The 57,671-nt window shown below is 49.1% G+C and carries 52 protein-coding genes, 1 tRNA gene and 2 rRNA genes (2 of these 55 only partly in view); 24 read left to right on the plus strand and 31 right to left on the minus strand.

What is annotated here, in order from left to right; genetic code table 11:
- From PHT49_01125 to PHT49_01155, 7 genes are all read left to right on the plus strand, one after another.
- A 23S ribosomal RNA gene (locus tag PHT49_01125) occupies positions 1-1,972 on the plus strand; it begins 1,000 nt to the left of the window's first position.
- Positions 1,973-2,046: 74 nt separating this feature from the next.
- Positions 2,047-2,163, plus strand: a 5S ribosomal RNA gene (gene rrf, locus PHT49_01130).
- 58 nt (positions 2,164-2,221) lie between these two features.
- Positions 2,222-2,818 carry an IMP cyclohydrolase gene (locus tag PHT49_01135; protein ID MDD5450483.1) on the plus strand — a complete coding sequence of 199 codons (597 nt, stop codon included), beginning with the start codon at positions 2,222-2,224 and terminating at the stop codon, positions 2,816-2,818.
- 306 nt (positions 2,819-3,124) lie between these two features.
- Positions 3,125-4,429, plus strand: a complete 1,305-nt coding sequence (locus PHT49_01140; GenBank protein ID MDD5450484.1) for a pyridoxal phosphate-dependent aminotransferase — start codon at positions 3,125-3,127, stop codon at positions 4,427-4,429.
- 538 nt (positions 4,430-4,967) lie between these two features.
- Positions 4,968-6,242 (plus strand): histidine--tRNA ligase, encoded by a 1,275-nt coding sequence (gene hisS, locus PHT49_01145; GenBank protein MDD5450485.1) that lies wholly within the window; start codon positions 4,968-4,970, stop codon positions 6,240-6,242.
- Entirely contained in the window at positions 6,242-8,017 is a 1,776-nt protein-coding gene (aspS, locus tag PHT49_01150; GenBank protein ID MDD5450486.1) for an aspartate--tRNA ligase, read from the plus strand. Before hisS ends, aspS begins: the two co-directional genes overlap by 1 nt.
- Positions 8,018-8,156: 139 nt before the next feature.
- Positions 8,157-9,959, plus strand: a complete 1,803-nt coding sequence (locus tag PHT49_01155; GenBank protein MDD5450487.1) for an EAL-associated domain-containing protein — start codon at positions 8,157-8,159, stop codon at positions 9,957-9,959.
- 10 nt (positions 9,960-9,969) lie between these two features.
- Here the strand turns inward: PHT49_01155 and PHT49_01160 are convergent, their stop codons facing one another.
- Positions 9,970-10,938 (minus strand): hypothetical protein, encoded by a 969-nt coding sequence (locus PHT49_01160; GenBank protein ID MDD5450488.1) that lies wholly within the window; start codon positions 10,936-10,938, stop codon positions 9,970-9,972.
- 234 nt (positions 10,939-11,172) lie between these two features.
- Here PHT49_01160 and PHT49_01165 point away from each other — a divergent pair, with 234 nt between their 5' ends.
- Both PHT49_01165 and folE2 read left to right on the plus strand, forming a co-directional pair.
- Complete coding sequence (locus tag PHT49_01165) at positions 11,173-11,931, plus strand: AAA family ATPase (GenBank protein MDD5450489.1); 759 nt, start codon at positions 11,173-11,175, stop codon at positions 11,929-11,931.
- Between the two features lie 53 nt (positions 11,932-11,984).
- Positions 11,985-12,776 carry a GTP cyclohydrolase FolE2 gene (gene folE2 / locus PHT49_01170; protein MDD5450490.1) on the plus strand — a complete coding sequence of 264 codons (792 nt, stop codon included), beginning with the start codon at positions 11,985-11,987 and terminating at the stop codon, positions 12,774-12,776.
- A gap of 11 nt (positions 12,777-12,787) precedes the next feature.
- On the opposite strand, the gene PHT49_01175 is transcribed toward folE2, so the two are convergent.
- The 7 genes from PHT49_01175 to pilM all read right to left on the minus strand — a co-directional run bounded on the left by PHT49_01175 (position 12,788) and on the right by pilM (position 21,187).
- Complete coding sequence (locus PHT49_01175) at positions 12,788-13,483, minus strand: L-threonylcarbamoyladenylate synthase (GenBank protein MDD5450491.1); 696 nt, start codon at positions 13,481-13,483, stop codon at positions 12,788-12,790.
- 28 nt (positions 13,484-13,511) lie between these two features.
- The gene (gene purD, locus PHT49_01180; GenBank protein ID MDD5450492.1) at positions 13,512-15,281 is read right to left on the minus strand and encodes a phosphoribosylamine--glycine ligase; all 1,770 of its coding nucleotides are present in this window, start codon (positions 15,279-15,281) and stop codon (positions 13,512-13,514) included.
- A 442-nt stretch (positions 15,282-15,723) separates the two neighbouring features.
- Positions 15,724-18,360: a type IV pilus secretin PilQ gene (gene pilQ, locus PHT49_01185; protein ID MDD5450493.1), complete on the minus strand. Its 2,637-nt coding sequence runs from the start codon at positions 18,358-18,360 to the stop codon at positions 15,724-15,726.
- On the minus strand, positions 18,360-18,884 hold the full coding sequence (locus PHT49_01190) for a pilus assembly protein PilP (protein ID MDD5450494.1): 525 nt from the start codon (positions 18,882-18,884) through the stop codon (positions 18,360-18,362). Before PHT49_01190 ends, pilQ begins: the two co-directional genes overlap by 1 nt.
- Positions 18,885-18,906: 22 nt before the next feature.
- Positions 18,907-19,533, minus strand: coding sequence for a type 4a pilus biogenesis protein PilO (locus tag PHT49_01195; protein MDD5450495.1), 627 nt, complete (start codon positions 19,531-19,533; stop codon positions 18,907-18,909).
- A complete protein-coding gene (locus tag PHT49_01200; protein MDD5450496.1) occupies positions 19,530-20,138 on the minus strand; it encodes a PilN domain-containing protein in 609 nt (202 codons plus the stop codon). Before PHT49_01200 ends, PHT49_01195 begins: the two co-directional genes overlap by 4 nt.
- Positions 20,135-21,187 carry a type IV pilus assembly protein PilM gene (gene pilM / locus PHT49_01205; protein MDD5450497.1) on the minus strand — a complete coding sequence of 351 codons (1,053 nt, stop codon included), beginning with the start codon at positions 21,185-21,187 and terminating at the stop codon, positions 20,135-20,137. The genes PHT49_01200 and pilM overlap by 4 nt, the downstream gene beginning before the upstream one ends.
- A gap of 619 nt (positions 21,188-21,806) precedes the next feature.
- Between pilM and PHT49_01210 the strand changes: the two genes are divergently transcribed.
- The 3 genes from PHT49_01210 (at position 21,807) to PHT49_01220 (ending at position 23,477) form a co-directional block, all read left to right on the plus strand.
- Entirely contained in the window at positions 21,807-22,478 is a 672-nt protein-coding gene (locus PHT49_01210) for a SagB/ThcOx family dehydrogenase (protein MDD5450498.1), read from the plus strand.
- Between the two features lie 61 nt (positions 22,479-22,539).
- Positions 22,540-22,971 (plus strand): CBS domain-containing protein, encoded by a 432-nt coding sequence (locus PHT49_01215; protein MDD5450499.1) that lies wholly within the window; start codon positions 22,540-22,542, stop codon positions 22,969-22,971.
- A gap of 44 nt (positions 22,972-23,015) precedes the next feature.
- Positions 23,016-23,477 (plus strand): hypothetical protein, encoded by a 462-nt coding sequence (locus PHT49_01220; GenBank protein MDD5450500.1) that lies wholly within the window; start codon positions 23,016-23,018, stop codon positions 23,475-23,477.
- 12 nt (positions 23,478-23,489) lie between these two features.
- Here PHT49_01220 and PHT49_01225 read toward each other — a convergent pair whose 3' ends face one another.
- From PHT49_01225 to PHT49_01245, 5 genes are all read right to left on the minus strand, one after another.
- The gene (locus PHT49_01225; GenBank protein ID MDD5450501.1) at positions 23,490-24,254 is read right to left on the minus strand and encodes a slipin family protein; all 765 of its coding nucleotides are present in this window, start codon (positions 24,252-24,254) and stop codon (positions 23,490-23,492) included.
- Positions 24,255-24,501: 247 nt separating this feature from the next.
- Positions 24,502-25,956 (minus strand): nodulation protein NfeD, encoded by a 1,455-nt coding sequence (locus PHT49_01230; protein ID MDD5450502.1) that lies wholly within the window; start codon positions 25,954-25,956, stop codon positions 24,502-24,504.
- A complete protein-coding gene (locus PHT49_01235; GenBank protein ID MDD5450503.1) occupies positions 25,953-26,771 on the minus strand; it encodes a uracil-DNA glycosylase in 819 nt (272 codons plus the stop codon). The genes PHT49_01230 and PHT49_01235 overlap by 4 nt, the downstream gene beginning before the upstream one ends.
- Positions 26,772-26,829: 58 nt before the next feature.
- A complete protein-coding gene (gene coaBC, locus PHT49_01240; protein ID MDD5450504.1) occupies positions 26,830-28,062 on the minus strand; it encodes a bifunctional phosphopantothenoylcysteine decarboxylase/phosphopantothenate--cysteine ligase CoaBC in 1,233 nt (410 codons plus the stop codon).
- Positions 28,063-28,566 (minus strand): hypothetical protein, encoded by a 504-nt coding sequence (locus tag PHT49_01245; GenBank protein MDD5450505.1) that lies wholly within the window; start codon positions 28,564-28,566, stop codon positions 28,063-28,065.
- Positions 28,567-29,364: 798 nt separating this feature from the next.
- Here PHT49_01245 and PHT49_01250 point away from each other — a divergent pair.
- Together PHT49_01250 and PHT49_01255 are read left to right on the plus strand one after the other, a co-directional pair.
- Positions 29,365-30,423 carry an AccI family restriction endonuclease gene (locus tag PHT49_01250; GenBank protein ID MDD5450506.1) on the plus strand — a complete coding sequence of 353 codons (1,059 nt, stop codon included), beginning with the start codon at positions 29,365-29,367 and terminating at the stop codon, positions 30,421-30,423.
- On the plus strand, positions 30,416-32,011 hold the full coding sequence (locus PHT49_01255) for an N-6 DNA methylase (protein MDD5450507.1): 1,596 nt from the start codon (positions 30,416-30,418) through the stop codon (positions 32,009-32,011). Before PHT49_01250 ends, PHT49_01255 begins: the two co-directional genes overlap by 8 nt.
- Before the next feature lie 43 nt (positions 32,012-32,054).
- On the opposite strand, the gene PHT49_01260 is transcribed toward PHT49_01255, so the two are convergent.
- The 6 genes from PHT49_01260 to PHT49_01285 all read right to left on the minus strand — a co-directional run bounded on the left by PHT49_01260 (position 32,055) and on the right by PHT49_01285 (position 37,045).
- On the minus strand, positions 32,055-33,059 hold the full coding sequence (locus tag PHT49_01260) for a transposase (protein ID MDD5450508.1): 1,005 nt from the start codon (positions 33,057-33,059) through the stop codon (positions 32,055-32,057).
- A gap of 166 nt (positions 33,060-33,225) precedes the next feature.
- Positions 33,226-33,735, minus strand: a complete 510-nt coding sequence (locus PHT49_01265; protein ID MDD5450509.1) for a nitroreductase — start codon at positions 33,733-33,735, stop codon at positions 33,226-33,228.
- 177 nt (positions 33,736-33,912) lie between these two features.
- Positions 33,913-34,755, minus strand: coding sequence for a phosphodiester glycosidase family protein (locus PHT49_01270; GenBank protein ID MDD5450510.1), 843 nt, complete (start codon positions 34,753-34,755; stop codon positions 33,913-33,915).
- 119 nt (positions 34,756-34,874) lie between these two features.
- Entirely contained in the window at positions 34,875-35,708 is an 834-nt protein-coding gene (locus PHT49_01275) for a transporter (GenBank protein MDD5450511.1), read from the minus strand.
- A 153-nt stretch (positions 35,709-35,861) separates the two neighbouring features.
- On the minus strand, positions 35,862-36,515 hold the full coding sequence (locus PHT49_01280; protein ID MDD5450512.1) for a hypothetical protein: 654 nt from the start codon (positions 36,513-36,515) through the stop codon (positions 35,862-35,864).
- A gap of 65 nt (positions 36,516-36,580) precedes the next feature.
- Positions 36,581-37,045, minus strand: a complete 465-nt coding sequence (locus PHT49_01285) for a hypothetical protein (protein ID MDD5450513.1) — start codon at positions 37,043-37,045, stop codon at positions 36,581-36,583.
- 236 nt (positions 37,046-37,281) lie between these two features.
- Between PHT49_01285 and PHT49_01290 the strand changes: the two genes are divergently transcribed.
- The 4 genes from PHT49_01290 (at position 37,282) to PHT49_01305 (ending at position 41,581) form a co-directional block, all read left to right on the plus strand.
- Positions 37,282-37,608: a hypothetical protein gene (locus tag PHT49_01290; protein MDD5450514.1), complete on the plus strand. Its 327-nt coding sequence runs from the start codon at positions 37,282-37,284 to the stop codon at positions 37,606-37,608.
- A gap of 46 nt (positions 37,609-37,654) precedes the next feature.
- Positions 37,655-38,050: a NifB/NifX family molybdenum-iron cluster-binding protein gene (locus tag PHT49_01295; protein MDD5450515.1), complete on the plus strand. Its 396-nt coding sequence runs from the start codon at positions 37,655-37,657 to the stop codon at positions 38,048-38,050.
- Between the two features lie 166 nt (positions 38,051-38,216).
- Complete coding sequence (gene polA, locus PHT49_01300) at positions 38,217-40,856, plus strand: DNA polymerase I (GenBank protein ID MDD5450516.1); 2,640 nt, start codon at positions 38,217-38,219, stop codon at positions 40,854-40,856.
- Between the two features lie 347 nt (positions 40,857-41,203).
- The gene (locus tag PHT49_01305) at positions 41,204-41,581 is read left to right on the plus strand and encodes a response regulator (protein ID MDD5450517.1); all 378 of its coding nucleotides are present in this window, start codon (positions 41,204-41,206) and stop codon (positions 41,579-41,581) included.
- Positions 41,582-41,609: 28 nt separating this feature from the next.
- Here PHT49_01305 and PHT49_01310 read toward each other — a convergent pair whose 3' ends face one another.
- Positions 41,610-42,335: a hypothetical protein gene (locus PHT49_01310; protein MDD5450518.1), complete on the minus strand. Its 726-nt coding sequence runs from the start codon at positions 42,333-42,335 to the stop codon at positions 41,610-41,612.
- 758 nt (positions 42,336-43,093) lie between these two features.
- Between PHT49_01310 and PHT49_01315 the strand changes: the two genes are divergently transcribed.
- Together PHT49_01315 and PHT49_01320 are read left to right on the plus strand one after the other, a co-directional pair.
- Positions 43,094-44,116: a cytochrome c3 family protein gene (locus PHT49_01315; GenBank protein ID MDD5450519.1), complete on the plus strand. Its 1,023-nt coding sequence runs from the start codon at positions 43,094-43,096 to the stop codon at positions 44,114-44,116.
- An 82-nt stretch (positions 44,117-44,198) separates the two neighbouring features.
- Entirely contained in the window at positions 44,199-45,368 is a 1,170-nt protein-coding gene (locus PHT49_01320; GenBank protein MDD5450520.1) for a cytochrome c3 family protein, read from the plus strand.
- Between the two features lie 22 nt (positions 45,369-45,390).
- Here PHT49_01320 and PHT49_01325 read toward each other — a convergent pair whose 3' ends face one another.
- The 3 genes from PHT49_01325 to PHT49_01335 all read right to left on the minus strand — a co-directional run bounded on the left by PHT49_01325 (position 45,391) and on the right by PHT49_01335 (position 47,845).
- Positions 45,391-46,527, minus strand: a complete 1,137-nt coding sequence (locus PHT49_01325; protein MDD5450521.1) for an ABC transporter substrate-binding protein — start codon at positions 46,525-46,527, stop codon at positions 45,391-45,393.
- Between the two features lie 282 nt (positions 46,528-46,809).
- On the minus strand, positions 46,810-47,535 hold the full coding sequence (gene tatC, locus PHT49_01330; GenBank protein ID MDD5450522.1) for a twin-arginine translocase subunit TatC: 726 nt from the start codon (positions 47,533-47,535) through the stop codon (positions 46,810-46,812).
- On the minus strand, positions 47,528-47,845 hold the full coding sequence (locus PHT49_01335) for a twin-arginine translocase TatA/TatE family subunit (protein MDD5450523.1): 318 nt from the start codon (positions 47,843-47,845) through the stop codon (positions 47,528-47,530). Before PHT49_01335 ends, tatC begins: the two co-directional genes overlap by 8 nt.
- Before the next feature lie 193 nt (positions 47,846-48,038).
- On the opposite strand from PHT49_01335, the gene PHT49_01340 reads away from it, so the two are divergent.
- Together PHT49_01340 and mobB are read left to right on the plus strand one after the other, a co-directional pair.
- Positions 48,039-48,914, plus strand: coding sequence for a septal ring lytic transglycosylase RlpA family protein (locus PHT49_01340; GenBank protein MDD5450524.1), 876 nt, complete (start codon positions 48,039-48,041; stop codon positions 48,912-48,914).
- 43 nt (positions 48,915-48,957) lie between these two features.
- Positions 48,958-49,473 carry a molybdopterin-guanine dinucleotide biosynthesis protein B gene (mobB, locus tag PHT49_01345; GenBank protein MDD5450525.1) on the plus strand — a complete coding sequence of 172 codons (516 nt, stop codon included), beginning with the start codon at positions 48,958-48,960 and terminating at the stop codon, positions 49,471-49,473.
- Between the two features lie 92 nt (positions 49,474-49,565).
- Here the strand turns inward: mobB and PHT49_01350 are convergent, their stop codons facing one another.
- From PHT49_01350 to PHT49_01365, 4 genes are all read right to left on the minus strand, one after another.
- On the minus strand, positions 49,566-51,074 hold the full coding sequence (locus tag PHT49_01350) for a hypothetical protein (protein MDD5450526.1): 1,509 nt from the start codon (positions 51,072-51,074) through the stop codon (positions 49,566-49,568).
- A gap of 113 nt (positions 51,075-51,187) precedes the next feature.
- Entirely contained in the window at positions 51,188-52,369 is a 1,182-nt protein-coding gene (locus PHT49_01355) for a hypothetical protein (GenBank protein MDD5450527.1), read from the minus strand.
- 371 nt (positions 52,370-52,740) lie between these two features.
- The gene (locus PHT49_01360) at positions 52,741-53,217 is read right to left on the minus strand and encodes a hypothetical protein (GenBank protein MDD5450528.1); all 477 of its coding nucleotides are present in this window, start codon (positions 53,215-53,217) and stop codon (positions 52,741-52,743) included.
- Positions 53,218-53,309: 92 nt separating this feature from the next.
- Positions 53,310-53,384, minus strand: a tRNA-Cys gene (locus PHT49_01365).
- Between the two features lie 357 nt (positions 53,385-53,741).
- On the opposite strand from PHT49_01365, the gene PHT49_01370 reads away from it, so the two are divergent.
- Complete coding sequence (locus PHT49_01370) at positions 53,742-54,308, plus strand: CvpA family protein (protein ID MDD5450529.1); 567 nt, start codon at positions 53,742-53,744, stop codon at positions 54,306-54,308.
- 21 nt (positions 54,309-54,329) lie between these two features.
- Entirely contained in the window at positions 54,330-55,127 is a 798-nt protein-coding gene (mazG, locus tag PHT49_01375; GenBank protein ID MDD5450530.1) for a nucleoside triphosphate pyrophosphohydrolase, read from the plus strand.
- Between the two features lie 47 nt (positions 55,128-55,174).
- On the opposite strand, the gene PHT49_01380 is transcribed toward mazG, so the two are convergent.
- The 4 genes in view from PHT49_01380 to PHT49_01395 are tightly spaced (at most 21 nt apart) and all read right to left on the minus strand, a layout consistent with a single transcriptional unit that may run on beyond the window.
- On the minus strand, positions 55,175-55,858 hold the full coding sequence (locus PHT49_01380; protein ID MDD5450531.1) for a YggS family pyridoxal phosphate-dependent enzyme: 684 nt from the start codon (positions 55,856-55,858) through the stop codon (positions 55,175-55,177).
- A 21-nt stretch (positions 55,859-55,879) separates the two neighbouring features.
- Complete coding sequence (locus tag PHT49_01385; protein ID MDD5450532.1) at positions 55,880-56,509, minus strand: Maf family protein; 630 nt, start codon at positions 56,507-56,509, stop codon at positions 55,880-55,882.
- Positions 56,461-57,234, minus strand: coding sequence for a TatD family hydrolase (locus tag PHT49_01390; protein MDD5450533.1), 774 nt, complete (start codon positions 57,232-57,234; stop codon positions 56,461-56,463). The genes PHT49_01385 and PHT49_01390 overlap by 49 nt, the downstream gene beginning before the upstream one ends.
- 5 nt (positions 57,235-57,239) lie before the next feature.
- Positions 57,240-57,671: the 3' portion of a twin-arginine translocase subunit TatC gene (locus PHT49_01395; protein MDD5450534.1), read on the minus strand. Its footprint extends 258 nt past the window's final position; only the last 432 of its 690 coding nucleotides appear in the window; the start codon falls outside the window, past its right edge; it ends in the stop codon at positions 57,240-57,242.

Below are 57,671 nucleotides of genomic sequence, written 5' to 3' on the forward strand. Positions count from 1 at the left end.
ATAAGATTCGTGGTCGAGAGGGAAACAACCCAGATCGCCAGCTAAGGTCCCCAAATATGTGCTAAGTGGGAAAGGATGTGGGAATGCTCAGACAACCAGGAGGTTGGCTTAGAAGCAGCCATCCTTTAAAGAAAGCGTAATAGCTCACTGGTCGAGTGATCCTGCGCCGAAAATTTAACGGGGCTCAAGCACATTACCGAAGCTGCGGGAGCCGTTGGTCTGCGGACCGGCGGTTCGGTAGGGGAGCATTCTGTTAACCTGCGAAGGTGCGTCGTGAGGCGTGCTGGAGGAGCCAGAAGAGAGTATGCTGACACGAGTAGCGATAATGTGGGTGAGAAACCCACACGCCGTAAGCCTAAGGTTTCCTGGGTAAAGTTAATCTGCTCAGGGTTAGTCGATCCCTAAGCCGAGGCCGAAAGGCGTAGGTGATGGAAAACAGGTTAATATTCCTGTACCATCAAACTGGCGTTTGAGTGAAGGGGGGACGCAGAAGGGTAGGCCATCCGGGTGTTGGACATCCCGGTTTAAGCCTGTAGGTGGGGATTCCAGGCAAATCCGGAATCCTGTTAACACTGAGGGGTGATGACGATCCGCCTTTGGCGGAACAAAGTGGCTAATCCCATGCTGCCAAGAAAAGCCTCGTAGCGAGTCAGTTTGGTGATCGTACCGCAAACCGACACAGGTAGGCGGGGAGAGTATCCCAAGGCGCTTGAGAGAACCCTGGTTAAGGAACTCGGCAAAATGACACCGTAACTTCGGGAGAAGGTGTGCCCCCATTAGGTGAAAAAATTCGCTTTTGGAGCCGAAGGGGGTCGCAGAGAAGTGGCGGGAGCGACTGTTTAATAAAAACATAGGACTCTGCGAAGTCGTAAGACGACGTATAGGGTCTGACGCCTGCCCGGTGCTGGAAGGTTAAGGGGATACGTTATTTACCTTCGGGTGGAGAAGCGTTGAACCGAAGCCCCAGTAAACGGCGGCCGTAACTATAACGGTCCTAAGGTAGCGAAATTCCTTGTCGGGTAAGTTCCGACCTGCACGAATGGCGTAACGATTTCCGCGCTGTCTCAACCAGGGGCTCAGCGAAACTGTAGTACCGGTGAAGATGCCGGTTACCCGCGACTGGACGGAAAGACCCTGTGCACCTTTACTATAGCTTGGCACTGGACTTTGGGGTTGCATGTGTAGGATAGGTGGGAGACTGTGAAATTCTGACGCTAGTCGGGATGGAGTCAACCTTGAAATACCACCCTTGTTATTCTAGAGTTCTAACCTCGGTCCCTTATCGGGATCAGGGACACTGCCTGGCGGGTAGTTTGACTGGGGCGGTCGCCTCCTAAAAGGTAACGGAGGCGCGCGAAGGTTCCCTCAGGCTGATTGGAAACCAGCCGTAGAGCGTAAAGGCATAAGGGAGCTTGACTGCGAGACTGACAAGTCGAGCAGGTACGAAAGTAGGCCTTAGTGATCCGGCGGTTCTGTATGGAAGGGCCGTCGCTCAACGGATAAAAGGTACGCCGGGGATAACAGGCTAATCTCCCCCAAGAGTTCACATCGACGGGGAGGTTTGGCACCTCGATGTCGGCTCATCGCATCCTGGGGCTGGAGTAGGTCCCAAGGGTTTGGCTGTTCGCCAATTAAAGCGGTACGTGAGCTGGGTTTAAAACGTCGTGAGACAGTTTGGTCCCTATCTGTCGCGGGCGGAGGATATTTGAGAGGAGCTGTCCCTAGTACGAGAGGACCGGGATGGACGAACCTCTAGTGTTCCAGTTGTCACGCCAGTGGCATCGCTGGGTAGCTACGTTCGGACGGGATAACCGCTGAAAGCATCTAAGCGGGAAGCCCACCTCAAGATTAGATATCCCGTGGCGTAAGCCACCTAAAGACCCCTCGGAGACTACGAGGTTGATAGGTCAGGTGTGTAAGGCCAGTAATGGTCTGAGCTTACTGATACTAATCGGTCGTGCGGCTTGACCATAATTTTATATTTTCAATGCATTTACTGATGTGGCCATATTTGTTTATCAATTGTTTTTTTGAAGAATGTGATTTTCCGGCGGCTATGGCGAGGATGAAACACCCGTTCCCATCCCGAACACGGAAGTTAAGCTCCTCAGCGCCGATGGTACTGCCCGGGCGACCGGGTGGGAGAGTAGGACGTTGCCGGGAATAAAATTTAACCCGATTCCGCCAGAGGCGGGGTCGGGTTTTTTTTGGAGGTGACTTCGTGGGGAAGATAAGACGGGCGTTAATCAGTGTAACCGATAAATCTGGCTTAGTTGAATTTGCAAAAGCTTTGGCTAGCTTTGGGGTAGAGATACTTTCCACCGGCGGCACGGCAAGACTTCTGAAGGACAATGGTATTTCAGCCGTCGAGATTTCCAAATATACCGGTTCGCCGGAGATATTGGGCGGTCGTGTTAAGACTCTTCACCCCAAGGTACACGGAGGGATCCTTTTCCGGCGGGATGATCCCGCACATGTCCAGCAGACCACCGAGCTAAATATCCCACCCATAGACTTGGTGGTAGTAAACCTTTACCAGTTTGCCCAGGCCATAGCCAAACCGAATGTTCAAATAGATGGTGCTATAGAGCAAATTGATATTGGCGGACCGACCTTGCTACGCGCTTCAGCTAAGAATTTCCGTGATGTCACGGTTATTTGTGATCCCAAGGATTATACTCGGGTGCTGGCAGAAATGGAAAAAACTAATGGCGGCACGACATTGCCCACGCGATTCGTTTTGGCCAAAAAGGTTTTCAATCTGACGAGCTCTTACGATAGGAATATCTTCGAGTACTTGGACGGGCAAACGATGTAAAAAAGAACATATTGACCTGCTGACGACGTTGTATTATTAATATCAGAAACTTGGAAACGGGCTTTTAGTTCCAGTAAATATGGAGCAAGCTGGCCGTGTCGGTGGGAGATATGGTGGAAAGAACGGCAGTTACGATTGCCTTGCTCCAGAATATGGAATGTTTAACCGTGGGTAAAAAAATGAGTTTCCAACCCGCGAAACCTGTCCCCGACTACGATCGGGGAGCGGGATTCCGGATCAAGTCCGGAATGACCGTTGTGTAAATTCCTTTCTGAGACAGTACACTAGAAAGAGGTACTCAGATTCATGCGTACGGATATCGTTCACATTGGCGCAGGAGAACTGACCTACGAGATTCGTAATATCGTTAATGTGGCGGAGAAGCTCCAGACCTTGGGCATAAAGACCAATATGGAAAACATTGGCGATCCCGTGGCCAAGGGAGAAAAAATCCCGGGTTGGATGAAGAAGATCGTATCTGAACTGGTCATGGAGGATTGCACCTACGGTTACAGCCCTACCCGTGGTCTTCTGGAGACCCGCCAGTTTATAGCGGAGCAGACTAACAAACGGGGCGGAGCACAGATTACCCCGGATGACATCATCTTTTTTAATGGTCTGGGCGATGCTATTGCCAAGGTTTATGGGCTGTTAAATCCTACAGCGCGTATTATTGGCCCCGCCCCTACCTATTCCACGCATTCCTCGGCGGAGGCCGCCCATGCCGGGGCCAGACCCATTTCTTACCAGTTAAATCCCGGAAACAGTTGGTATCCGGATATTGAAGACCTGCGCAACCGTGTTAAATATAACCCGAACGTAGCAGGCATCTTGCTCATCAACCCGGACAATCCAACGGGAGTGGTTTTTTCCGTAGATATTTTAAAAGAAATAGTTTCTATCGCCAGGGAGTATAACCTTTTCATTATCTGTGACGAGGTTTATATCAATATCGTTTACAATGGGCAAAAAACGGTCCCTATAGGTGATATTATAGGCGATGTTCCAGCCATAGCCATGCGTGGCATATCCAAGGAATTTCCCTGGCCGGGGTCCCGCTGTGGCTGGATAGAAGTCTATAACGGCCACAAAGACGTACTTTTTGAGAGATATGTACAGTCTATTCTGAATGCCAAGATGATGGAGGTCTGTTCGACCACCCTTCCGCAGAAGGCTATCCCGCGATTGGTAACCCACCCTAACTACCCGGAATATCTAAATGAGCGTATCTCCAGGTACGAGAAATTTTCCAATATTGCCTATGAGCGGCTAAAAGGCGTACCGGGTGTCTTAGTTAACCGAACCAACGGTGCTTTTTACATGAGTGTGGTATTTGAAGATGGCCGGTTAAATAACAAGCAGACCTTGCCTATTAAAAATAATGACGTGCGTGTCCATGTGGAGCGCCTGGTAAGTGCACCGGGTGTATCCCTGGACAAGAAATTTGTGTATTATTTGCTCGGTTCCACAGGTATTTGCGTCGTGCCACTGTCTTCCTTTTCTACTGACCTCCAGGGGTTCCGGGTTACACTGTTGGAACGAGACGAAAGAGAGTTCAGAAGGATTTTTGATATACTGGCGGAAAATATTGAGCGGTATTTGAAGTCTTGAAGTTCCGGCCCTCAGAAACTCCGACCTCTATGTGCTTTCGATAAGGATATCAACTACGGTATCCCCTTAATTTATCGGCCATTTTAGGACTTTCCCCAAAAATCGCAGCAGATTATAACCACGTGTTGATTTTTATCCAATTTTTGCATTATGGAAGCTGTCATTCCTTCGCTTCACGGCTTGCGCAGTGACCCTTTCGGGGCTTGCAGGCGGGGAAGGGTTACCCCTTCCAGCCTCTAAAGGGCTGGCTTTCCCCTTCCTGCTCGCCCTCGAAGGGTGCCCCACTCCTCCAGCAAGTTTTGCTCAGGAACAACGGCTTCCATAAGAATGTGGGAAAGCCCTAATCGGCCATTTCTATTGACTTTTTTGCCTCTATACGTTAAGAAAGCACCATAATCAGCGAGTTAAAATAAGCGCATAGCTCAAACTTCTATTTTTCACTCCCATCCTGTCCTCCCTCTTTGAGGAAGGCGGGGTTGGGAGGGGTGGACTTGTGCGGCAACCCCCGGGGTTGCCATAGTTTTTAGGGGAGAGAAAAATGCCCATACCGGGTATTCGCGGCTTCAAAGATATCTTGCCTGAAGAGGCGAAAAGATGGCAGCATATAGAAAAGATGGCCAGAGACGTCTTTCGCTGTTTTGGGTTTAATGAGATCCGAATTCCTATCCTGGAGAAGACAGAGCTTTTTGCACGAAGTATTGGTGAAACTACCGACATCGTGGAAAAGGAGATGTACACCTTTGTTGACCGTAGCGGCGAGAGCCTTACCTTACGGCCGGAGGCTACGGCCTCCATCCTGCGGGCCTTTATTGAGCATGGGTTATATGCCCAGGACAAGATACAAAAACTCTATACTATTGGCCCTATGTTTCGCCACGAAAGGCCGCAGAAAGGCCGTTACCGGCAGTTTCATCAGATAAATGCCGAAACCATCGGTTTAGATAGCCCGGCCATTGATGCTGAGTTGATGACTATGGCTATGCATATCCTAAGCACTCTGGGCATATCCGGCGTGGAATTGCAGATAAATTCCCTGGGGTGCTCTCATTGTCGGCCGCAATTCCGCCGGGATTTACAGGCATTTCTCGGAACAAGGCAGGCCGGGCTTTGTCCTGATTGTCAGCGCCGCACCGTATCCAATCCGCTTCGAGTCTTAGATTGTAAGGTAGAAAGATGCCGGGCGGCGCTTGAGGGTATGCCTTCTTTATCCGCGTATCTTTGTCCGGACTGTAAAACCCATCTCCATGCAGTAGAGAAACGGCTCCTGTTATTTGGTGTTCCTTATACGATAAATCCCCTTATGGTGCGTGGTCTTGATTATTACACCCGGACGACGTTTGAGATTACCAGTCTGGCTTTAGGGGCGCAGAGTGCCGTGGCCGCCGGGGGACGCTATGATGGCCTGATTAAAGAATTGGGAGGCCCAGATTTGTCCGGGATGGGCTTTGCCATAGGGATGGAGAGGTTATCTTTGTTAATAGGTGACTTGCAAAAAATAGGGGAGGAACCTATCTTATTTGTGGCGGCCATGGGTGAAAATGCCTGTGTTATGGCCGCCCGTATCGCACACAGATTAAGACTGGCCGGGATACAGGCCGAGATAGATTACGAAGGGCATAGCCTGAAGAGTCAGATGAGGCGCGCAGGCAAGATCGGCGCCTCTCTGGTTTTAATCGTGGGTGATGACGAACTGGCCAGGAATAGTGTTACTATGCGGGATATGAGATCCAGCCGGCAATGGGCGGTTGATTTTAATGATGATATCGAGGCGTTGGTTCGCCGTATAGGTGAGGAAATGGGGAGGGTTGTTTAATGTCCGGCGCGGAGGGTTGGAAGAGGACTCATTACTGTGCATCACTTGGTATGGCTGAGATTGGCAACGAGGTGACGCTCATGGGCTGGGCGCACCGCCGGCGTGATCATGGCGGGCTTATTTTTGTTGACCTCCGCGACCGCGAGGGGATCACGCAGATAGTGTTTGACCCCAGCGTCAGCCAGGAAGCCCATACCCGGGCCGAGGCGGTGCGCAGTGAGTATGTGCTTGCTGTACAGGGAAAGGTGAGGAGGCGGCCGGAAGGCATGGAAAATCCAAACCTGAAGACCGGGGCAATAGAGGTGGTAGTGCATAAGGTCTGTGTACTAAACGCCGCCAAGACACCCCCTTTCCCGCTGGAAGAAGAAGTTGATGTCTCGGAGAATCTCAGGCTTCGTTATCGCTACCTCGATCTCCGGCGTCAAAATATGGCCGCCAACTTTCGGCGGCGGCATCAAGCGGCCTCGGTCATAAGGAGGTATCTGGAAGAAAACGGCTTCTGGGAGATAGAGACGCCTTTTCTTACCAAGAGCACCCCGGAAGGGGCGCGGGATTATCTGGTGCCGAGCCGGCTCAACCCCGGCCGGTTTTATGCCCTTCCCCAGTCGCCGCAGCTATTCAAGCAGCTTTTGATGGTAGCCGGCATGGACCGCTATTATCAGATAGTGCGGTGCTTTCGGGACGAGGATCTGCGGGCCGACCGCCAGCCGGAATTTACCCAAGTGGACATGGAGATGTCTTTTATCACCGAAGAAGACGTATATGTATTGGTGGAAGGGATGATGTCCAGGCTGTTTCAGGAGGTCTTGGGGGTATCTACGGTTACTCCGTTCCCCTGTCTTTATTACCACGAGGCCCTGACCCGTTTTGGGACGGACAAGCCGGATATGCGCTTTGGCCTGGAGCTGCGCGACATCTCTTCTCTCATGGCCGGGAGCCAATGTAAGGTCTTTGCGGATGTAGTGGCCAGAGGTGGCGTGGTGAAGGCCCTTCCGGTTAGATCTGGTTATGATTTCTCACGCAAAGAGTTGGATGACCTGACCCAGTTTGTTGGTCAATACGGGGCCAAGGGGCTGGCCTGGATAAAGATTAAACCAGAGGGATGGCAATCACCTATTGCCAAGTTTTTCTCTGATGAAGAGAAGAAGGCCCTTGGAGAGGCACTGGATCTCCAGACGGGAGATATAGTCTTTTTTGTGGCCGACACCATGGCTACTGCTTGCCGGGCCCTTGGAGAACTCAGATTACATTTAGCCGGGCGGCTGAATCTTATCCCGGAGGGTGATTTTAGATTTGTATGGATAAAAGATTTTCCGCTTCTGGAATATGACGCCGAAGAAAAGCGCTATGTAGCCGTACATCACCCTTTTACCGCTCCGGCGACCAAGGATATAGATAAGTTAAAAACTTCTCCCGGGGAAGTTATGGCCCGGGCCTACGACTTGGTATTGAACGGGATAGAGATTGGCGGGGGGAGCATCAGGATACATCAAGCCGAGGTACAGCAGAAGGTTTTTGAGGCCTTGGGTATTGGTGAAGCGGCCCAGGATAAGTTTGGTTTCCTTCTGGAGGCGCTGGAGATGGGCGCTCCGCCTCATGGAGGCATTGCCTTTGGTCTGGACCGGCTTTTGATGCTCATGTGCGGGCGATCGACCATCCGTGATGTCATCGCCTTTCCCAAGACACAGAAGGCAGTTTGCCTGCTTACGGAGGCGCCGTCTTCGGTCAGCATGACCCAGTTGGCCGAGCTATATCTTAAGCCGGACTGGAGCTAAAAGAGTTGCAAAAGTTTCAGAAGGTGCAATAATAGAACAGGCGCCTGTCCCCGGCCGACCTGAGGCGCACCTGTCGAGAGGCTATACTATAAATGATGGGAGGTGATTGAGGGTGGCTAAATGGAATCGATCCAGGAGGGTGCTCGAGCACGAGCATACTGAGTTTTGGCGTCATGAACTGAAGGACGTCTCTGAACCCAACCTCCAGCGCGAAGTTTTTCCTTACGATGAGGTCTGCCGTGTAGATTTTGACCACAAGTTGATTGCTATTGATCCGGCGGAAGAGATATTTATTACCGATACCACTTTTCGTGACGGTCAGCAGGCCAGGCCGCCTTACACTGTAGAACAAATCTGCGACATCTTTGATCTCCTGCACCGTCTGAGCGGACCAAACGGCGTCGTGCGTCAAAGCGAGTTTTTCCTTTACAGTAACAAAGATAAAGAAGCGGTGCGGCGCTGTCTGGATAAGGGATACCGTTATCCGGAGATAACAGGCTGGATCAGGGCTAAGGCTGAGGATTTAAAGCTAGTCAAAGAGATGGGTCTTAAAGAGACCGGCATCCTGACCTCAGTCTCTGATTACCATATCTTTTTCAAGCTAAAGAAAAAACGTTCTCAGGTCATGAGGGATTATCTGCGTATTGTGCAGACTGCCCTTGACCACGGAATCGTTCCCCGATGCCATTTTGAGGACATAACCAGGGCCGATATCTATGGCTTTTGTGTGCCTTTCGCCATAGCGCTTATGAAACTGAGGGAACAGAGCGGTATCGATGTCAAGATAAGACTTTGTGATACCCTGGGTTACGGCGTAACCTATCCGGGTGCGGCCCTGCCCCGCAGTGTGCCAAAGTTGGTGCGGGCCATGATTGATGATGCCGGGGTCCCTGGCCACCTTTTGGAGTGGCATGGGCACAATGACTTCCATAAGGTATTTATCAATGCCACTACCGCCTGGCTCTATGGATGTGCGGGAGCTAACGGGACATTGCTTGGTTTTGGTGAACGGACAGGCAACGCCCCGATCGAGGGATTGATCGTCGAATATATAAGCCTGTTGGGGCGCACTAATGGAGTTGATACTACGGTAATAACCGAGATCGCCGAATATTTTGAAAAGGAACTGGATTATCACATCCCGTCTAATTATCCCTTTATCGGTTCTGACTTTAATGCCACCCGGGCCGGGGTACACGCGGACGGCCTGATCAAGAATGAGGAAATATATAACATATTTGATACGCAGAAGATACTCAACCGTCCTATAACCATAATAATCGGCGACAAGTCCGGTGTAGCCGGCATTGCCCATTGGATTAATAACCGGTTAGGTCTTGCCGGTGAGTCGCAGGTGGACAAGCGGCATCCCGGGATTGCGCATATCTATAAATGGGTAGTGGAACAGTATGAGGCGGGTCGGGTGACCGCCATATCCAATGAGGAGATGGAGATGCAGGCCAGGAAGCATCTGCCTGAGTTATTCATCTCTGAGTTCGATAAACTGAAGAAAAAGGCCTATGACCTCGCGGCCCATTTAATAGAAGAAATAGTAGAAAGAGAAGAGATAAAGACTATGAAGGCTAAGGCCCAGGAACCTGTACTACAGAAGTTCCTGGATGCTAATCCATTTATCCAGTTTATCTATGTCACGAATACCGAGGGCCGCAAGATCACTAAGAATATTACGCACGTTAAGGACCGGGCCAAGTATGAAACGTTTAAGCTGGATAGAGATTTCTCTGATCGCCCCTGGTTTATCAATCCGTTAAAGGACGGGAAGGTTCATGTCACAGATTTCTATACCTCCAAGATAACCGGGGCCCTCTGCATCACGGTTTCCGCGCCAATCCGCAGCGACAAAGAAGAGATCGTGGGTATTCTGGGCGCGGATATTCGCTTTGAAGACCTGGCCAAGATGGAGAAGAACGGGGATATCTGACAGTCATGACTCAAACAAGGTGCAGCACTTTTCTGGCCTCAGCAGTGGGGAGGGCTTTTACTCGGCTAAATATCGTTTCGCACGCCTTATAGTCCAATTTATCTACAAATGCCTTTAACCGGACTTCTTCCGCCAGATGGGGCGTGGGTTGTTCTTGTGTTGGCAAAAGTTCTTCCTTGGTCAAAAGGCTTACGTAGATCAGGCTCCGGGCGGCCAGTAACTTCCCTAACGCCTCGTTAAATTTTCCTCTGAACATATAGTGCAAGGTTAGCAGGTCACCCGGTGGTGATATAAAATCAACAGCTCTCCCCCCTTGTTTGTAGCTGAGATTGCGGGAGGGCTCGGCCAGGATGAAGACCTGTTTTACATTGTGTTGGTGAGCGTTTTTTATTTTTAAGAGCGCCGTGCGTAAGGCAAAATGGATGTACCCCGCTTCTATGTAGATGGTTTTATCCTTGAATCTATTTTCTCTGATAAAGTCAGTAATCGCCTCAGCCCGCATCTGGTCACGGAGTTTTATACGTTGGGCATCCTGAGAGGCAAAGTCCATTACGGCCCAGGTGGTTTCCGCAAAGGACTTATCTACGGACTGGTAGTAGTTCAGTAAGGCCCCAAAGGTCATATTCTCTGCATCATAGACGGCCTTCATCTCCGGCTGGTGTGTCAGATCGGCAGGTTTTAAGCCCTTTTCAACCGATTCATGGATCTCGTTTAACTTTGCCAGGTAAGGTTCAATCTGGGTGACCAACTTACCTCGTCTATAGCAATCTTGTAATAGATGATAGATTTGCCCTGAGTATATCGGGAAAGATAGGTCAGTCTGTTCGAGATAGCCGGGAATAGGAATTTCTCCTTCCAGCATGGTCTGGAACGATGGATGGGGCGGTTCTTCGAGGATAATAACGTCAGATCTTGCGAATACGTTTTTAAGGAAGGGGATCGCCTCTGCCCGATGTGCGGAAAGACCGATAGTGATCATAGTTTGGAATCATAGATGAAAAAATGATAATATTTCAAAAGTTAAGTTTAGCATAAGAAATAAGATTAAGGTAAAAAATAGGGTTATCTTTTTCCTTTAGATATGAAAAATATTTAACTGGACAAACTCGCTGGCTTACATTAAGTTTTTTGAAAAGCTTTCAGCAGTCAGTTCGCCGAAAAAATCTTTCTAATAGCTGACGGCTTATGGCTGATAGCTATACGAAGGTCAATTATGAAATTAGCGGTAAGCGGTAAAGGTGGTGTAGGTAAGACCACGGTTTCTGCTCTCCTGGCCTATCTTTTTGCCCAAAAACGAATGAATGTCCTGGCCATTGATGCCGACCCTAGTCCCCATCTGGCCGATGCATTGGGATTTCCGGAGGCTGCCAACATCACGCCTCTGGCTGAGATGAAGGAGCTCCTTATGGAGCGTTCGGGCAGTCAAGGAGGGGCATTCTACAACCTTAATCCCTGCGTGGAAGATCTCCCGGAAAGATTTATGGTAACCAGGGACAACATACGTCTGATGGTGCTGGGTTCTGTGCAAAAGGGAGGAAGCGGGTGCGCCTGTCCGGAGAACATGGTCTTGCGGACGCTGGTAAGGAAACTTTTCACCTCGGAATCCGAGGTTATTATCCTGGACATGGAGGCTGGTGTTGAACACTTGGGCCGGGCTACGGTGCAGGCCGTGGATGCCCTTTTAATAGTGGTAGAGCCTTCTAGGGGGAGTATCGAGACGGCGGAGAAGATCGTTCGTCTGGCTAGGGAGATTGGGCTTAATCGAATCTTTCTGGTCGGAAATAAGGTGAGAAATGAATCAGATAAAGAATATATTACTGCCCGCATAAAAGAATTGCCCTTTGCCGGCTTTCTGCCCCTGGATGCAAAAGTTTTAGAGGCTGAAAGGGAGGGGGTGCCGCCCTTTGTGGCCAGTACCGAGTTAAGAGAGGCGGGGGAAAACATTATAAAGCAAGTGATGAGTAATGGGTGATTTTAGCTGAAAGCTATGAAGTAGGACAGGAGGCTCGCCTGTCGAGATGAGTGATGATTGATATTCAGAACCAAAGAGACCATCGCAATATAGACATTGACAAGGTGGGGGTCAAGAACATCCGGTACCCTATCACTGTGCTGGACAAGGCAAACGGTGTCCAGCAGACGGTAGCCAGCGTCAATATGTATGTCAACCTCCCCCATAAGTTCAAGGGAACACACATGAGCCGGTTCGTGGAGATACTCAATGAGTTCCGGGGCGAGATAAATATTAAAAAATTTGATAACATCTTAGACGAGATGCAAAAAAGGCTAAAGGCGGAGTCTGCTCATCTGGAGATAGAATTCCCCTACTTTATCGAGAAAAAGTCCCCGGTAAGTCGGACTCCCGGTTTGCTGGAGTACCGCTGTCGCATCAGCGGATCCAGGCAAAAGAGGAAAAAGAAAGACATTGTCCTGCGTGTGGAAGTACCCATCACCACGGTCTGTCCCTGCTCAAAAGAGATTAGTGAGTTCGGCGCGCATAACCAGAGGGGCGAGGTGCGGGTAAGCATACGTTTTAAAAAATTTGTCTGGATAGAAGATATTATCCGTTTGGTCGAGAATTCCGCCTCGTGTGATGTCTATTCCATTCTAAAGCGGCCGGACGAAAAATTCGTTACCGAGAAGGCTTATCAAAACCCTATGTTTGTGGAGGACGTAGTTCGCAGCCTGGCCGAGAAACTCTCCAACAATCCAGAGATAACCTGGTTTGCCGTGGAGGCGGAAAATTTCGAGTCCATCCACAATCATAGCGCCTATGCGTTTATTGAGAGACAGGTAATGCTGAAGGCTCAAAGCTGAAAGCTGAAGGCTCATAAGGAAAGCATTCTTTTGATTTCGGAGACCGGAACATCTCCCTCCCTCACTATTCGCGGCGGTGAAAGGGTTACATCAATAATCGTTGAGCCTTTGATCCCTTTAGTTTCGCCGGCATCAAGTATCAGATCTACTCCTTCGCCAAGTTGGTTACAGACGTCCTGAGCTGTGATTGGGTCCTTACCACCTGAGAGATTGGCGCTGGTGGCGGTGAAGGGAAGGCCAAAGGTCAACGCGATAGACCGGGCAACTGGGTGGGAGGATATGCGGATGCCCACCGTATCTGTTCCGCCGGTGAGAAGGGAGGGCAGACCCTTTTTGGCCTTGAATATAATAGTCAGGGGGCCGGGCCAGAAGCTGTCCATGAGCTTTTCCGCTACGGCCGGAATGTCGCTTACCAGGCTATGTAATTGGTCCTTTTCAGCGATGATTACCAGGAGGGGTTTGGCATACCCACGGTGTTTGAGGGCGAAGACCCTTTTAAGGGCCTGTTCATTTAAGGTATCAGCGCCTAACCCATAAAAAGTTTCGGTAGGGAAGGCCACCAGCCCGCCTTCTTTGAGGATCGAGCAGGCCTTGCGTATCGCCGCCTGGTCAGGATGTCGGGCATCCACCTTAAGAGTGACGAGGGACGAGGGACGAGGGATGAGTAATGGACTCTGGAGCATAAGTCTTTTCTTTTTCCCACTCATCACTCAGTACTCATAACGCATCATTTATTTATACAGGTCCTAGCCGATTGGCCTTTTCTTCCACTTCCTGCGCCATATTCACTTTATGTTTTCTCAATTCTTCCGCGATGTGGGGATATTTCAAGGCCAAGATTTGCGCTGCAAAGATAGCGGCATTCCTGGCCCCGGCCTTGCCAATAGCCATAGTAGCTACTGGGATACCGGGCGGCATCTGGACGGTGGAAAGGAGGGAGTCAAGGCCATTCAGGGCCGAGGAATTTATGGGTACCCCGATAACCGGCAGGGTAGTTTCAGAGGCGATGACTCCGGCCAGGTGGGCGGCAGCGCCGGCACCGGCAATGATAATTTCCAAGCCGCGCTCCGCGGCTTGTTGTGCATATTCATGTGTCCTCTGCGGAGACCGATGGGCAGAGGCGATGGTAATTTCATAGGAGATACCCATTTTTTTAAGTACGGAAGTTGTCTCAACCATGACAGGCAGGTCCGAGTCACTGCCCATGACAATGCCTACTAAAGGACTGTTTCCCTGATTTTTCAGGGCCTTGCGTCCAATATCCTTACGGGAATAGACGCCTTCCCACTTGATGCGGCCCACTGCCTCATAGGCGCATTTAATTGCCTGCTTGTAATCGCTGCCAAAAGCGGTTACTCCCAGGACCCGGCCGCCATTTGTTACAACACTGTTACCCTTGATGGCCGTGCCGGCGTGGAAGACGATAACATCTTTCCTTTTTGAAACGGCAGCGAGACCCTGAATGATCTTACCTCTTTCATAACTTCCCGGGTATCCCTGCGAGGCCATAACCACGCAGACCGCCGGGCGGGGATCCCAGTCAATAGAAAGATTGCCGAGCGTACCGTCGATGGCAGCCTGCATGATCCTGACCAAGTCGCCTTTCATGCGCACCAGGATAGGCTGGGCCTCCGGGTCGCCAAAGCGGCAATTGAATTCCAGTACCTTGGCCTTTCCTTCCTTGATGATAAGGCCGGCATATAAGACTCCGCGGTACGGCTGCCCTTCTGCAACCAGGGCCTTTATGGTGGGCTGCATAATTTCTTTCATGATTTGCTGGTACAACTGAGGGGTGACCAGCGGCGCCGGGGAATAGGCCCCCATACCCCCTGTGTTTGGGCCGCGATCCCCGTCAAAAATAGCCTTATGATCTTGCGAGGTGGCCAGCGGCAGAACGGTCCTGCCGTCTGTGACGGCCATGAAAGAGACCTCTTCGCCCTCCAGGAATTCCTCGATGATTATTTTATTACCGGCCTCACCAAAGGCCTTCTTTTGTATAATGAGGTCGACGGCAGCCGCTCCTTCTTCATAACTTTGGGCGACTATTACGCCCTTGCCCGCAGCCAGGCCGTCGGCCTTAATTACCAGGGGGAATGCAGCCTTTTTTAGGTATGCCATGGCCTTATTAGTTGATGTAAATACCTCGTACTTGCCGGTGGGGATATGGTACTTATCCATAAGCTTTTTGGCAAATACTTTACTGCCTTCAATAGCCGCAGCCTCCTTACCCGGACCAAATATGGATAATTTTTTGGCAGAAAAGAGATCTACAATGCCCAGAGTTAGCGGCGTCTCCGGCCCGACCACGGTCAGATCTATCTTTTTGTTCAGGGCAAATGCACACAGCGCCTTAATGTCTTCAGCGGAAATATTCACGCATTCAGCCGGTGTACTTATACCGGCGTTGCCCGGCGCACAGTAGATTTTTTTTACTAAAGGACTCTGGGCAATTTTCCAGACCAGAGCATGCTCACGGCCACCTGAGCCTACAACGAGGACTTTCATGTTATGCTCCTTGCGTTCAAATACATAACGCTTTCCGCGAATTTTAAATGTCAAAACCCAAAGTTCAAATGAAGTTCAAATGACAAATGTCTCTACCTCCGGCGGATTCTATTTGAGCTTTGGCATTGATTTGAACTTTGAATTTTGGACTTAGCTTTTACTACCCTTACCAACGGATTCTGTCAAGAGAAACAACAGGTTATTAGGGATGGGCAATGATGGGTGGTGAGAGTAATAAAAGGGCAGGAGAGAGGCATCTATAGTGAATGTCATTAGTCAGTAGTCATTTGTCACTGGTAAAAGTGATCAATCTTCCACAGTTAACCAATGACCGATGACTAATGACCAGTGACGTTGCCTATAAAAGCTCGAAGCTAAAGGATTGCGAGTTGCGGCTTCAAAGAGCCCGAACCTCGTAACTCGCAACCCGAAAAGCTGACAGCTAATCCATCTTGACGGTATTTGCAGACAGGAAGATCAGAAGCTCAGTCCGTTCTGTTATATCGCTTTCGCCTTTAAAGAGCCAGCCCAATACCGGAACCTTGGATAATACAGGCACACCTGCTATACTCTTTGTTTTCTTTTCATAAATGATCCCGCCGATCACCACGGTCTCGCCGTCATTAATCAGGAGTTCCGTCTTTGCCTCCCGGATGTCAAGAGCCGGCGTGCCTTGCACGGTCTTAGTCCAGTCCGGCTCATCTTTTTTGGCCGTTATATTCAGGCCGATACGGTTGTCCGGCGTTATATGGGGAACCACGGTCAGTTTAAGCGTGGCCTCCACAAATTCCGTGGAGATACCGTCCTGAGTCTGCTTGAGATACGGTATCTTGGCGCCCTGTTGGATATACGCCTCTTTGTTATCCAGGGTAGTAATCTTTGGTGAGGAGACTATGTGTACCTTGCCGTCACTCTCCATGGCCAGGAGGCGCACATCCAGACTAGGCATGGTAGCGCCTACTCGCCCAAGGGAAAACCCGATGGCACCCAGTGCGTCAGCAGTAGCCGGTATGCCGGGATTAACCGCGAAGTTATTTGTGGAGTCGAGCCGTCCCTGTACGGAGAACGTCCCATGGTCTCCGGATTTTGTTCCTGTTCCTCCCCACTGCACCCCCAACTCACGTGAGAAATCGGCCGTGGCCTCCACAATACGCGCTTCGATAAGCACCTGCCTGGTTGGCTCATCCAAAGAGCTTACTATAGCCTTAGCGTCTTCGATTACGGTCGGGGTGTCTTTTATTACGATCTTATTGGTACGTTCATCGAATGTAACCGAACCCCGTTCACTTCTGATCTTATCGACCTGATCCTTTAATTTTTCGGCCTTTCCGTAGTTGACCTGGATATACTCCGTGGCCATGGGTTCTGCCTGCTGCACCTCCAGGAGGCGTTTATTTTCTTCCGCCACCCTGGACAAGGGGGCAACACGGATGACATTGCCGGTTTTTACCATTCCCAGGCCCCTGGCCGCCAAGACCACATCCAGGACCTGATCCCAGGGTACTTTGTCCAATTTCAGGGTTACCTTGCCGGTTACATCGTCGCTGGCCACAATATTCAGTTTGCTTACCTCGGCCAGCAATCTCAGGACGTTATGGATATCGGCATTCTGGAAGTCCAGGGATATTTTTTGGCCGGTATAGACCTTATTCGGGCCAAAAGGCATTTCTACCCTGGCAAGGCCATCGTCTATAGGCGCGGCCGTATCCTTGGACAGATCGCTGAATTCCGGAGGCAAGACGGCGTCCTTGTCTATGGCCACTTCATCCTTTGCCGGTAGTTTTGCAGCCTCTGGTGTAAGCTCCGGCGCCATTTGGGCCAACTGGTCGGGTTTTGGGGGGACGGTTGTGGCCGCAAATTCCAGTTGGATAGTATTTTCCTTTTCTACGGTCTGGAAGGGGACCCCATCCCGCATCCTTATGGTAATGTCCACGGTATTTTTTGCGGACCGGGACTGCTGCGGGATTATCCCCTCTACCGCGCCCTTAAAATAGCCGGTGTCATAAGGTCTGGCCAACGACCTGGGCAACAGAGCCTGCCCCAAACGCAGCAGTACAGTGGTTTTGGCGACGTTAATTACCTTGTAAGGTAATTTCCGGTCGGCTTTCACCGTAAGGCGGACTTTGCCTTCATCCAGAGGCTCGAAGTCTATAGCTTCTATAGTCCCGACCGAAGGTAATACCATCGGTTCGGGTTTCCGGCTTTCCTGACGGAGGCGGGCCGTGGCCTGCTTGCCGATCCACAGCGTAATGGTCCCGGCAACCTGGTCGATAGAATAAGGGAACATCTCCGTCTTTTTAGAGTCGAAAACAATGCGGGCCCCGTCTGCTTTTACGGCCATACGAATCTTTTTTAAGAGATCATTCTGGACAGAGACCGCTCTCTTTGGATATACGAGTTTAATTCCAGGGATGTCTATAACCAGTCTGGACGGGTCAGACAATGTAAAGGACTTGGCCCTGGGCAGTATCCCGTCACCGGAGATAAGCACTTTTACCGTCCCTTTTGCGGGGGCATCTACCGCCACATCAACTATGCCTTTGGCCGGAGACATAGCGACTGAACCGGCCGTGGTCTCGAGCGCTTTTTCCGGTTCCTCCTCCGCCTTAAGTTCCGAATCGGGTTCTGGCGCAGACTCTTCTTTTACGGCAACGACAGGGCCCCTTTGAAAAGCAATAACTACACCCTTATCCATACGGGTAACGGTATAGAGAATATCTTTCACCAGTGCGATTTCTATGCGGGAATAGGCCGACAGTCTATCGCCGGAAAATATGCCTTTTATAGCCTTAATAATTCTGGTATCAAAATCTGTGGGGAACACTACCCGACTTACGTCTGCTTCCGGGATATCAATAATTATGGCCAGGGGATTGACCTGTTTAAAGGCCGTATATGTTAGCGGATCTTTCCCCTCGATAGTAACCCGAAGTGTGGATTCATCTTGGGAGACGGTAACAGACTCAATCTCCTGGATTGATGTTGGTTTTGATGCCGCATGAGCTGTACCAAACGGCAACCAGAGGCCGAGGCCCAGGAATACTATAATGGCCAGAACCTGTATTCTAATCCAGCCCATTAATCTTCTCCTTCCCCTGATCCACTTAACCTGAGTATCACGGGTCGTTTTCTTATTTTTCCGGTAAAATCTTTCACCGTTTCCGTGACTACCACGCGGTCTGCCAGGATGCCGGTTACAACGCCTTCCTGTGTCCCCACCCGGCTTCCTGTACGCAAGATGTAACCCCTGCCCGATGCGTCTTCCACCATGGCGTAGGGATCCCTGCTATTTGCAATGACTGCGACCAGCGTCAACTGACCAATATCCAGGCCTTGCAGCGGTAAGGCCACGCCGCCGGCCGATACGGTTTTTGATTTATCCCCTGTCTTTTCTTCTGATATAAAGGGCTTAAACGGATCCGGCTTTCCGATCGGGTTATAAGAATATTTTTCCGGCATCCCGATTTCGTCGTTCACCCCGGAGCTAGGAGAGGCGGCTTCGGTTTTCTGAGACCCTTTATTCGGCACACTTAGGGGGGGTTCCGTTTTCTTGTCCTTGCAGCCGGCAAAGATAAGCATCAGGCACATCAAACTGCACGCCATCAGCCGGATACTCTTGTCGCAACTATTGCAACTCGTTGTTTTTCTGTTTATCTTCACCAGGCTCGCCCTCTACAAATCGGTACGTGGTGGCCAGACAGGAGGTCTTTACCATCATCGCGCCATGTGCCTTTTTGGGATCAGTCATAGAGACATTAGAGATATTGACTATGCGCGGCAACTTGCTCACTCTGTCAAAAAATACGGCCACGTTGTGGTATGGCCCCTCAACGATAATCTCTACAGGTATTTCGGCATAAAAATCCTTAGGCGCCTCTTCTTTCGGCTTAAAAAGAATAAATTCCAGGCCCGCTTCGTTTCCCAGGCTTGAAATGTTGGTCAGCAGGGAGGGGATCTCTTTCTTATCCGGGAGGAGCAACAGGGCCTGTTGGAATTGGGCCTTGGTAGCCTCAAGCTCAGCCTTAAATTGTGCCAGATTAGCGGCTTTATGTTTGGCCTTGTCCAGGGTGGCCTGTGCGTCTTCAAGCTCCCCGCGCAGCTTCCCGATCTTTCTGAACTGGGGGCCGATCAAAATGACGACAAAAATCGCTACCAGGGCCGCAAGTATGCCGATATAAATCAAGATCTTCTGCTTAAAGGGCAACCCGGTAACTATATGTTCTATCTTGGGTGGCAGACTTAACCCTTTCATGCCTTTTTCTCATCCTTCTTTTTTTGGTCGGCAGGCTGCTCCGCTATAGACGGCTCTACCGAAGCCCCCCTGATCTCGCAAGTGATGCTAAACTGCATCAATTTCACGCTGTTGACCGTCTCCTGGGCCGAATTTATTAAGTCCACATTGGTAAAATAAGGAGAAGCGGCCAGGCTCTTCATATATAAGGCTATAGTGCCGTTATCCATGGCCACTCCTTCCAGGAGGAGCTTATTTTCGGTCTGTTTGACGGCCTTGAGCCATAACCTTTTTTCCGGCACATTTGTGCTTATTTCATCCAGCATGTGTACCGGCCCGGTTTTATTTCTCTGCAACCGGCCAAGGACATCGAGCTTTTTCTGGATTAAGTCCTTTTGTTTTTTTTGCTCTTCGAGTCCCTGGACAACCTTATTGTACTCACCTATCTCATTTCGGGCCTCCCCGATATCAGCAGTCAACGATTTTATCTGATACGAAAAGGAAATACCCAGATAAGCCATGGCTAAAACAATAAAGAATACGGACAGAAGGCATACCGATAATTGTTTACGGATGTTTTCCTTCTTCTTGGCTAATCTGACTGGTAAGAGGTTTATTTTAATCATAGCTCTACACTTCTCAGGGCCAGGCCGATAGCTATAGCGGCTTGTGGGCCTACTTGGCCTATATACTCCGGATCAAACCGGTCAGGGTCCACATCTATGCGGGCAAAGGGATCAAATATTTCCACCGGGATATCTGTCTCCAGGCGTAAGATATCGCTGAGTCCGGCGATCTTGGCCGATCCGCCGCTCAGCACAATCTTGGCCAGACTATGGTCCGGATAGTTTGCGTAATAGAAGTCAATGGCCCGCCTTATTTCCATCGTCCAGAGGGAACATGTAGAAGAAAATATCTCCTCAAGGATTGGCCTATTATCGCCGTTCACATTGCCGCTTATCTTCAAAATTTCCGCCTGATCGTATGGCAGACCAAGCTTAGATCGAATCTGGTCCGTGATCTGATCGCCGCCAAAGGAGGCATCCCGGGTAAAAGTAGAGACGCCGTTGATCAAGATGTTGATATTAATCTTGGAGGCCCCGATATCTACCAGGGCGATGTTCTGATCTTGCGTGTCGTAATTGGCTTCATAGGCATTTTCCAGCGCAAATGGATCGACATCGATAATGGTAGGAACAAGATTGGCATCGCGAATTAACTCAGAGTATTCGTCTATAGTTTCGCGCTTTGCAGCCACCAGCATAACGTCCATGCGGTCTTTTTTCTCTGTGCTCGCTCCCAGTATCTGGAAATCGATATAGACGTCGTTAATATCAAAAGGAATATACTGTGCGGCCTCAACCGCGATATTATCCTCCAGTTCCTTATCACTCATAAGCGGCATGTTTATCTTCTTTATAATAACCGAATAACCGGCGATAGATGCCGCTGTGCGCCTGCCCGCTGTTTTTAAATTGTTCACCAGCGCGGCTATAATATCGGCCACCTGTGCCCGCTCCTTTACCACTCCTTCGACAATGGCCTGTGCGGGGACAGCCGCTATACCAAAGTTTTTCAGTTGTAACCCATGGGAAGAGTCTGTTACCTCGGCTACCTTTATAGAATGGGAGCCGATATCTAACCCCAGGGCAAATTTTTGTTTTTTAAAAAACATATTTTGTGTTTTCTTCTCCAGAGATTGTTAAAAAATCCATATTATCCTAAATCCCCTTCGCCTCATTTTAGCAAAGGGAGATGGGGGATTTGTAAAATATTTTTAGGAAGTTATAATTTTTTAACATTGTTTTTATAGTTATACCTCATAAATATATCCGGCTGTCAAGTTATCATTTTCAGTTAATCAGTTGTATCGGCAAGTTATAATATATGCTTAAACATTTTGACAGTTTTTTATTTGCAACCCAAAATCGTGTACTAATCTGCCGGAGGTTTTGTTTGCAAAAAATATTCCAGGACATGGAGAAAAAAGCTCAACGATCAAAATTAACCAAAGAGCCACTGCGTGTAGTCAATCAATGATGATGGCTTCGTAAAAAGTAACAAATTACCGCAGAGGTCGCAGAGAACGCTGAGATAACATATTGAATAGTCTAGAGTTTTTCTCTGCGGACTTGGCGTGCTCAGCGGTGAAAAGATTTTTTTACGAATTCATCAATTTTAATATAGTCCGAACAGCGAAGGGTAATTATTCAGGTTGGATTTCTTGTTGTATGCCTGTATAATTATTAGTGTATGGAGATAAGGAATCCCGATACTATTAATAAAGTAATGTCATGAATACCCTGGGTATCCTTTTTATGGCCTCTCTAATTTTCCTGCCCATCTTCGCTCTGGCCCAGACCCATACGGACGTCCCGCTTCCCAAGCCCTCCTTTACCGGCAGAAGGTCCGTGGAAGAGGCCATCAAGGCCCGGCGAACCATCCGCCATTTTAAGGCGAAGGCCCTGAATCTGGAGCAGCTTTCCCAAATCCTCTGGGCCGCCTATGGCATCACCGCAAATGGCCTTTACAAATCCGTACCGTCGGCAGGGGCCCTCTATCCACTGGATATCTGGGTGGCCGCGGGCAAAAATGGAGTAGAAGGACTGGAGGCCGGAGTCTATCACTATATCCCGAAGGCGCATAGACTGACCCAGGTGAAGGCTGGAGAGGTTCGGGACGATATCGCCAAGGCCTCACTTTACCAGAACTGGATGGCTGAGGCCCCTGTTATCTTCATAATAACCGGGGAATATGAACGGTGTACCCGGAAATATGGAGAAAAGGGCATCTCTTATACCTACATCGAGGCCGGACACGCCGGGCAGAACATCTTTCTCCAGGCCGGGGTCCTGGGGCTGGGGGCCGGCATTGTGGGGGCCTTTAACAACGACGTGATCCGGCAGGCGCTGGGGATCAGCAGAAATTACGATCCTATCTTGATTATGCCGGTGGGATATAAATGAAGAGCCCGCCTTCAGAGGACTTACAATGACCTTTTAAAAAACGTTCATTGGGAGATATGCCATGTCTATCGGTGAGATTTGCATCCGTGAGGTGGTCATCGCCAGGGCCACAGACTCTATCTATAAAGCGGCCCAGCTCATGCGGGATTATTCAGTACGTACCGTAATAATTACCGAAAAGAGACATCCCATAGGTATCCTGACCGACCGGGACATAACCATCAGGGTGGTGGCCGAGGGGAGGGATCCGCAACAGAGTCTGGTCAAAGATGTTATGAGCGCCCGGCTGCTCACCGTAAGGGAATCGGCAAGTGTGGGAGATGGTATCCGGATTATGCGCGGCAGGGGCATTCGGCGTCTTCCGGTAATAGATCAGCAAGGCAAGCTGGTCGGTATCGTGACCTTGGATGATTTGATAGACCTCCTGGCCGAAGAGATGTCTGCTTTAGCGGGGTTAATCAGATACGAACAGGAGAAGGAAAGACAAAAATAACGGAAAGCAGGATTGATTCCTGTGGACAGGGCTCGGAGGCCATCGTGCAGTTTGAGAGTAAATTGATCCCCATCATGAGGGAAGGGGTTGAAGTCATCAAAATGATTTTTTTCAAGAAATTGAAGGCCTATCTCTCTCAGAAGTACCCTGAGCGCGAGGCATTGTATATCAATAAACTGTCCGGGGCCGTTATCAATGATCTCTTTGGCACGCCTAATCCGGGAGAACCTTTTGCGACCTTTGTGAAAGAAAACAGGGCCTGCATCGCAGAGGAAATGGACCATCTCGCCACTGAATTCGAGGGGATGAGCATTCCGCTGACCGATGCCCTCCGCGTTCAGTTTCTCTGCGACAATCAGGAGGGTATCGACAGTTCACACATCCTTACCCGGGCCAAGGAACTCCATATCTTGCTCGTGGACCGGGAAGTTCCCTTGCCGCGCCATTTTCTGGATCTGGCACGCAAACTGGGCAGCGCATTCGGCTTCCTGGTTCCTCAGGTATAATGGAACACTACACTAGCCTTCTGTTTTTTTACTCTCCATAGCCGATAAAAAGGGCTTGAACAGGTCTATGGGAATAGGAAATAGTGTTGTCGAGTTATTTTCTGCGGCCACCTCACGCAGCGTCTGAAGATACCGTAGTTGTAAGGCCATAGGATATTTTTCAATGATGCCGGCGGCCTCGGCCAATTTGGCAGCCGCCTGAAATTCGCCTTCCGCGTTTATAACCTTCGCCCGTCTTTCCCTCTCCGCCTCGGCCTGTTTCGCCATAGCCCGCTGCATCTCCACAGGCAGGTCTATCTGTTTTACCTCTACCGCGCTTACCTTGACCCCCCAAGGTTCGGTGTGCATATCCAGTATCCCCTGGATCTTTGAATTGATCTTTTCCCGCTCTGCCAGAAGATCATCCATCTCGGCTTGGCCACAGACGCTCCTTAGTGTAGTCTGGGCGAGCTGGGATGTAGCAAAAAGGTAATTTTCCACATCGATTACCGCCTTCATAGCGTCCATAACCCGGAAAAAGACCACAGCCGAGACCTTAACAGAGACATTGTCGCGGGTTATGATGTCCTGCGGCGGGACATCCAAGGTAACGGTGCGCAAATCCACCTTTCGCATCTTATCAATACCCGGAATAAGGATGATAAGTCCCGGCCCTTTTGCCCCGATAGCCCGGCCCAGACGAAAGACTACGCCCCGTTCGTATTCGTTGAGAATACGCAGGGCGCCGGCAAAGAATAAAACTGCAAGAAAGATTATCACTAAAAATGGAAGAGACATAAGACCCTCCTAAGACATTTTTTCATATTGTAAAGATTAGCCACAGAGAACACAGAGAAATGATTAAGGTATTAATAAGTTCAAATTTCAAAGCCCAAATTCCAAATAAAGTTCAAATGACAAATATCATCCACCTCTGGAGGACTCTATTTGAGCTTTGGCGTTTGGCATTGATTTGAACTTTGGATTTTGTCATTTGTAATTTTCGCAAAGCACTCTGTCGTTGTTTTTCATATAACCCTTAACATTACCTTTTCTTTTGAACCTTCAGTAAAAAACGGTCAACGGATACAACTTCTACGTCCGTACCTGCCTCCATCTGTTCGTCTGCCCTGGCATTCCAGTACTCGCCGTGGACAAAGACCTTTCCTCTGCCATTATACCATTCTTTAACTACGCCTGCTTCCCCGATTAAGGCGGGCGTCCCGGTCCTGGGTTTGGCGCGGACTGCCCGTACGGCAAGGAAGGCCACGGCAATAAAAAAAACCGATACGGCAGCAATAGTCGGAATCAAAACCTTCATGGCCGGGCGCAGGGCCGGCTCACCGCCTGGAAACAACATCATGGAACCCAGCACAAGGGCAATAACTCCCCCCAGACCGAGCAGCCCGTAGCTGACTATCTTTATCTCCAGGAGAAATAGTACGGCGGAAAGGAGGATGAGCAAGAAACCGGCGTAGTTAACCGGGAGGGTCTGGAAGGCGAAAAAGGCCAGTATAAGAGATATGGCCCCTATGACCCCAGGGAAGATGATACCGGGATGGGCCAATTCAAAGTACAGGCCGGTCAGACCGATCATCATCAGGATGTAAGCGATGTTTGGATCGCCTATAAGGCGGAGAACCTTTTCGCTGATGCCTTCGCTGAAGGTAACGACCCTGGCCCGGCTGGTATCAAGTTTTACCATGCCGGTCGAAGATGCGCCGAGGCGTATAGTGGTCTGGACCTCGCGGCCATTTAGCTGGATAAGGAGATCATCCATATCGCGGGCGATAAGATCAACGACCATTAGTTTGAGGGCATCCGTCTCGGTAATAGAGACGCTTTTGCGGACAGCGTCCTCAACCCAGCCGGCATTGCGCCCCCTCTTCTCCGCAATGCTCCGGGCAAAGGCTACCATATCGTTTTCCGCCTTGCGGGCCATCTCTTTATCTATATCTTTTCCGCCGATATTTACCGGATGCGCCGCCCCGATATTTGTCCCCGGGGCCATAGCGGCGATGTGGGCAGCGACCGTAATTACCACACCGGCAGAGGCGGCCCTGGCCCCGGCCGGAGAGACATAGATCACAATGGGCACGGGAGAGTTCAGAATACCTTTGACTATAGAGCGCATGGCCGTCTCCAGCCCGCCCGGCGTGTCCAGCCGTATGATGAGACATTGCGCCTTATCTTTTTCCGCCTGCTCGATATGTTGGAGGATGTATTTAGCTGAACCGGGATTTATACTCCCTTCTACCTCTATTACATGGATGGGGCCGGAGGCCGCGGCAGCCGAGGCCGTAGCGTGGGTAAAGAGAAGACATAAGAGTATAATTACAACGCCACCATATCTGATGATATTGCCCCGGCAACTGAATGCCTTAAATCCCCCCTCACCTCCCTTTAGAATAAGGGGGGAAAATTTATGTCCCCCCTTTAGCAAAGGGGGGATGGGGGGATTTGAAGAATTTATGTATTTGCCTGCCGGAGTGACAATCATAACGCCCGGTATTCCTTTTGTACCATCTGCATATCTTCCCAGACCTCTCGTTTTTTGGCCGGATTGCGCAGTAGATAGGCGGGATGGTAGGTAGGCATCAACTTTACGCCTTGAAAGCTGTGAAAACGGCCCCGCAATAGGCCAATCGGCGCTGCTGTCTCGAGCAGGGCCTGGGCCGCCACGCTTCCCAGGGCACAGATCAGGCGAGGCCGTATAACCTCCAGCTGTTTAAGCACGAATGGCTTGCATGCCTCTATTTCATCCGGCTCCGGGTTTCGGTTTTTGGGCGGTCGGCATTTGATAATGTTACATATATAGACATCCTCACGCCTCAGGTTTATGGCCCGAATGATCCGGGTCAAAAGCTGTCCGGCGGCGCCGACAAACGGTTCTCCCTGTATGTCCTCGTCCAGCCCCGGCCCTTCGCCTACGAATACTAATTTTGCCTGTTCGTTGCCCGCGCCAAAGACTATGTTGGTGCGCGTCCTGTGGAGCTTACAACGTTCGCAATTGCCAAGTTCGCGGCGCACGTCGGCCAGGGTCGGTCGTTTCTGTGAGACGATGTGTCCTTCTGAAGATGATCTTACTTCGACCGGCGAGACGCCTGTCAATCCCCCCATACCCTCCTTTTTCAAAGAGGGGCGGGGGGGGATTTTAACGGGAGACACGGGGGGGTTATTTTCAGTTTCATATAGCGCCTTACCGGATGACGCGGGCAAAAACCCCAGCCCCATATCCTTGCGGAAGGAGAGGTAGTCTTTACATTGGGACAGTATTTCCAGTAATTCTTTACTCCGGGCCTTCATACTTGGCATTTAATGACTTTCTTATCCAATTTTTGCATTCCAAAACGGAACCCATTACTCCTTCGCTTCACGGCTTGCGCAGTAACCCTTTGCTATTTTCTTGCATAACTTCCAAGACCTTATCTAGGATGAGATACGCTATTTCTTCCTTATCAAGGAGGGGGGAATCGATTACCCCGCCATCCGCCGTAATGATCTTTACCTGGTTAGTGTCGAATCCAAACCCGGCTCCGGGAACGGTAATATCGTTGGCCACGATCAGGTCCAGATTTTTTTCCTGTAATTTTCGGCGCGCCTCAACTGCCAAATTTTTGCTTTCCGCCGCAAACCCTACTAAAAATTGCCGTTTTTTGCGCTTACCCAATTCTTTGAGTATATCCGGGGTGCGTGTGAGCTTGAGCGACAGATCCGGTGTCCCCTTTTTTAATTTTTGGGGGAGAACGGTCGAAGGTCCGTAATCAGCCACCGCTGCCGCCTTGATCACAATAGTGGCCCAGTCAAAATAGGACATGACCGCCTTGTACAGCTCAGCCGCAGTGCGTACCGGCACGAACTCGATGCCCCAGGGTTTGGAAAGGCAAGTGGGGCCGCTGATAAGCACGACTTCCGCCCCCCGCCGTCTGGCCACACGGGCCAGGCTGTAACCCATCTTGCCGGATGAACGGTTTGAGATAAAGCGAACCGGATCTATGGGTTCTTCTGTCGGCCCGGCAGTTACCATAATCTTCTGGCCCTGCAGATCTTTTTTCTCCAGGATTATTTTTACGGCCTCGCATATAGTGGACGGCTCGGCCAGACGGCCCGGCCCCTCATCTCCGCAGGCGAGAGGGCCGGTTTCCGGTTCAACAATCCGGTATCCGTACTTACGGAGCTGCTCCAGGTTGCCTTTTGTGGCCGGATGTTCGTACATGGCGCTGTTCATAGCCGGACAGACGAGGATAGGTTTTTGGGCTGCCAGGACTATGGTGGAAAGGAGATCGTCGGCTATGCCATGGGCCATCTTGCCGATGAAGTTGGCCGTAGCCGGGGCTATTACAACGGCATCGGCCTGACGGGGGAGATTGATGTGCAGGGCCGGTTCTGCCGGATTATTAAAGAGATTCGTGTAAACGGGATGGTTGGAGAGGGCATGGAATGTGGTAAGACCAATGAACTTACCGGCGCTTTCGGTCATTACCACAGTTACTGCCGCACCCTGCCGGGATAATTCACGCACCAGTTCCGCCGCCTTATAGGCGGCTATACTGCCCGTTACCCCAAGCAAAATATTTTTAGAGGAAAGTGTGGAGAAGCGCATCATTTAGGGCCTCGACTGCCTCATAGGAAGCTGCCCCGTACCCGGTTCATGCAGGATGCCGATCCATATCTCTACCGGCGTGTTAAATGTCTGTTCACCAATGGTTATTACGCAGCCTTTGTTTGGCTTCTCAAAGGTAAGTACGGTATGGCGGTATTTGATGCTTCCCTTTAGCTGCCAGTTATCCTTGGCCATGTTTTTAAGGAAGAAGTCAATAAGTGAGGCCTGATCGACATAACCGTTGAATACCAGCACTCCACCGCTAAAGGTAGAAGTGCTAACAACCATCGACTTCTGGGTATCAAGCTTTAGTTCCGGTGGTATGAGAACGTCATCGAAGTCGTAATACGTGGGTGAATTTCCGGCCTCGCCTGATTTTGCCGGGCCGTAGGAGTGTTTTTCTTCGGTGGCCGGCGGCGCTGTCGGGCTTAGCGTGCCCGCGCAACCCGGCATGACTATACAGATAAAAGACAGTAATACCAACACCGTTAGCAAGGCTTTCCGCATAACCATAGTACCTCCCTTGGATTATCTACCTCAGTGTAAGACTCTCTTTAGCATATTTGACGATAGGAGATAAGAAAAATTCTATTATTTCCATTTTTAATTCACCTAACTTTATACTAAATTATTACTTAAAACAAGATACCTTGGGCCATCATTCATTATTGTCCATTTTGGTTCTCTTCCACTTTGAGCTTACGCTGCTAAAACCCTAAGGCACTGTAATGTTACTTGTTGCCACTAATGACGGACGGCCATCGATGAACCCATAACAGGTGGGTGGGAAACAGGATAATGTGGTGACAATCCGGCGAAATTTGTGCTATAAGGACTTATATTTGCCATGGACCACAAAAGGGACATGAAAATAGTTTCCCTTTTACCCCCCCCTTTAATAAAGGGGGGATGGGGGGATTATAAGGTGAAATCACAAACGCAAGCGCTGTATTGTAAAGGGCGAGGGATTCGCCTGGTGGGCAGGAAAGTTATGAAAGAGTGCCAGCCCGTTTGCAACGGGTTAAGGCTCCCATTAAAGATACGTACTCCCAGGCGTATCTTCGACCGGAGCGTACAAGAAGGAAGGGCTAGAGAGCGAAATTAAAGACCTGCCCCTTATTTGCGCCCGATTTTTAAACGATCAACGGTGGGAATGGAGTTATGCAACGTAAGAAACAACGTCTATGATAAGAAAAGAGGTTATAAATAAAGAAGGCATAACGAATCACTTCACGAGATCGGAGGGAAACTGACCTGCCTCTCCGTGAGTTCAGGCGTTTGGCGTAATAAAAACTAGGAGTATGTATGTACAAAGACGATATCCTTAACCTAATTGAACAATCCCCGCTGGAGATTGATACTGAAATACAAATAAGTGGACGCCCGCCGACGATGGCAAACTCTGAATTTCTTACAAACAAAGAGCAGGGCGACTGGGCAGAAAAAATTGTCTTTAAGGCAATCAATGAATACTCAAATGATTATTTTGCTGTTGAATATGGACGGTCTGAATCTATAGCCGCAGGTGATGATGGGTTTGCGGATTTCTACATGGAATATCAGAGTGAACTTAATGCTATAGGGAAGAGGCCAGATATACTGATATTTAAGGTCAGCGACTTTCCTGATAGAAGTATTGATGTTGAAAATGATGAGCACATAAGGCGAGCGGTGGCTGCTCTTGAAGTTAGATCAAGCTCGTTTTTAGCAGGTAAATATGCGGCATTCATGCGAGGCAGGCAACAGCAGGCCATTAAAAAATGCACCGAAATTAGAAACGATATTATCAGCACTGATCTTAGCAATCTATTAAGGCGCAAAAACGAGACGATCTACAATCTTATATCAAATGCTACGGATGACACCTTTAGAGAATTAGACTTTCGGTGTCCCTCTTGGTCATTAACAAAAGAGTTGAGAGATTTAACAACATTATTGAAAGACATAAAAGAAAACATAAAGATATTGCATAAACGTGATTATTTAAGCATTACACCAAAGATGGAAGATATTGCTCTCGTCAACAGATGGATACAGCAATACAATGTCAAGCATTTCTATCTACAGGTATTCTTTGACAAGGCATATATAATATCCTTCAAAGATATTTTGACTTTAGTCTCAAATGATAACAATGATGGTAATAATTTCTCGATTGAGCGAGATGTAAAAAATCAAGGAAAAACCACAATAAAGATAAATGTACAAATTGGGAAAGAAGTTATTGGAAAGATTGATATGCCCGAACATAAATCCGCCATGAAGGAGTTAGATAGAGGCCGCTTGCTGTTTTATGTCACTTTTGAAGGTGGTAAAGGCTATCTTGATAACGAAATATTCGTACGTGATGTTATCAATGAATGAATCAAGATATATAGATGAAACACCGCTTAATCACAGGAAAGATTACGGCCAATTTTTTACGCCACTTCTTGTCGCAAGACTTATGGCAAAATGGGTCATGAAAGGTAATCCGAAAACAATTTTAGACCCTGCATTTGGTTTAGGCGTTTTTTACGATGAAATAAAGAAGATAAACCAGAATAATCAAAGTATGTTTACGGGATATGAGATTGACAATCATATCATGACTTATCTTAATAATAGGAATAGTCCAAATCTTCGAGTTATAAATAATGACTACCTCGAAGCTGAAGTAGGTTTATTTGATGGTATTATTTGCAATCCTCCATATATGAGATTCCAAAAATTTCTTAAGCGCCATGATATCTTACCAAAAATTGAAGAAAAAATAGGTAAAAAACTTATTGGCTATTCGAACATCTCTTCTGTATTCCTTGTTAAGTCCCTAAAAGAGCTTAAAGATAATGCTAACTTAGCATATATTATGCCTTTTGAATTTTTTAATACTGGTTATGGGAAAGAAATTAAGAAATGCCTCCTCGAGAATCATTTATTAAAACAAATAATAATCTTTTCAAATGAAAAAGAAATTTTTCCAGACGCTACGACAACGGTCTGTGTGCTTCTTTGTAGAAATGACGGAAAAGAAGAACCCATAAAAATAACGATTATCAAAGAAAATGAAGAAATTGATAAAATATCTGATGTGGGCAATTTTTATCAACATGAAATCATATCTTCGGCTTTGCCGTACAATAAAAAGTGGACACCTATTATATTATCACTATTCTCTGAACAAGAATCTCCAGGCAGTTTCTGTAAGTTATCTCTTTATGGTACGTTTACGAGGGGTATTGCTACTGGTGCAAATAATTTTTTTTCATTAACAAAATCAAAAATTGAAAAGTGGAACTTGGGAGATAATAATATTTGTAAGTGCATTACAAAAAGCTCTCAGATACGTAAAGCTATATTTACGGAACATGATTTCAATAGACTGTACCATACGGATAAGCCTGTACGTTGTTTGGATGTAAAAGATCACGAGAATCAACAAATACGGAAGTATATAAGCGAAGGTGAAAAAATCGGTTATCACGAGAGGTATCTTACGAAAACGAGGAGTCCCTGGTATAAAATTGAAAGCAGAAAACCTGCTCCAATTCTATTCGGTGTTTTTAACAGGGGCCGCTTAAAAGTAATACGAAATTTTACAACCGCAATAAATTTTACTTGCTTCCATTCTTTTTATCCAAATATTTTTGGACAACATCTTGTGAACAAATTATTTGTATATCTACTAAGCGATATAGGGCAAAGGATAATAAAAATCAATAAACGAAGCTATGGTGATGAATTAGATAAATTTGAACCTGGTGACCTAAACGATAGTTTGTGTCCAAACCAAAAACAGTTTGAAATGATAAGTAATGAAGATGCTGAAAAAGTGATTGAACTGGCTAAGATCGATGAAAAAAAGGCAATTCAAATGAGCAACAATTTTATTGAAAAGATCATGAGTGCCCAACAAGAAGCTCCACCTGACCATTGTTCCGCTGCGCTTCACAGTGGGTTGATTGAGGACTGATTATGGACGCTCATTAGTTTAAGCGGAAGTAATGGGGACGGAGTTAGTTTAATAGCTTAACCTCATTTTTCTTGGCAAATCGTTCACCTCGTTGGATAGCCTGGGACACAGAAGGCCGGCTGATATTGAAATACCGGGCCAGTTCCATTCCGGTAAGGCCGAGTCGCGAATGCCCTAGATAGCAGATTAACCCCTTGGCATAGGAAAGATTGTTCGCCCGCCCTTTTTTCCGTATATCCCCAGGATCAACCGACAATATCTCGCAGACTTCGGTAACCAGACGTCCCAAGTCCCAGCCCTGCATTTTCGACTGCTCCCGGTGAGTCAATGACTCCTCCGCCGCTCGTAACACCGCATTGACAAAATTGCCATCCCCTAATATCCGTTCATCGCCTCGCCAATACTCCCCAGCCCGTTTCAAATTCATCACTCCTTCCCAGCCACCGGCACTGCGGCGCAACCCGCCCCCGGTCAGCTCCTCCCGGCGGCCCATGGCAATGCCGTCCTTAACAAATTGTCGGTAACGGGATACGGCTTCTCGTTTCTTATCGCTGAAGCGAATGAGAATTTCTTCCCGATCCTGCCAACTCCTTTGCCGCCGTCCCAGCAATACCGCATGCCCGGACCATGGGTAGCGGTCAAGTTCATCCATGTCTTTGGCCATCCCCGCCCTGGCTGGATTCAGATGGATATACCGTACCAGTTCCAGAAGGTATTCCTCCTCCTGGCACAGGATAGATTTGTAGCGGTTCTGAAAAAGATAGCCATGCCGTTTATGGCGACGGTTAAAGGAAATGGCATAGCCGGAAAGAACTTTCCGCATCAGGTCGCTCAACGGACGTTCGCCGGTTCGGATAAGGAGATGGAAGTGGTTGCTTAACAATGCCCAGGCGTAACATCGGCAACCAACCTCAGAGAGGGCCGTCTCCAGACGACGAAGAAAGTTTGATCGATCCATGTCGTCAAGGAAGATATCTTGGCGGTTCAGGCCCCTGACAATAACATGGTGGACTGCCCCAGGAATATCGATACGTTTGTGTCTTGGCATGCCTGAAGATATACAGACAAGGTACAGCGGTGTCAATTAAATTATTAAACTAACTCCGTCCCCCTATCCCGCCCCTTTTCTAAAGGGGGGTGAGGAGGGATTTAAGCTTTTTAGTTGCCGGAGTAATATAAAATTGGAATTGACGTAACTTGAAGCGTCCGAACGCTTAGATTACCTTTAATATCAGCTCGTTAAGTCCCTTGCGTTCCGACGTCTGGTTGTGATGTGCGGGGTGGCCGATGGCTAAAACCGCCATCAATTCCAGGTGCGAAGGCAGGGAGACTATTTCGCGCACCCGGTCTTTGTTCTTTAATATCTCTCCCAGCCAGACTGCCCCCAGGCCCTGGGCGTGGGCGGCCAGCAGCATGTTTTGTAAACAGGCCCCGATAGCCTGGATGTCTTTCACCTCATGGTACATAGCCTTACGGTCCAGGAATACGGCAACAATGACGGGCGCAGTCTCAATTATTGAATGGTACCGGGTTTGCCCGGCTATTTCTTCCTTTGTTTTTGAATCCTTGACCACAACGAAGCGCCAGGGCTGATTGTTCAATCCGGACGGGGCCCAACTGCCGGCACGGATTATTTCCATCACCTGTTGTTCGGCAACCGGCATAGGGCTGAAATCCCGTATGCTGCGCCTTTCGTAGATGGCTTTTAACACCTTATTGTTCATCAAAAAATCCCTTTTTTAACCACAGGGTCCACGGAGAAGATTAGCTTTTGAGCTTTCAGATTTCAGTCATCAGCTATGAGCCATGAGTTATAAACTATCTCTTATCTGTCTGCTGACTCTCGACTCCCGACTCTCCTGTCTCCTGTTTTCTGACTTCTGACCCCCGACTATTTTTTGTCAGCGCGGAAAGACCCCGACTACCAAAGGGATCCTGGCCTGGAGACCTTTTAGACTAAGCTCTCCGGTATAATTTGACATCTGGTATCCGTAGTGCGTGTAATTCAGACCTGCGGTTCTGATACAAAGCTCAGCCGCCATGCCGCCGTCTAAGTTTAAGGCATGTTCAATATCCAACGGCAATTTCTTTAAGAAGCTGGCCAGATCGTAGAGCGTAAAGTACGTCTCTTCGGTATGTACTACAATTACGCAGCCATCTTTAGTTGTACAGATAGCCGTGCGGCTGGCCCTGAGATCGCTCTGATTTACCCGAACAGTGCCATTTTTATCTATAAGCATGGGGAAAGATTGCAACCCCTGGCTCCAGGGCAGGTTGTTGACCGCCGGGCTCATCTTCGTCAGGTCAAGGATTGCAACCTGCGGTGAATTATTTTTTTGGGGTTCTGCCACAAACATACCCTTCATGTAGCGATTCCGGACATGGCCTTTAATCTGACCGTCGCTTATAATTAAGCCGCACGGGTCGAAGTTCTCGCGGAAGTAACTTCCATTAAAGATAACACTGGCGCCCGTGACCGCCTGCCACTTTTCTATAGTCTTGACGTTCTTATCATGCAGGACCCGGAATCTGTTCTTCTTTGGGTCTAATTTAACAAAAACCAGTGTTTCCGCCTTTTGTCTTTCTTTATAGATATCTACTTTCGCAAACCAAAGGCCGGGCCCGATTTCTTGATAGTTAAGCGGGGTATAAGTAACGGGTGACGCCGCCCAGGTGGTTCTCAGGAGTAAAACGACAAGCAAAAAGCAAGCGGATAGAAAGATGGAATATATGCGTCTTGGCATGGGTAAGTTTATAATACGCAGGGAGGGGAGTTGTCAATTCAATAGATTTGCTTTGCAGAAACGGCAAAGGGTGCCTTGATGGCACCCTTTAATCAGGCGGGTAATTGTGTATCTGTGGATTAAAAATAATGCGTCAGGGCCGCGCCCAGGCCATAATCCGGGCTGCCGTCAGACAGGCCTTTTACAACATAAACCGAGGCCTTGTTATCGTTATCAATAACGTACTCCCCGCTTAAACTGATTTCTAACGGGCTGTCAGATTCGACCGAAGCGCTTTCTGCGGCGTAGATAGAAACCGAACCTTTAAAAGCGGTAGTGCACTGATGGCTTACGCCGGCCATCATAGAGAAGAAATTATCCAGGTCTATCCCGCCGGGTGATCCGATGATATTATACTTTGCATTTCCAAAGAGCGTCCATTTATTGATTCTTTTGTCCAGGCCAACGCCTAAACAATAATCATATTCACCTGTACCCAGGCCCTTTTCCTCATCGGCGGTAGGAAACTTGATGCTTGCCAGGGCATAGACGGCCGGTCCCTCGGACGTCTCTCCAAGTACTGTGTAACTTCCGCCGAGGCAGATGTCTCCAAGGCCGCTGTGAGAGACGGTGTCGATATACTGTTCCGTAATTTTGCTTTTACCTCCGGTCAGGTTTTTCTTCACGCGGATTGGTTTGCCGGCTACGGTGACGGCAGTGCTGGCGCTCTGGTGTATATACGGGATGCTGAGATAAAAATCCCATAGTCGGCTGGGTGAATAGCCGAGGGTAAGGGGTACGGTATATGTATCCGTGTCTGTGTTTGTCCCATAATCGCCGGTATAAAAGTTAAAACCGATCTCAGCGTATAGTTCATCGGTAGTTGAAGTCTGCCCGTAGGTTATCCCGCTTCCGCAAAAAAGAATCGCTGTTGCCAGCCCTACCACCAGCCATAATCTAACGTTATGAGTCATGCCTTTCTCCGTTAATCTGAATTTGTATTATCGAAAGATTAACCACAGAGCACGCAGTCGTTCGAGTCGTTCTATCGCTCCGCTCGTTTGAACGTTAAAACGTCTCGAACCTTATTTCAGACCCAACCCCTGACTCCTGACTTCTCCATTCAATTACCGTCCCCGGCCGTGACCTCCACCGCGTGGGACGGAGGGAGAGCCGGTTTCTACCCTGTTTTCAATCTCGTTACGTATTTGATTCCCCTTCTGTTCTTTGTTGCAGCTCTTTTCCCTTAACCGTTCCCTGGTTTGAGTCTTTTCCCGTACCTGCTGCTTTCCCTTTTTAGCATAGTTGCTTGAAAAACGGTCCGTCCGGCCGCCGACGAAGGTGCCGGTGCTTTTCATTTCCCTCACCACCGGGCCAAGTTTGACCCCTAGATCCTTGGCTACTACCCCCCAGCCGGTAATTCGGTCGCCTTTGCTTCTGAGGTCTAATACCTTCTGATATGCGGCGTCATAAGTGGGATAGGTTGCCGGATCTTTTTCATATAATTCGGCAGCCAGGGCTCCGGCTATCATGGTCTCTCCGTAGCCCATTTTTAGATCCCGGGCGGCTGTGACCGCTTGAGAAGGCTGTTTTGACCCCCAATTTTCGAAAACCGTGTTTATCCTTACATTGGTTTCTGTACTTCCGCCCGACCCTGTTGTCAACTGGTTTATTCGGCCCGCCTCGGTTCTTAGTTGCGTCTCCTCATCTACAGCCCTTGCTGTAAATGACCATAAAAGCGTTAACGTCAAGGTTAATACAATAAAACATACCCTTTTCATAGACTTGCCTCCTTTGTTAATTTTTTTCTTCTGACTCCTGGTTTCTGACTTCTGTCTCCTGATCGCTAATCTCCGTGCCTCCCGTGTTTATGTGATTTATGTGTCTTTTTGGAGGCTTTTTCGTGTTCCTTCCAGTGCTTTTTTAATTGTCCGTAAGGAATCCTTTCATGGCCTGGAGGTATATGCCTGTAGTCAGGCGGCACGTGTACAATTGCAGTAGGCACGGCACGGCGCGCGATGTGTCTCCAAGGCCCGTTATAATGAGTAGCCCGATACCAGCGCTCCCGATATGGCCTGTACCAATAGCCGTGATGAAAGAAAATGTCCACTTCAATATCCGGGTCGAAATAGACCGGAGATCCCGGAATCATGACCACGGCGGGCGGCGCCGAAATGACAACCGACGGGAGAGGCAGGCCTATGTTGACGCTGACATCTACTTCAGCGCGGCCTTTGGCCGGATAAAATAAAAGAAGGGACATAATGATGAGACCTGAACCAAACATAAAACTTTTTTTTCTAACTGTCATAATAGCTCTCCTTTTGGATTATAGTCTGTCTAAAATCAGCGGCTTGTTTTTTTAAAATTCGACGTTAAATTATTAAAAAGGTTTACCGGGTCAGGCAAAAATAAAAATGCTAAACTTTTTTCTTGCATTGGCCGTAAAAATCTTATAACAAAAAGCGCTTTGGAATATATTAAAAACTACCCGGCAACAAGGACAGATAATTGCACGTTAAACAAACACATAGAGGAAAGAGGCCTATGCAGTGTGATCGGCTAAAAAAGCTGGCCAGGGATTGGAGTGACCAAATAGTCGAGGATGCCCTGGCGCCGGCTAGAATGGTAGAGTTTGCGATTCGTCATATCAAAAGTTGTCCCGTTTGTCAGGCAGACCCAACGGTTAGCATAGAACAGACCAAGGTAAGAAAGATGCTCGCGCCTTTTATAAGCGCCCGGGATCCGCAGAAGGCAGCGCGCTTTGAAGATATACTTGCCATTTACGCCTATGCAGGTTATGAAGAAGAGCCGGAGACTGAAGAGAAGATACCTGAAGAAGAAATAGAAGAGGTTGAAGAGGAAGAAATCTGATTTGTGACGCTTAGTTAAAATTTTGTGCAGGAGGTTTAACTTAAACATGGTAAAAATCGCCGTCCCTTCCAATTTCCCCGGAGGACTTGAGGCCGGGCTTTCCGGACATTTCGGGCACTGTGATGTCTATACGGTAGCGACAATAGATGAGACAAAGATCCACGATGTGGAAGTGATACCCAATGATGGGCATGAGCCTGGCGCCTGTCTGGCTCCGGTTATGCTTCTGGCCAGAAACGGAGTACAGGGGATTATCTCCGGCGGTATGGGTATGCGGCCACTCCTGGGATTTAAACAGGCGGGCATTCGCGTCTTTCTGTATCGTGAGGGCGGCCAGGTAAAAGATGCCCTGGATGCCCTGCAGGCCAACAAGCTGCCTGAATTCACCGACCAGCATACCTGTGCAGGTCATGGACATGGGAGCGCCTGCGGGAGTCATTGAGAGGCGGGAGCAGGACCGGGCGGGCCTTCCCCTTCCTGCTCACCCTCGATGGGGTACCCCCCTTTTCCAGCAAATTTCGCTCAGGAACATCGGATTCCATAAAAAAATGGGGAAATCCGGGGGCAGTATGATTGACAGTTTGTCGTCTTTAGCGTTATAAATCGGCATGGCCGAACGCCCCACCTTATTATATCTTATCGATGCCCATTCCTACATCTACCGGGCCTATCATGCCATCTCGCACCTTTCTACATCTCAGGGCCTGCCCACAAACGCCATTTTCGGCGTAACCAACATGCTGCTCAAAGTGCTGCGGGAGAAGAGGCCCGAGTATCTGGCTATGGTCTTTGACGCCCGGGGGCCTAAGTTTCGGCACGCCCTGCTGGAGACGTATAAGGCCAACCGCCCAGCCATGCCGGATGATCTATCTGTCCAGATACCTTATATAAAGGATATTATTCGGGCAGAAAATTTGCCTGCTTTTGAACTGGAAGGTTACGAGGCCGATGACCTCATAGCGACCATAGTCAAACGCCTGGCCTCTGACGAGCACAGGATCGTCATCGTCTCCGGCGATAAGGACCTGTTGCAGCTTGTTTCTCCGTATGTAACCATCTGGGATCCCATGAAGGATCGCCGGATAGACATCGAGAACCTGCGCAAAGAATATGGCCTGGAGCCCGGGCAGATGGCTGACGTCTTCGCCTTGGCCGGTGATGCCATAGACAATGTCCCCGGTGTCCCCGGCATCGGTCCCAAGACGGCGTTAAGCCTCATACAAAGATACCGGTCCGTAGAAAACCTCTTTACCTCTCTGGAGAGTATTGATAAGCCCAAGTTACGGGAAAAATTGACCACTTATAGGGAACAGGCCCTCCTCTCCAAAGAACTCGTAACGCTGCGTGTTGATGTCCCATTAGAGCTTGATCTTTCCATGCTAAGGGTCGGCCCCCCGGATCCGGCTGCCTTAAGAGAGCTGTTTGCCGGGTTGGAATTTACAAAGTTTCTGAAAGAACTGGAGCCGGTGGATGCCGAGGTCAACGACGACGGGCAGCAGCTGGCGGCCAAAGTCCAGTCGGTCGACACGGAAGATGCCTTAGTCGGGATACTTTCGAGGCTTGAAGGCGCTAAAGGTTTTAGCCTGACGGTTGTAGGCACATCGCCGGATCCGATGCTGGCTGATATTTCTGGCATAGCCCTGTGTATAGAGCCGCCGGAGGCCTTTTATATCCCCTTACCGGATATAAAATTTAAATCAGCGGCTATCGATGGGATTGCCGCCTTCTTGCAGGATAGCAAGCGGGTTAAGGCCGGTTACAATCTGAAATATGATCTTATTCTTTTACAAAGAAACGGCATTCCTGTCTCAGGTCCTTATTTAGATGTGATGATCGCCGCCTATCTTCTGGACCCCTTGGGCCGCTCCCGGAAGGCGGATAGTTTAAAGATGCTGGCGGAACATTATTTAGGCGTCCAGCCGGGTGATTTGGGCGGCCAGGCCATGTCTTCTGCCTGTGCTGCCGCCGGGATTATAGCCGGACTATCCAGCCGGTTATTGCCGGATCTGGAAGAGAGGGAACTGTATAACCTTTTTTGTGAGGTAGAAATGCCTCTTCTCGAAGTCCTGGCGGGAATGGAGATGAGCGGCGTCAGGATCGATCTCGCCTTTCTCTCCAGGATGTCTGGGGAGCTTGATGCACAACTATCTGATATTAAAAGCAAAATCTTTGCGACAGCGGGTTGTGAATTCAACATAAATTCCCCAAAGCAGCTCGGAGAGATACTTTTTGAGAGATTAACCTTGCCCCGTCTGAAGAAGACGAGAAAAACCGGCTCTTATTCGACGGAAGCCGGCATACTGGAGGATCTCGCCCTTTATCATCCCTTGCCCGGGCAGATATTAGCCTATCGCAACCTGGCAAAGTTGAAATCTACATACGTGGATGCACTGCCTAAACTGATTAATCCGGCCACCGGGAGGCTTCATACCTATTATAACCAAGCGGTTACGGCCACCGGCCGCCTGAGCAGCAGTGAACCCAATCTCCAGAATATACCCATCCGTTCCGAGGAAGGACGGCAGATACGCCGGGCCTTTATTACCGACCCCGGCCGAGTATTGCTATCTTTTGATTATTCGCAGATAGAACTGCGCATTCTGGCCCATTTTGCCCGGGATGAGGGGCTTACAAGGGCGTTTGAAAAAGGGGAAGACGTGCACACCATGACTGCGGCGGAAATTTTCCACGTCTTTCCGCAGATGGTCACGGCCGAGATGCGCCGCGTGGCCAAGACGATCAATTTCGGCGTGGCTTACGGCATGAGCCCCTTTGGTCTCGCGCAGGAGCTTCGAATCGGACAAAAGGAGGCCCGGTCTTTTATTGATGCCTATTTCGCCAGGTATCGGGGTGTGGAGAACTTTATAAAGGAGGTTGTCGCCTCCGCACGGGAGAAGGGTTATGTCCGGACTCTGCTGGGCCGTCTCCGGCAAATTCCGGACATCAACAGCCGGAATAACGCTGCCAGACAGTTTGCGGAGCGTACGGCCGTTAATACCCCGATTCAGGGCACAGCGGCAGATATAATTAAGGTGGCTATGATCCATGTGCACAACGCCTTGGGCACAGGCGGTTACGAAGCGCGTATGATTATGCAGGTCCATGACGAATTGATCATGGAGGCCCCGGAGAAAGAGGCATCCGAGGTAATCCCTCTCGTCAGGGAAAAGATGGAAAAGGCCGTGACCTTATCTGTGCCACTGGTGGTCAATGTCCGTTCAGGGCATAATTGGGCCGAACTGGAATGAGGTAGTCGGTAGTCAGAAGCGGTATATCTGGACAGAATGAAGGCTGATGGGCTCGCAAAAAAGCCTTTTCACCGCTGAGCACGCAGAGTCCGCAGAGAAAAACTGTAAGCCATTCAATATGTTATCTCGGCGTTCTCGGCGACCTCTGCGGTAAATAGCTGAACACCTTGTAATCATTAACCTTTCTCATTGACCGCCCGGAAAGCCCCTATTTTATGGGCCTATAACACACTGTTTTTACTAAATATTGTGTCACTAAAAATTTTTTATACAATATGTTGTTTTTTTCTTGACAAAAGAGTGTGCTTATTCTAAAAGGTTTTAACTCACTGTAAGGACTGTTCCTAATGGGTAGCGGAACGATATTGATTGTCGATGATGACTTGGGTGTGTTAAGCACCCTGAGCGAGATATTGGAAATGGAAGGGTATTCTACCATTGCTCAGGCCGCTAATGGAATGGAGGGGTTGGAAAAGTATAAAGAACTCCGCCCTGACCTGGTATTGATGGATATGGATATGCCGGTTATGGATGGGTATGAGTCCTCACGGGAGATAAAGGCCTTTGATCCGGAGGCCAATATCCTGGTATTAACCGGTAACCCCACCGCCATCCAGGCCAAAAAGACCCTCGAAGAAGGCTATGCCGCCATCCTCTTAAAGAAACCGGTCAAATGGGCTGAGCTTGGCCGGGTCATCCGAAACCACTGCACTATCGCCGCCTGAATTTCTGTTACGAACAACCGGCAATAAGTTAAAAAGCTAATACCAGTGTATGCGCCTTTCCGGTTTCGGCTTCTTTTAACTGTAAACGTAGCTCCTTAGCTGATTTGGCCTCTCCCGGGAAGAAGATAAAGCCATGCGCTGTTTGTCCGGGCGGGATAGCGTTATTTTGCAGGGTCTTCTTTTCCAGGTCATCCATTATGCGGTAGCGGGTCTCCTGAGAGCCATAGGCCTGCGCCCCACCCAGGGTCGCACCGGCGGCCGCACCCACAGCCGCTCCCTTACCGATAGCTTCACCTACATTTTCACCGGTCACGATGCCTACCGCCGCCCCGATAATGGCACCGGCAGCGCCAGCCAGGAAGGCATGTTTGGTTGCACCGGCGCCGATTTCGCCTAATTCGGTCTTTTTTTCGACCCGTTCATAGGCCAGCCTACTCTCCATGACCGGCCAGAGGTTATGCTCTTTGTCGATTAAATAGGTATGCGTGGGGTCTATGATAAGGGAGTTACTGCCCTGATTGTCAAAGACAACCTGCACCGGCAAGAGCCCGGCCCCACGAATATCAAATCCAAAGGCCTCCTGCGCGGTATTAGAGTCATCGTAGGCTATGGCCGCCACTTTAGCGCCATCTATAGCCTGGACATTGTGATATGCCTCCGGCATCTTAAAAGGGACGATACGGGTCTCGTATCGGGCACAGGCCGAGGCCAGAATTAGTACCGACATTATTATTAAGCAAGGCAATCGTTTCATAGGGATACTCCTTTGAACATAGTGTATAAAAAGGAGCGTATAGCGATTAGCGATTATTGTCAAGGTCTCACCTTTTCTCAAAAATACTTTCCTGATTTCTTGAGTTCCTGATTGAAGCTCCCCGCAGCTTGCTGCGGGGAATCTCCGTATGCACGGTAAAATGCATCGTATTCGCTCGCTATGCATGTTCAAACGTCTTCCTGAATTCTTTCAAGCCCTCTCCTTCCTGATTTCCTGAGTTGGTATGTTTCCTTGCACTTTTTATCATGCATTTTCACAACGCTAAATTGTTACCTATCTTCTATCTCTGTGTGCTCTGTGGCTGACAAGTGGGCACCAAAATACCACATTGGAATCTTTTTTCCCCTCCGAGTGTGAAAAACACTTCCACATCAGTCAATAGCCGCAAATAATATTTAACAAAAATATTAATTATATCAATTAATTATATATGTTAAGGGTTTTGGCATTGAACTTGCTATAGATTCAGGTCACAAACAGGCTTTAAGCTGATAGCTTAGTGCTCTTTTTTTCATTGACTTCGCCCTGTTTTATGTTGTAAAAATGATTATAGTTTTAAATAAGTAAAAATGTAAATTTTACCTTAACTGGCTTATCGGCAGGGGGGGTTAGGAACGTTAAAATTTTTTTAAGCACTAACCACTACACGCTAGTCGCTATACGCTATATTTAGGAGGTAGGATTATGGATATGAAGGCAAGACTTAGAATTTCTAAAGGAAAGGAGGTGTATAAATAATGAAAAAGGCATTAATTTGTTTGTTGTCTATGGCCTTTGTATTGGCCATGGGAAGTCTGGCCTTGGCGGCAGTATCTGGTCCTTGCGTCAACTGCCATACCATGCACAATAGCCAGAGTGGAGCTGAAGTCAATGCCACTGGCCCATTCGGCGCCTTGGTCAACAATACCTGCTTGGGTTGTCATACAACATCCGGCAGTGATCCTCTCAGCGGCAGTGGATTTCCTTACGTTAAGAGCACCAGCGGCGCCTTTACCGACCAAATTTGTCTGGCAGGCGGGTACTTCCCGGCGGCCGATGACGGGACAGACAACTTGGGCAAGGCACATTCCTTAGAGAGTACGGCCACCCCTCCGGGATATAATTCAGATTGGTATGATGGTACGGCTAATGGACTGTCCTGCGCCGGTGTTAACGGTTGTCACGGTTCTCAGACCGTAGCCGACGAGATGGGCGCTGTCAAAGGCGGCCACCACAGCCCGACCGTATACCGTATCCTTTGGAATTACAACGGTGGGACGCCTGTCGGTATTACAGGAGTAGGGGCGTCAGATTATGAAGAAGCGCTGAATTTAAACACTACGGCGCCGGCGCCTGGTTATACGCGGACAGATGCTACTTATGCGCATAACGTTTATATCGCTGGTACAAGTAATGATACCATCAGCAAGCTCTGCGCCAACTGCCACGGCGATTTTCATGGTGCAGGCACAGGTTCGGGTTCTCCCTGGCAGCGACATCCCACAGATGTGGCCCTCCCAACTTCCTGGGATCCGGCGGACGATGCTATCTCTTCAAACGCGGACTGTAAGTACAACCCGTTTGGTTTTGCTAGCGGAGCCACAAATACCGCGGGAAGTAAGTATGCCACCTGTCTGTCCTGCCACCGTGCACACGGCACCGCAAGTTATGACATCCTGAGGTTTGGTTATAATACCACTCTTGGTGACGGCTCCACGGGACAAAGTGCAGGCAGTGGCAATATGTACGGTTGCCTTGGCTGCCACAGCAAGCAGAGATAACAATTATTGACTTACTGAGCATGGGGCGATTTAACGCCCCATGCTCATGTTTTAAAAGTATTTTTCCTCCCGGAGGCCCGCCATGGCATGGAAACATAGATCAATGGCTTTAATCAGGCCGACCGTTCTCTTATCTATTTATCTATTTTCTACTTTCCTTTTTCTCATCTTTTTAACCCCAGCCCTGGCCAAAGTTACGGGTGAATGTGTCAATTGCCACACCATGCACAACAGCCAGGGGGGAACAGCTATGCCTGGAGTGGGGAATATAACCGAGACCGGGCCATTTGATGCCCTTACACGCGGAACTTGTGTGGGCTGTCATTCCAATACAGTGAGCGCTACTATCAAGACCCTCGGGTCCTCAAACATCCCAGTGGTCTTTAATACCGTGCCGCCGGCAGCCGGAACTGAGCTTGCGGGGGGGAATTTTTACTGGGTTGTATCGAAAGGCCAGGCCTATGGGCATAATGTGTTGACGATTCCGGGCATTACAAATGATACAAATTTAACAGAGGCCCCGGGCAGCCCAACCGGTGGCGGAGGTGCCTGCGCCATTTGTCATGACCGCATAGCCGCTTGTACGAGTTGTCATTATCCGTATCACCACGGTGAGGATGCCCGGCCAGTCGTTGGTTCGGATGTACAGGATGCCGGAAATAATATTAAGGCCGTTTATTACCGGTTTTTGGCTAACGGCTCAGATCAACATGGCAGCGGTGGGGTAATGGGTATTGAAGACTCGGACTGGGAACGCACCAAAAACGAATCAGACCATAATGTTTATGCTGGTGGCGGTATTCCAGGCAGTAAAAGTAGTGGTCTTATGCAGGACGATGAATCGATGTCGAATTGGTGTGCAGGGTGTCATACGGGCTTTCACAACGCGGATGATACCGGGACGGCCAGCCCCTGGTTACGCCATCCCAACAACTATGCATTGCCAGCGGATGTAACTAAAGAATATCGCCTATACAACACTCCTGACGGTTCTACAATAGGCCCATATAACTGCGAAGCCCCTGTGGCCCGTCCTGACATTTTGACATATGCAGGTGATCAAAGTCTTGTCCGTCCAGGAGCGGATCAGGTTATGTGTCTTTCCTGCCACCGCCCACATGGTACACCTTACAAGGACATCCTTCGTTGGGCGTATGATCCTGACGACGGAGGTCTGATCATCGCCGGTACTACCGGGGCAGGCGCGAGAACCGGTTGCTTCATCTGTCATACCAGCAAGGATGGGGTGTAGTGCCGGAGTAATAAATTCGTTTCTATTGCGGCTGAATAGTAGTTATATATCTGAACCCGCCATTTTCCACCTTTAGCATTACTGCCTGCTTGATGGTCTCCCGGCCCTTTATGGCAATGTTTCCGGTTACCCCTTCAAAATTGGTTGTCCTGGACAGGGCGTCCTTTATCTTTTCGGGATGGGCAGAACGGGCTCTTTCAACGGCATCGAGCAGGAAGTTATAGCTATCATAGGAAAGGGCGCTCACAGAGTCCGGCGCGGCCTTGTTTATCTCGTGAAATTTTTTTACGAATAGTTGGCCGCGTTTGGTGGTAGCTCCTTTTTCATCGAAGTGGGTGGTAAAATACAGCCCTTCTACGGCCTTACCGCCGATCTTTATCAATTCATCGGCCTGCGCGGCATCGCCGGAGACTATAATTGACCTGATGCCAAGTTCGCGGGCCTGCCGGGCGATAAGGGCGTCTTCCATAAAATAACCGGGGACATAGATAATATCAGGCCGCATGCCGCTTATACTGCTTAGCTGCGCCGTGAAATCCAGGTCGCCGCTCTGGTAAGCCGTCTTGATAACGACTCTCCCTCCCCTTTTAGTAAATTCCCGCATGAAAAAATTAGATAAGCCCACGGAATAATCCTGGCTAATATCTATCATTACTGCAGCCGTGCGGGCCTTGAGATATTCACGGGCAAATTTTGCGGCCACGTAGCCCTGAAAGGGATCCGAAAAGCAGACCCGGAAGATATACTGGCGTTTCTGTGTTACCAGAGGATTAGTGGCCCAGGGAGTCACCATGGGAATTCGCGCCTTCTCTGCTATGGGGGAGCCGGAGAGGGTGTTGGAACTGGTGAGTTCGCCGATTATAGCCGTGACCCGTTCTTTTTCGATAAGCCGCGAGACGGCATTGGCTGCCTCCATTTTATCGCTTTTATCATCAACCAGTATGAGCTGGACCGGTCGGCCGAGTACGGTTGGCCGGTCCTTGTGCACCATCTGCAGTCCTTTCCAGGCCACCTGTCCATAGACGGCAGCTGGCCCGGTCATGGGCAGATAGACGCCGATACGTATTGGCTCAGCCGCAATGGTAGTAGAGGGAGAGATATAAAAAATGGTTACAATTATCAACATGATCAAACAAAGAATCGAGCTTCTGTTTTTCATAAACTTACCCCCGGGATTAAATAGTAGGTATCAGTTTAGCTGGTTGAAAACGTATTCTTAAATCCCTCCCAACCTCCCTTTTTCAAAGGGAGGAGAAACACTTCCCCCTTTGGGAAAGGGGGATCAAGGGAGATTTGAAGGCCACACCACATGAATCAGCAAGTTGAACAGCATATTTTTTTATAGACGACAACCTCGTTTTCCGATATTATTATTACAATAAAATTAATATGTTAACCTGTCCCAAAAGATTGTTCTTTAAATATATTGGACAGCAATGACTTAAGAACCTACTGGTCTTGCAAACAGGCGCGCGCCTAATACACCGATCTCATACAATATAATGAGTGGGATGGCTAACATAACCTGAGAGATGATGTCCGGCGGAGTAAGTATGGCGGCTATAATGAAGACAATGAGGATGTAATACTTACGCCTGGCCCGTAATTGTTCGTAGGTGAGAATATCCATTTTTGCTAAAAACACCAGGAAGAAAGGTATTTCAAAGGCCAAGGCAAAGGCCAGGAGTGCCTTGGAGGCAAAGACCAGATAGCTCTTTATGGTAATAAGCGGCTTCATAGATGGCGTGGCAAAACCCAGGAGAAAATTGAGCGCCAGAGGCAATATCACAAAATAGCCGAAAAGGGCCCCCCCAAAAAATAAAAGGGTCGATGACCCGACAAATACTAACGTATACTTGCGTTCCTTGTCTTCCAATCCAGGCGATACGAATTTCCATATCTGGTGTATGATAACCGGGAAGGCAATGATGAAGCCCATTATCATAGAGATTTTAAAATAGGAGATAAAAGCCTCGGGCAGTCCGGTATAAATAAGCTTATTACCCCGGCCCATGGCCGCAAAGAGCGGAGCAGCAAGGATGACGAATATCCTTTCGGCCAGGGCGTAAGATATGAGAAATCCGATGCCGATTGCTGAAAAGGATATGATGAGCCGATTGCGTAGTTCTTTTAGGTGGGCAGTAAAGGGCAGCCTGAAGTCAGCCATGGAGGGGATCCTTGGGGCTTACACCTTCTCTTTCGGCCAGGGTATCTGGAGAGTCAGAGGCTTTTTCCGGTTTTTCAGTTGTAGTTGTTTCCGTCTCTAAATCACGTGGAGGGTTGTCTATTACCGGCGGGCCTCCGGAGGTGTCCAGATCATCCGCGTTAAAGCTCTCTTTGAACTCAGAAGAGGCTCTCTTGAATTCGGTCAGGCCCCGGGCCAGAGAGCGGGCCAGATCAGGCAATTTTTGCGGACCGATAACGATGAGCGCCACGATCAAGATCAGGATAAGCTCTGAGATACCGATACCAAACATGCATCAACTCTAAAACTTTTTAGGCTATGCGTCAAGTAAACGATTACACGATGTCATTAGTCAATAGTCATTTGTCACTGGTAAAAGTTGATTGATCTTCCACAGTTAACAGGACCGATGATTAATGACCAGCGACGGTGCCTGTAGTTTTAGGCCATTGACAAGCATACATATTTCCCCTATCATACCGGCCATGGGGAAAGCATCACCGCTCGTGCCTAAGGCAGATTCGCCGGGGCGAAAAAGACGCAAAGGACGCATAGAACACATATTAAATTCGAAATTCGAAATTCGAAATTCGAGATTTTTCTATCTCTGTATCCTTTGTGTCTCTATGGTTACTTTCTTTACGGCCTGCGCCACAGCGCCCCGGTATCAATACTCTCGCGGCATAACCCGTGATACAAAAGGTACTCCTCCCACTCAGCGGCCTTATGAGATCTTTGGTGAGGTCTATTATCCTATACCTTCAGCAGATGGTTTCGCCGAAGAGGGCATAGCCTCCTGGTACGGCCCGGACTTCCACGGCAAGGGCACCTCCTGCGGCGAGCTATATGATATGTATGAATTTACCGCCGCCCACAAGCTCTTGCCCATGCACACCTATGTACGCGTCCTCAATCTCGAAAATAACCGGGAAACGGTGGTGCGTATAAATGACCGAGGCCCTTTCGTAAAAGGCCGTGTTATAGACCTGAGTCTGGCGGCGGCCAGAGAGATCGGCATACACAATAACGGAACGGCTTTTGTGCGCGTAGAGGCCCTCGGGACGCCCACGGAAGTCTCTGAAAATGGACGGCGGGTTAAGCGGTTCGTCCAGACTGTGGACTACCGGGCAGGCAATTTCTGGATACAGGTTGGCGCCTTTACTAACAAGGATAATGCTGACCGCATGCGGGCCACCTTAAATAGAAACTATGGCCAGGTCGATATCGAGGCCCATAACCGTGGAGATGCCCTATTTTATCGCGTTCAGGTCTTTGCCGCCACCAACCTGGATAAGGCCAGGGATCTTCAGCGGCAATTTGAAGACAATGGTTTCCCTGGCGCCTTCTTAGTGGCCAGGTAATCTTTGCCCCCCTTTGGCAAAGGGGGGGCGGGGGGATTTTTAAGTGAAAGTGGTCTGCATTGTTGGTCCGGCAAAAAGCGGGAAGACGCTTCTTATTGAACGGCTCATTCCAGAGTTAAATCGCCGTGGATTAAAGGTAGCGACGGTAAAGCATACACATCACCGCGATGTTTCTCTGGACATCCCCGGTAAAGATACCTACCGATACAGGCAGGCCGGGGCAGAGATTATAGTTTTGGCTTCACCAGATGGTTTTTCTATACTTACTGAAGAGGCTGGGACCTTTGGCCTGGAGGAAGTAGTCTCTGCACTGCCCGAGAAGTCAGATATTATCCTCGTCGAGGGCTTTAAACAGGCAGGGTTCCCAAAGATAGAGATCGTACCCGACGATATGGCCCCTTTATTTGTCAATGATCCCTCATTGCTGGCCCTGGTTTCCAGCAATACTCTTCCTGCAGCAAAAGTCCCGTGCTTTAAGCCCACGGACATTGTGGGCATAGCTGAATTATTGACATCATGGCAAAGTTCAAAGTCCAAGGGCCCAAAGTTTAAAGTTTAAAGTTCACAGTTCAGGGTTAAAAAACCGTGAACGTGGAACTCGGAACCGTGAACTTCTTTGGTTGCGGCTATGCCGCGCTGTGTGCTCTGCATCTATATCCTTCTCTCCAGCATAGCCCGGTAATCAGCCAGATTGCACCCGCAGTCTGGCGCAGGACAATACCTCATCCCCATCCATGCTTCTCCTTTTTCCTGTTGCGAAATACAGTTGAGATCGAGGAGCTGATCCACACCGGTTACAATCATTCCGGCGTAGATGCGCACCCAGACATTGGCCCAGCGGTTGGCATCGTAGCGCCTGAAATTGACGTCCCAACCGAAATTGCGCGCATACTTGGAATAGACCAGGCCGGCAATATGCTTGGGATGCCAGCCGATAGCCATCAGCGCCCTGACTATTGTACGCAGGTTGGTAGGTTGAAGAAGTAAAGGGTTAGGGCAATGAAACGGCAGGGCTACACAGGGCGGGATAGAGCTTAACTCAAAACGATCATAACCCTGGAGCCAGCCGGATGCGTTATCCTGCCGGGCGTCGTCGTACCCCAGATGAAAGGCGTGGAGACGGGATTCTTTGTATGCACGAATCAACCCGGGCATGCCCTTTGGTTGATCAGGAATATACGTACCGACCTTTTTTGCCCATCGGGCGGATTTCTCGGCGCTTGTTCGTGTATCCAGAACTCTGGTCAGAGGAAGTTCTGCATCCCGCAGTTTTCTGGGGACAGAAAACAGGGAACCTACACGCCTGGCTACGATATCACCTAGGACGTCCCCTCTTAACATGTGCTTGGAGTAGGCAGAAAATGGACACCGAATACTCCGGGTGTGGAGGGGATTGGTGTAGAGGGAAAGGTCCAGGGATATAGCCTCACGCTTCTCGTTCCCGCAGACTACATCTCCTACTACTACGGGAATAGGGGGTGTGCAGGCGGATACCTCTGTCAGGATTCGATGGCAAAGAAATTCAAACATCTTGCCCATGGCATCAAAGGCCCTGGCATCTTTTTCCGGCACCGGCCGTCCTCTTTTAGGCGAGGGGTGGCTATAGTCATATTTCAGCGTCTCTTCCACATGCCCCAGGGATGCCAGGCTGTCAAAAGCAGGGCTATCTTTGCTGACAAGTACGTCAAAATTATAGCCCTGACCGGTAGTAACAGCCAGGGGTGCGAGTCCATAAGACTTAAAGACATCTAAAATGCCCTGATACACCGGCTCCATAAGCATGAAGGCCCGCTTCGGGGCAAGATAAGGCTCTCCCGGAAATGACTTGGAAAAATACTCGACATCGAGAACACCGAGGGCATTTTCCCGATCCCATATTGAGCGGTGGATGTCAAGGCCGTTATCCAGGGTCCAACCCAGGCTGAAAGGCTTCATGGAGGCATGATCGCGGTGATTTATCTCGAGGAGTCTGTGTCCGTAGGCAGATATGTACTCTGTAGTAGCAACACAGAGCAGTTCCTTTAATTCTATGGAATCGGCCAGAGGATGGGAAAAATCAATACACGTAGTCAGGTCAGTAAGCAGCTCAGGGGGGACACCTAAAAATTCCAGTATACGTGTCAAGATAGCTGGATTACGGTAGTAATGTATAATATCCATTCCAAAAGAAAATCCGAAATTCGAATATCTAAATCCTAAACAGGGGCTTGGAATTTGTTCAAGATATTTGGATTTAAAATTTGTTTAGGATTTAAGATTTTCCCTCCCTACAGCTAATCTTCCCACAGATACGCATACCTTCGCGTGTCTTCCGCAATGCGGCGGGCCTTTTTCACAATATTGTCGTATATAAGCCGGGCCGCTTCCAGCATCTCTATGTAATTCCGCTGATAGATTTCGAGCATAATGAGTACATCCTGCCGTCGTTCTATGTTGTAACGAAGGAGGCGGTTGATGACCTTGGGCAGGTTCATCTCCACCTGTGGGTTATAAGCATATACAGGCTCATCCAGCCTCAGTTTATGCAAAAACGGGCTTTCTCCCGGACGAAGACCGGGTATCTCATGAGTAAGGTGCTTCCAGCATCCGCCCAGGTGATAGAGAAAAATATCGCCGTCAGACAGACCGGCCCCGGCGGTAAAGATATTTTCCATGGCATAATCGAGATAGTCAGTACATGATGCCTCTAAGATACGAAAGTTGGGGATAAGATGTTCGAATCTGGCCTTGTTTTCCAGTATCAGGGCACGGGAACGCCAGAAGTGGGAGACGTCAAAGCAGATTTTAAGATTGGGAAGAAACTCCCGGCAGGTCTTGAAGATACTAACCATCTCTTCCGGTGTGGACGGGAACTTCGGGAATTCAAGATTTTCTATAATGGGGATAAAGCTAAAGCCGGATTGCTTATAAAAATCCGCCCAGCCCTGAAAAGCCTTTAAGGCCACGGCAATCTGTTCGCTGCGATTCCAGTCCCAGTAATCCTTGCTTTGCGCCAGATGAAATACAAAATAGTCAGCAGATATAAGGTGCGCAAACAGCATGCCTTGTTGGGTGCTCTCTATCGTCTCCAATTTTTTGTGGATATCCTCAGAAAGGATGTCCATATCACGTATGGACTGGTGCACCCCAAAGATGTGGCCCGGTCGGCGCATGGCCTCAATAATCCCGGCATAAGGCCCTTCGGACGCCCCTTGTTCCGCGGCCCGGCCTAATTTGAGCCATCTGTTAGCCTCATCCGCCACATAAGAGAAATCCCCTTTTTTCTTAAGCCAGGGCATTTCCGGCTGTAATTCAAAAAAGAGTTCTTCTGTTTCAAATTTATCCTGGTAGCGCTGAAAGAATTCCGAGAGATCCTCGGGAAGCCGCATAGTCTCACGGTGGTAGAACCCGGCATCGCTTAGGGCCAGGCCCACCCGAATACGGGGAAGATTTTTTGGGGGGATAATTGCCGGCATCTTTAAAAACCGTTTGCCACAGAGAACACATATTATAAATTCGTAACACTTTAGGTGTTTGAAACAATCCTACACCCAGAAAAGGCTATTAATCTGGGACTCAGGAACTCATGAAAGAGCAGAGCAACCAGAAGCCGAATTGCTGAAAATCAATTTCTCAAAAATACTTTCCTGATTTCCTGAGTTCCAGATTCAAACGTCTTCCTGAATTCTTTCAAGCTCTCTCCTTCCTGATTTCCTGATTTGATATGTTTCTTTGCACTTTTTATCATGCATTTTCAAAACGCTAAGTTGTTACATAAATTCTAATTTCGGAATTCGAAGTTTTTCTATCTCTGCGTACTTTGCAGTAAAAAATGCTTCCTCCGTGGCTAAATTTTTTCTTTGACTAACTTGCGCACGTTTTTGGGGAAGTAATCGAGACCTTTCTGCTTTATCAACTGCTTGAGTTCAGAGTCGCTCCTGTTAGTCTGCCAAAACTGGTTGAGTTTTTCTGTTTTTCCTAATTCGCCCAGGGTCTTCAGATACAGGAGCCTGGCTGTCCCATGCATGAAATGCATACGCTTTATGTATTGATACGTCTCGGCGTATTGTCCTTGTCCGGCGCGATTCCGGGCCAGATGATAGAAGACAAGGTCGTCATGCCCGAGGTCTAAAGCCAGTTCCAGGGCGGCAAACTCCTTGTCCGGCTGTTCAATTTCCCGGTAGCGGTCAGCTATATCCAGGTAATCTTGAATCGTTCCTTCATCTTTCCGAATCCGTTCCAGGGCCGGGATCAATTCCTCAGGGACCTCATTCTCTTCCTCGCCATCAAAAAGAGTCTTATAGACCAAGAGTTCCGTGCGCATAGTTCACTCCCCGTAAGATTTAGTATCTTATCTTATTTTTAGCATGGAATGAGTATAAAGAAAAGGGACTTTAGATTTGAGGTTTAAGGGAATGGAGGCGGCGACCGGATTTGAACCGGTGAATAACGGTTTTGCAGACCGCTGCCTTGCCACTTGGCTACGCCGCCGGAGGGTTTCGTGTTTCGAATTTAGGATTTATTTCTAACACATGGGTAGGGGTTTGACAAGGGGAAAGTAGGCCCCTGATCACCATCAAGACATCATCTGCGGCGTTGCCTTCGATCGCGCCTCCTTGCGACGTATTGCTCCATACGCCTCAGTCGTCGCTCCTCGGCGCCTTGCATCTAATATCTTGCCGGTGATCAGGAATACTCCATAATCTGCTGATCTTAATCTTGACAGCCAAATTAGACGGTGGATGTGGGTAGGCGGTCTGTGCCTTGCGGATTGAGGTTGAAAAATAAGGGGGGGTCACCTATAATGCCTCTGATCTTCTGGCAGGTTTAGTGGAGGCAGAGAAGTTTATGTATTGGCCGGATATAATTATACTCGCAATTATAGTTTTTTTTACCGTCAAAAGTGCGATTCGCGGCATTATAAGAGAAATTTCTTCGGTTGTAGCCCTGTTAGCCGGTTTCGTCATTGCCAGCGCTTACTATATAAGGCTGGGAAATCTTCTCTCCGGGTTGATTACAAATGCCGGCATCAGGCATCTGTTAAGTTTCGCAGGCATCTTCCTCCTGGTCTATCTGATATTCATCCTGCTCGGTATGGCCGGCAAAAAGATAATGAAGATCTCATTACTGGGCTGGTTTGACCGTACGGCTGGCGCGCTCCTGGGGTTTGTCAAGGGGATCTTTATCGTCTGCTTGATATTGATACTGATTACCGTCTTTCTTCCCCAAAAGGGCCTTTTTATACAGAAATCGAAATCATATAAGTATCTGAAACGTCCCATGGAGATAATGCTTTGCCTGGTTCCCCATACCCTGAAGGAAGGCTTTCGCGAAAAGCAAGAAGCCTTGTTTAAGTCATTCGATACCAAAGAAAAACAGAAAAAGGGGATAAAGGGTACCCCCTCCAGCCGATAAGAAATAACCCGCTCATCCCCAATGCGCGATAATAAAAAAATCAAAGAAAACTTTTTCAGATTAGTCCAGATCATGGATCGGCTCCGTGCCCCGGAAGGCTGCCCCTGGGACCGGAAACAATCCGCAGGGACAGTAAAAAACTATCTTCTGGAAGAGACTTATGAAGTGATAGCGGCGGTTGAGGACGATAACCCCGGTCAGGTCTGTGAAGAACTGGGCGACCTGCTCTTTCTTATCATATTCTTATCTTTGATGTATGAAGAACCGGAAGCCTTTAACATAAATGATGTGATGGAATCTATCGCAGCCAAGCTAATCCGGCGGCATCCCCATGTATTTGGCGCCGAAAGGGTCGCCGGTGCCGAAGAAGTCAGGGACCGGTGGCATAAAATCAAGCGGGAGGAGGCCAGACAGCGAGGTGAGGAGGGGTCATTTTTTGCTTCGGTGCCCCGTAATCTCCCCGCATTGCTTCGCGCCCAGCGTATCGGCGCCCGGGCCGCCCGTACCGGTTTTGACTGGGAAAATGCGGACAGCGTCTGGGAAAAACTGGATGAAGAACTGTCGGAGCTAAAAGAGGCCTGCAATAGAAATAACCCGGCGCACATCAGGGATGAAATGGGCGATGTCCTCTTTACCCTGGTTAACTTAAGCAGACATCTCCATATAAATGCGGAAGAGGCCTTGCGACTTACGGTAGATAGATTTATCAGGCGATTTGATGAGATGCGGGGCACACTGGAAAAAGACGGCCGGCCGCTGGAAGAATTCACCCTGGAGGAGATGGACGCCGTCTGGGAAAAGGTCAAAAATAGCGAATAGCGTTTAGGGTATAGTGTGTCCACTTGCTACCCGCTAATCGCTATACGCTATCCTCGTGGCCCAAACAGGGCCGTGCCGATACGCACTATGGTAGCCCCTTCCTCTATGGCTACCTCAAAATCCCCGGTCATACCCATAGATAGCTCTTCAAGGCGGATGTTGGGAATATTCCTGACCTGGATTTCCTTCTCCAGCTCCTTAAGACGGCGGAAATAAGGCCGCGCCTTTTCCGGGTCGGCAAAGAAAGGAGGCATAGTCATAAGCCCGCGCACAGAGAGATTGGGCAGCATGGCTACTTTTTCCAGAAAAGGCAAAAGGGCATTCGGGACAATCCCGCCCTTGTTTTCTTCTCCACTCAAATTGACCTCGATCAGAACGGGCATAATCCGGGGAATGGCCGCCGCCCGCCGGTTAAGCTCCATGGCCAGGTCTTCGTTATCCAGAGAGTGGATGAGGTCAAAAAGCCGGACTGCATACCTGGCTTTGTTGGTCTGCAGGCGGCCGATGAAATGCCAGAATACCCCAAGACCGACCTCTTCGATCTTGGCCCGTGCCTCCTGGACATAATTTTCTCCGAAAAGTTTAAGTCCGTAAGAAACAGCCCCCCTTATCCTGGCCGCCGGCACAGACTTCGTAGCCGCCAGCAGCTTAACCGTAGATGGGTCGCGCCCGGCCCGGCAGGCCGCCCCGGAAATCCTCTTTTGGATAGCGGCAATATTTTCTGAAAGCATATCTTCCTTTAATCCTATACGTTACTCGCTAATCGCTACCCTGGGACGGATTATATCCACAGCCTGCATGGCCCCGATTAATTCAGATAAAGGCAGACCGACCACATTGGTATATGATCCCTCTATCTTCTCTACCATGAAGGCGCCGATACCCTGGACGGCATAGGCCCCGGCCTTGTCCATAGGTTCTCCCGTGACTACATAACTTGTAACCTCGGCCGTAGTCAATCTCTTTATCTTCACGCGGCTCTGAACCGCCTTTCTATATGCCGCGCCTTTGTCGTGGTGCAACAGGCAGAAGGCCGTGATAACCTCGTGCCAGCGGCCGGAAAGGCGGCCCAGCATGGAAATCGCCTCTTTCTCAGTCTTTGGTTTGCCCAAGACTTCATGGCCTATAATGACAATAGTGTCCGCAGCCACCACCCAGCTCCGGGGATGACTACAAGAAACCGCCCGGGCCTTGGCCTCCGCCATTTCCAGGGCATACCGGGCCGGGTCGCCATCCACGAATGGGGCCTCTTCGACGTGGCTGACTACCACCTCAAACTTAAGCCCCAAGGTCCGCAAAAAATCCTGACGCCGGGGCGAACCCGAGGCCAGAATCACCGGGCCGGTAGTTTGAAAAGGGCTTGGGCGTTTTTTCGTGTCCATTGGGCGACCTCTACATCCGAACATCCCTTTATTTCAGCTATCTTTTGGCCTACATGGATGACATAGGCCGGCTCATTTCGCTTCCCCCGATAAGGTACCGGCGCCAGAAATGGGGCGTCGGTTTCAATTAGCAAACGATCCATAGGGACATTCTTTACCACATCCTGCAAGATGGTAGCCTTGGGAAAAGTAACAACACCGGCGATGGAAATATAGAAGCCCATATCCAGGCACTTCCCGGCAAAGGTATAATCACCTGAGAAACAGTGAAATACACCGCCCATATCCTCTGCTTTTTCTTCCCTTAAGATACGGATGGTCTCATCATGGGCATCACGGTCATGGATAATCAGTGGCAGCCTTAACTCCCTTGCCAGTTGTATCTGCTGCCTGAAACATATCTCCTGCTCCCGCCGCGGGGAATATTCCTTGAAAAAATCAAGCCCTATCTCACCAATGGCCACTACACGCGGATTTTTAGTCAGATGTCTTAGATCGTCGTAAGTCTCGTCGGTTACCCCTTTCGCGTCATGGGGGTGTATGCCTGTAGCGGCAAATACGCCTTCATACTGTTCGGCAATAGCCACGGCCTGCCGGGAGCTGGGGAGATTAATGCCAATGGTAATTATCTGTCTGACCCGGGCCGCATGGGCCCTGGAAACTATCTGTGCCTGGTCTGAGGCAGAATCATACATGTCCAGATGGGCGTGGGTGTCGATATACATGCGCCTTAATTCCCCATGATCCGCAAGGCTACAATGCCCAGCTCGTATAAGGCATAAAGAGGCACGGCCATAAGCATCATGTTAAACACATCGGGCGTAGGGGTGGCGACAGCCGCCACAATGGTGACTATAAATATAGCGTAGCGGCGGGAGCGCTGAAAAAATCCGGCTCCACAGAGTCCGATCCTGCCACAGAAGGCCATGCCTAAAGGCAACTCAAACATGGTCCCAAAGGCCAGAATAAAGACAAAACAGAAGGTAAGAAAGCGGTCGAGGGAAATAGCCGCCTTAACGTGCGCGGTCTGATAACCAAGGAGGAACTTAACACCAAAGGGAAGGGTAATAAAATAGCAAAAGGCAGCCCCGGCATAGAATAAAAGGATGCCTGTAAGCACAAATAACAGCCCTGTTTTCCTGGTCAGCCCATAAGGTTTAGC

It is taken from the genome of Desulfovibrionales bacterium (assembly GCA_028715605.1).
GTDB lineage: Bacteria > Desulfobacterota > QYQD01 > QYQD01 > QYQD01 > QYQD01.

Excerpts from the sequence above, each read along its gene's own strand:
- PHT49_01140 (MDD5450484.1), top strand. The coding sequence starts at position 3,125 with ATGCGTACGGATATCGTTCACATTGGCGCAGGAGAACTGACCTACGAG.
- hisS (MDD5450485.1), top strand. The coding sequence starts at position 4,968 with ATGCCCATACCGGGTATTCGCGGCTTCAAAGATATCTTGCCTGAAGAG.
- aspS (MDD5450486.1), top strand. The coding sequence starts at position 6,242 with ATGTCCGGCGCGGAGGGTTGGAAGAGGACTCATTACTGTGCATCACTT.
- PHT49_01160 (MDD5450488.1), bottom strand. The coding sequence starts at position 10,938 with ATGATCACTATCGGTCTTTCCGCACATCGGGCAGAGGCGATCCCCTTC.
- PHT49_01165 (MDD5450489.1), top strand. The coding sequence starts at position 11,173 with ATGAAATTAGCGGTAAGCGGTAAAGGTGGTGTAGGTAAGACCACGGTT.
- folE2 (MDD5450490.1), top strand. The coding sequence starts at position 11,985 with ATGATTGATATTCAGAACCAAAGAGACCATCGCAATATAGACATTGAC.
- PHT49_01175 (MDD5450491.1), bottom strand. The coding sequence starts at position 13,483 with ATGAGTGGGAAAAAGAAAAGACTTATGCTCCAGAGTCCATTACTCATC.
- purD (MDD5450492.1), bottom strand. The coding sequence starts at position 15,281 with ATGAAAGTCCTCGTTGTAGGCTCAGGTGGCCGTGAGCATGCTCTGGTC.
- pilQ (MDD5450493.1), bottom strand. The coding sequence starts at position 18,360 with ATGGGCTGGATTAGAATACAGGTTCTGGCCATTATAGTATTCCTGGGC.
- PHT49_01190 (MDD5450494.1), bottom strand. The coding sequence starts at position 18,884 with ATGGCGTGCAGTTTGATGTGCCTGATGCTTATCTTTGCCGGCTGCAAG.
- PHT49_01195 (MDD5450495.1), bottom strand. The coding sequence starts at position 19,533 with ATGAAAGGGTTAAGTCTGCCACCCAAGATAGAACATATAGTTACCGGG.
- PHT49_01200 (MDD5450496.1), bottom strand. The coding sequence starts at position 20,138 with ATGATTAAAATAAACCTCTTACCAGTCAGATTAGCCAAGAAGAAGGAA.
- pilM (MDD5450497.1), bottom strand. The coding sequence starts at position 21,187 with ATGTTTTTTAAAAAACAAAAATTTGCCCTGGGGTTAGATATCGGCTCC.
- PHT49_01210 (MDD5450498.1), top strand. The coding sequence starts at position 21,807 with ATGAATACCCTGGGTATCCTTTTTATGGCCTCTCTAATTTTCCTGCCC.
- PHT49_01215 (MDD5450499.1), top strand. The coding sequence starts at position 22,540 with ATGTCTATCGGTGAGATTTGCATCCGTGAGGTGGTCATCGCCAGGGCC.
- PHT49_01225 (MDD5450501.1), bottom strand. The coding sequence starts at position 24,254 with ATGTCTCTTCCATTTTTAGTGATAATCTTTCTTGCAGTTTTATTCTTT.
- PHT49_01230 (MDD5450502.1), bottom strand. The coding sequence starts at position 25,956 with ATGATTGTCACTCCGGCAGGCAAATACATAAATTCTTCAAATCCCCCC.
- PHT49_01235 (MDD5450503.1), bottom strand. The coding sequence starts at position 26,771 with ATGCCAAGTATGAAGGCCCGGAGTAAAGAATTACTGGAAATACTGTCC.
- coaBC (MDD5450504.1), bottom strand. The coding sequence starts at position 28,062 with ATGATGCGCTTCTCCACACTTTCCTCTAAAAATATTTTGCTTGGGGTA.
- PHT49_01245 (MDD5450505.1), bottom strand. The coding sequence starts at position 28,566 with ATGCGGAAAGCCTTGCTAACGGTGTTGGTATTACTGTCTTTTATCTGT.
- PHT49_01250 (MDD5450506.1), top strand. The coding sequence starts at position 29,365 with ATGTACAAAGACGATATCCTTAACCTAATTGAACAATCCCCGCTGGAG.
- PHT49_01255 (MDD5450507.1), top strand. The coding sequence starts at position 30,416 with ATGAATGAATCAAGATATATAGATGAAACACCGCTTAATCACAGGAAA.
- PHT49_01260 (MDD5450508.1), bottom strand. The coding sequence starts at position 33,059 with ATGCCAAGACACAAACGTATCGATATTCCTGGGGCAGTCCACCATGTT.
- PHT49_01265 (MDD5450509.1), bottom strand. The coding sequence starts at position 33,735 with ATGAACAATAAGGTGTTAAAAGCCATCTACGAAAGGCGCAGCATACGG.
- PHT49_01270 (MDD5450510.1), bottom strand. The coding sequence starts at position 34,755 with ATGCCAAGACGCATATATTCCATCTTTCTATCCGCTTGCTTTTTGCTT.
- PHT49_01275 (MDD5450511.1), bottom strand. The coding sequence starts at position 35,708 with ATGACTCATAACGTTAGATTATGGCTGGTGGTAGGGCTGGCAACAGCG.
- PHT49_01280 (MDD5450512.1), bottom strand. The coding sequence starts at position 36,515 with ATGAAAAGGGTATGTTTTATTGTATTAACCTTGACGTTAACGCTTTTA.
- PHT49_01285 (MDD5450513.1), bottom strand. The coding sequence starts at position 37,045 with ATGACAGTTAGAAAAAAAAGTTTTATGTTTGGTTCAGGTCTCATCATT.
- PHT49_01290 (MDD5450514.1), top strand. The coding sequence starts at position 37,282 with ATGCAGTGTGATCGGCTAAAAAAGCTGGCCAGGGATTGGAGTGACCAA.
- PHT49_01295 (MDD5450515.1), top strand. The coding sequence starts at position 37,655 with ATGGTAAAAATCGCCGTCCCTTCCAATTTCCCCGGAGGACTTGAGGCC.
- polA (MDD5450516.1), top strand. The coding sequence starts at position 38,217 with ATGGCCGAACGCCCCACCTTATTATATCTTATCGATGCCCATTCCTAC.
- PHT49_01305 (MDD5450517.1), top strand. The coding sequence starts at position 41,204 with ATGGGTAGCGGAACGATATTGATTGTCGATGATGACTTGGGTGTGTTA.
- PHT49_01310 (MDD5450518.1), bottom strand. The coding sequence starts at position 42,335 with ATGAAACGATTGCCTTGCTTAATAATAATGTCGGTACTAATTCTGGCC.
- PHT49_01315 (MDD5450519.1), top strand. The coding sequence starts at position 43,094 with ATGAAAAAGGCATTAATTTGTTTGTTGTCTATGGCCTTTGTATTGGCC.
- PHT49_01320 (MDD5450520.1), top strand. The coding sequence starts at position 44,199 with ATGGCATGGAAACATAGATCAATGGCTTTAATCAGGCCGACCGTTCTC.
- PHT49_01325 (MDD5450521.1), bottom strand. The coding sequence starts at position 46,527 with ATGAAAAACAGAAGCTCGATTCTTTGTTTGATCATGTTGATAATTGTA.
- tatC (MDD5450522.1), bottom strand. The coding sequence starts at position 47,535 with ATGGCTGACTTCAGGCTGCCCTTTACTGCCCACCTAAAAGAACTACGC.
- PHT49_01335 (MDD5450523.1), bottom strand. The coding sequence starts at position 47,845 with ATGTTTGGTATCGGTATCTCAGAGCTTATCCTGATCTTGATCGTGGCG.
- PHT49_01340 (MDD5450524.1), top strand. The coding sequence starts at position 48,039 with ATGGGGAAAGCATCACCGCTCGTGCCTAAGGCAGATTCGCCGGGGCGA.
- PHT49_01350 (MDD5450526.1), bottom strand. The coding sequence starts at position 51,074 with ATGGATATTATACATTACTACCGTAATCCAGCTATCTTGACACGTATA.
- PHT49_01355 (MDD5450527.1), bottom strand. The coding sequence starts at position 52,369 with ATGCCGGCAATTATCCCCCCAAAAAATCTTCCCCGTATTCGGGTGGGC.
- PHT49_01360 (MDD5450528.1), bottom strand. The coding sequence starts at position 53,217 with ATGCGCACGGAACTCTTGGTCTATAAGACTCTTTTTGATGGCGAGGAA.
- PHT49_01370 (MDD5450529.1), top strand. The coding sequence starts at position 53,742 with ATGTATTGGCCGGATATAATTATACTCGCAATTATAGTTTTTTTTACC.
- mazG (MDD5450530.1), top strand. The coding sequence starts at position 54,330 with ATGCGCGATAATAAAAAAATCAAAGAAAACTTTTTCAGATTAGTCCAG.
- PHT49_01380 (MDD5450531.1), bottom strand. The coding sequence starts at position 55,858 with ATGCTTTCAGAAAATATTGCCGCTATCCAAAAGAGGATTTCCGGGGCG.
- PHT49_01385 (MDD5450532.1), bottom strand. The coding sequence starts at position 56,509 with ATGGACACGAAAAAACGCCCAAGCCCTTTTCAAACTACCGGCCCGGTG.
- PHT49_01390 (MDD5450533.1), bottom strand. The coding sequence starts at position 57,234 with ATGTATATCGACACCCACGCCCATCTGGACATGTATGATTCTGCCTCA.